At 62.6% G+C, this 57,671-nt stretch carries 52 protein-coding genes (2 of these 52 running past the window's edge); 25 read left to right on the forward strand and 27 right to left on the reverse strand.

Annotated features, from left to right (window positions below; all coding sequences use genetic code 11):
* The 3 genes in view from ACP7D4_RS05395 to ACP7D4_RS05405 are tightly spaced (at most 18 nt apart) and all read left to right on the forward strand, a layout consistent with a single transcriptional unit that may run on beyond the window.
* Positions 1-570, forward strand: partial view of a carbohydrate kinase gene (locus tag ACP7D4_RS05395; protein ID WP_426103977.1) — the 3' end only. 576 nt of this gene lie to the left of the window's left edge; only the last 570 of its 1,146 coding nucleotides appear in the window; its start codon lies beyond the left edge, outside the window; the stop codon is at positions 568-570.
* 2 nt (positions 571-572) lie between these two features.
* Positions 573-1,508 (forward strand): pseudouridine-5'-phosphate glycosidase, encoded by a 936-nt coding sequence (locus ACP7D4_RS05400; protein WP_426103978.1) that lies wholly within the window; start codon positions 573-575, stop codon positions 1,506-1,508.
* An 18-nt stretch (positions 1,509-1,526) separates the two neighbouring features.
* Positions 1,527-2,429: a LysR family transcriptional regulator gene (locus ACP7D4_RS05405; protein WP_426208041.1), complete on the forward strand. Its 903-nt coding sequence runs from the start codon at positions 1,527-1,529 to the stop codon at positions 2,427-2,429.
* A gap of 69 nt (positions 2,430-2,498) precedes the next feature.
* Here the strand turns inward: ACP7D4_RS05405 and ACP7D4_RS05410 are convergent, their stop codons facing one another.
* Genes ACP7D4_RS05410 through ACP7D4_RS05420 form a run of 3 tightly spaced genes read right to left on the reverse strand, consistent with a single transcriptional unit; the run spans position 2,499 to position 4,511 of the window.
* Positions 2,499-3,239 carry an AIM24 family protein gene (locus ACP7D4_RS05410; protein ID WP_426103980.1) on the reverse strand — a complete coding sequence of 247 codons (741 nt, stop codon included), beginning with the start codon at positions 3,237-3,239 and terminating at the stop codon, positions 2,499-2,501.
* A 3-nt stretch (positions 3,240-3,242) separates the two neighbouring features.
* Positions 3,243-3,884: an AIM24 family protein gene (locus ACP7D4_RS05415; protein ID WP_426208043.1), complete on the reverse strand. Its 642-nt coding sequence runs from the start codon at positions 3,882-3,884 to the stop codon at positions 3,243-3,245.
* A gap of 9 nt (positions 3,885-3,893) precedes the next feature.
* Positions 3,894-4,511: an AIM24 family protein gene (locus tag ACP7D4_RS05420; RefSeq protein WP_426208045.1), complete on the reverse strand. Its 618-nt coding sequence runs from the start codon at positions 4,509-4,511 to the stop codon at positions 3,894-3,896.
* A 190-nt stretch (positions 4,512-4,701) separates the two neighbouring features.
* Between ACP7D4_RS05420 and ACP7D4_RS05425 the strand changes: the two genes are divergently transcribed.
* The 3 genes from ACP7D4_RS05425 to ACP7D4_RS05435 are packed head-to-tail and all read left to right on the forward strand — an operon-like array spanning position 4,702 to position 7,175.
* Positions 4,702-4,869 (forward strand): hypothetical protein, encoded by a 168-nt coding sequence (locus ACP7D4_RS05425; RefSeq protein WP_426208046.1) that lies wholly within the window; start codon positions 4,702-4,704, stop codon positions 4,867-4,869.
* A 33-nt stretch (positions 4,870-4,902) separates the two neighbouring features.
* Positions 4,903-6,405 (forward strand): sensor histidine kinase, encoded by a 1,503-nt coding sequence (locus ACP7D4_RS05430; RefSeq protein WP_426208048.1) that lies wholly within the window; start codon positions 4,903-4,905, stop codon positions 6,403-6,405.
* 11 nt (positions 6,406-6,416) lie between these two features.
* The gene (locus ACP7D4_RS05435) at positions 6,417-7,175 is read left to right on the forward strand and encodes a LytR/AlgR family response regulator transcription factor (RefSeq protein ID WP_426208050.1); all 759 of its coding nucleotides are present in this window, start codon (positions 6,417-6,419) and stop codon (positions 7,173-7,175) included.
* Between the two features lie 69 nt (positions 7,176-7,244).
* Here ACP7D4_RS05435 and ACP7D4_RS05440 read toward each other — a convergent pair whose 3' ends face one another.
* Positions 7,245-9,515, reverse strand: a complete 2,271-nt coding sequence (locus tag ACP7D4_RS05440) for a TonB-dependent receptor (RefSeq protein WP_426208052.1) — start codon at positions 9,513-9,515, stop codon at positions 7,245-7,247.
* A 406-nt stretch (positions 9,516-9,921) separates the two neighbouring features.
* Between ACP7D4_RS05440 and tal the strand changes: the two genes are divergently transcribed.
* The 6 genes from tal to ACP7D4_RS05470 all read left to right on the forward strand — a co-directional run bounded on the left by tal (position 9,922) and on the right by ACP7D4_RS05470 (position 16,689).
* Positions 9,922-11,001: a transaldolase gene (gene tal, locus ACP7D4_RS05445; RefSeq protein WP_426208054.1), complete on the forward strand. Its 1,080-nt coding sequence runs from the start codon at positions 9,922-9,924 to the stop codon at positions 10,999-11,001.
* A gap of 90 nt (positions 11,002-11,091) precedes the next feature.
* Entirely contained in the window at positions 11,092-12,096 is a 1,005-nt protein-coding gene (locus ACP7D4_RS05450) for a BMP family lipoprotein (protein ID WP_426208056.1), read from the forward strand.
* Between the two features lie 89 nt (positions 12,097-12,185).
* Complete coding sequence (locus ACP7D4_RS05455) at positions 12,186-13,721, forward strand: ABC transporter ATP-binding protein (RefSeq protein ID WP_426103988.1); 1,536 nt, start codon at positions 12,186-12,188, stop codon at positions 13,719-13,721.
* Positions 13,718-14,827: an ABC transporter permease gene (locus ACP7D4_RS05460; RefSeq protein WP_426103989.1), complete on the forward strand. Its 1,110-nt coding sequence runs from the start codon at positions 13,718-13,720 to the stop codon at positions 14,825-14,827. The genes ACP7D4_RS05455 and ACP7D4_RS05460 overlap by 4 nt, the downstream gene beginning before the upstream one ends.
* Before the next feature lie 3 nt (positions 14,828-14,830).
* Positions 14,831-15,793, forward strand: a complete 963-nt coding sequence (locus tag ACP7D4_RS05465) for an ABC transporter permease (protein WP_426103990.1) — start codon at positions 14,831-14,833, stop codon at positions 15,791-15,793.
* The gene (locus ACP7D4_RS05470; RefSeq protein WP_426208058.1) at positions 15,790-16,689 is read left to right on the forward strand and encodes an alpha/beta hydrolase; all 900 of its coding nucleotides are present in this window, start codon (positions 15,790-15,792) and stop codon (positions 16,687-16,689) included. The genes ACP7D4_RS05465 and ACP7D4_RS05470 overlap by 4 nt, the downstream gene beginning before the upstream one ends.
* Before the next feature lie 105 nt (positions 16,690-16,794).
* Here the strand turns inward: ACP7D4_RS05470 and ACP7D4_RS05475 are convergent, their stop codons facing one another.
* From ACP7D4_RS05475 to puuE, 10 genes are all read right to left on the reverse strand, one after another.
* Positions 16,795-17,622 carry a MipA/OmpV family protein gene (locus ACP7D4_RS05475; protein WP_426208060.1) on the reverse strand — a complete coding sequence of 276 codons (828 nt, stop codon included), beginning with the start codon at positions 17,620-17,622 and terminating at the stop codon, positions 16,795-16,797.
* A 142-nt stretch (positions 17,623-17,764) separates the two neighbouring features.
* Entirely contained in the window at positions 17,765-18,817 is a 1,053-nt protein-coding gene (locus ACP7D4_RS05480; protein ID WP_426208062.1) for a S1/P1 nuclease, read from the reverse strand.
* A gap of 23 nt (positions 18,818-18,840) precedes the next feature.
* Positions 18,841-20,541 (reverse strand): bifunctional metallophosphatase/5'-nucleotidase, encoded by a 1,701-nt coding sequence (locus ACP7D4_RS05485; RefSeq protein ID WP_426208064.1) that lies wholly within the window; start codon positions 20,539-20,541, stop codon positions 18,841-18,843.
* Positions 20,542-20,732: 191 nt separating this feature from the next.
* Positions 20,733-24,185: a TonB-dependent receptor domain-containing protein gene (locus ACP7D4_RS05490; RefSeq protein ID WP_426208066.1), complete on the reverse strand. Its 3,453-nt coding sequence runs from the start codon at positions 24,183-24,185 to the stop codon at positions 20,733-20,735.
* A gap of 567 nt (positions 24,186-24,752) precedes the next feature.
* Entirely contained in the window at positions 24,753-26,249 is a 1,497-nt protein-coding gene (locus tag ACP7D4_RS05495) for an adenosine deaminase (RefSeq protein ID WP_426208067.1), read from the reverse strand.
* Positions 26,250-26,381: 132 nt separating this feature from the next.
* The gene (guaD, locus tag ACP7D4_RS05500; RefSeq protein ID WP_426208069.1) at positions 26,382-27,695 is read right to left on the reverse strand and encodes a guanine deaminase; all 1,314 of its coding nucleotides are present in this window, start codon (positions 27,693-27,695) and stop codon (positions 26,382-26,384) included.
* Between the two features lie 14 nt (positions 27,696-27,709).
* Positions 27,710-28,714, reverse strand: coding sequence for a xanthine dehydrogenase accessory protein XdhC (gene xdhC, locus ACP7D4_RS05505; protein ID WP_426208071.1), 1,005 nt, complete (start codon positions 28,712-28,714; stop codon positions 27,710-27,712).
* Between the two features lies 1 nt (position 28,715).
* Positions 28,716-31,049 carry a xanthine dehydrogenase molybdopterin binding subunit gene (gene xdhB / locus ACP7D4_RS05510; RefSeq protein WP_426208072.1) on the reverse strand — a complete coding sequence of 778 codons (2,334 nt, stop codon included), beginning with the start codon at positions 31,047-31,049 and terminating at the stop codon, positions 28,716-28,718.
* 10 nt (positions 31,050-31,059) lie between these two features.
* On the reverse strand, positions 31,060-32,526 hold the full coding sequence (xdhA, locus tag ACP7D4_RS05515) for a xanthine dehydrogenase small subunit (protein WP_426208074.1): 1,467 nt from the start codon (positions 32,524-32,526) through the stop codon (positions 31,060-31,062).
* 327 nt (positions 32,527-32,853) lie between these two features.
* A complete protein-coding gene (puuE, locus tag ACP7D4_RS05520; protein ID WP_426104000.1) occupies positions 32,854-33,804 on the reverse strand; it encodes an allantoinase PuuE in 951 nt (316 codons plus the stop codon).
* Between the two features lie 104 nt (positions 33,805-33,908).
* On the opposite strand from puuE, the gene uraH reads away from it, so the two are divergent.
* From uraH to ACP7D4_RS05580, 12 genes are all read left to right on the forward strand, one after another.
* Positions 33,909-34,262, forward strand: coding sequence for a hydroxyisourate hydrolase (uraH, locus tag ACP7D4_RS05525; protein WP_426104001.1), 354 nt, complete (start codon positions 33,909-33,911; stop codon positions 34,260-34,262).
* A 64-nt stretch (positions 34,263-34,326) separates the two neighbouring features.
* Positions 34,327-34,902: an ATP-dependent Clp protease proteolytic subunit gene (locus tag ACP7D4_RS05530; RefSeq protein WP_426104110.1), complete on the forward strand. Its 576-nt coding sequence runs from the start codon at positions 34,327-34,329 to the stop codon at positions 34,900-34,902.
* Between the two features lie 176 nt (positions 34,903-35,078).
* Positions 35,079-36,368, forward strand: coding sequence for an HlyC/CorC family transporter (locus ACP7D4_RS05535; protein WP_426104002.1), 1,290 nt, complete (start codon positions 35,079-35,081; stop codon positions 36,366-36,368).
* 187 nt (positions 36,369-36,555) lie between these two features.
* On the forward strand, positions 36,556-38,286 hold the full coding sequence (gene pilB, locus ACP7D4_RS05540; RefSeq protein WP_426104003.1) for a type IV-A pilus assembly ATPase PilB: 1,731 nt from the start codon (positions 36,556-36,558) through the stop codon (positions 38,284-38,286).
* Between the two features lie 7 nt (positions 38,287-38,293).
* Positions 38,294-39,517 (forward strand): type II secretion system F family protein, encoded by a 1,224-nt coding sequence (locus ACP7D4_RS05545; protein ID WP_426104004.1) that lies wholly within the window; start codon positions 38,294-38,296, stop codon positions 39,515-39,517.
* A 118-nt stretch (positions 39,518-39,635) separates the two neighbouring features.
* Complete coding sequence (locus tag ACP7D4_RS05550) at positions 39,636-40,502, forward strand: prepilin peptidase (protein ID WP_426208075.1); 867 nt, start codon at positions 39,636-39,638, stop codon at positions 40,500-40,502.
* A gap of 14 nt (positions 40,503-40,516) precedes the next feature.
* Positions 40,517-41,161, forward strand: coding sequence for a dephospho-CoA kinase (coaE, locus tag ACP7D4_RS05555; protein ID WP_426104006.1), 645 nt, complete (start codon positions 40,517-40,519; stop codon positions 41,159-41,161).
* Between the two features lie 64 nt (positions 41,162-41,225).
* Positions 41,226-41,981, forward strand: coding sequence for a cell division protein ZapD (gene zapD / locus ACP7D4_RS05560; RefSeq protein ID WP_426104007.1), 756 nt, complete (start codon positions 41,226-41,228; stop codon positions 41,979-41,981).
* Between the two features lie 18 nt (positions 41,982-41,999).
* On the forward strand, positions 42,000-42,182 hold the full coding sequence (gene yacG, locus ACP7D4_RS05565) for a DNA gyrase inhibitor YacG (RefSeq protein ID WP_426104008.1): 183 nt from the start codon (positions 42,000-42,002) through the stop codon (positions 42,180-42,182).
* A gap of 139 nt (positions 42,183-42,321) precedes the next feature.
* The gene (locus tag ACP7D4_RS05570; protein WP_426208077.1) at positions 42,322-42,747 is read left to right on the forward strand and encodes a hypothetical protein; all 426 of its coding nucleotides are present in this window, start codon (positions 42,322-42,324) and stop codon (positions 42,745-42,747) included.
* Entirely contained in the window at positions 42,741-43,079 is a 339-nt protein-coding gene (locus ACP7D4_RS05575) for a TonB family protein (RefSeq protein WP_426208078.1), read from the forward strand. The genes ACP7D4_RS05570 and ACP7D4_RS05575 overlap by 7 nt, the downstream gene beginning before the upstream one ends.
* A 163-nt stretch (positions 43,080-43,242) precedes the next feature.
* Positions 43,243-44,343, forward strand: coding sequence for a sensor histidine kinase (locus ACP7D4_RS05580; protein ID WP_426104011.1), 1,101 nt, complete (start codon positions 43,243-43,245; stop codon positions 44,341-44,343).
* Here the strand turns inward: ACP7D4_RS05580 and ACP7D4_RS05585 are convergent.
* The 7 genes from ACP7D4_RS05585 to secA all read right to left on the reverse strand — a co-directional run bounded on the left by ACP7D4_RS05585 (position 44,340) and on the right by secA (position 52,349).
* Positions 44,340-45,590 carry a D-amino acid dehydrogenase gene (locus ACP7D4_RS05585; protein ID WP_426208080.1) on the reverse strand — a complete coding sequence of 417 codons (1,251 nt, stop codon included), beginning with the start codon at positions 45,588-45,590 and terminating at the stop codon, positions 44,340-44,342. The two genes, ACP7D4_RS05580 and ACP7D4_RS05585, sit on opposite strands and share 4 nt — an antisense overlap.
* 212 nt (positions 45,591-45,802) lie before the next feature.
* Positions 45,803-46,213 (reverse strand): NUDIX domain-containing protein, encoded by a 411-nt coding sequence (locus ACP7D4_RS05590; protein WP_426104013.1) that lies wholly within the window; start codon positions 46,211-46,213, stop codon positions 45,803-45,805.
* On the reverse strand, positions 46,210-47,097 hold the full coding sequence (locus ACP7D4_RS05595; RefSeq protein WP_426208082.1) for an ATP-binding protein: 888 nt from the start codon (positions 47,095-47,097) through the stop codon (positions 46,210-46,212). Before ACP7D4_RS05595 ends, ACP7D4_RS05590 begins: the two co-directional genes overlap by 4 nt.
* A gap of 9 nt (positions 47,098-47,106) precedes the next feature.
* Complete coding sequence (gene argJ, locus ACP7D4_RS05600) at positions 47,107-48,345, reverse strand: bifunctional glutamate N-acetyltransferase/amino-acid acetyltransferase ArgJ (protein WP_426104015.1); 1,239 nt, start codon at positions 48,343-48,345, stop codon at positions 47,107-47,109.
* Between the two features lie 74 nt (positions 48,346-48,419).
* A complete protein-coding gene (locus tag ACP7D4_RS05605; protein ID WP_426104016.1) occupies positions 48,420-48,680 on the reverse strand; it encodes a hypothetical protein in 261 nt (86 codons plus the stop codon).
* 91 nt (positions 48,681-48,771) lie between these two features.
* A complete protein-coding gene (locus ACP7D4_RS05610; RefSeq protein ID WP_426104017.1) occupies positions 48,772-49,038 on the reverse strand; it encodes a hypothetical protein in 267 nt (88 codons plus the stop codon).
* A gap of 551 nt (positions 49,039-49,589) precedes the next feature.
* Entirely contained in the window at positions 49,590-52,349 is a 2,760-nt protein-coding gene (gene secA / locus ACP7D4_RS05615; RefSeq protein ID WP_426208084.1) for a preprotein translocase subunit SecA, read from the reverse strand.
* Positions 52,350-52,622: 273 nt separating this feature from the next.
* On the opposite strand from secA, the gene ACP7D4_RS05620 reads away from it, so the two are divergent.
* Positions 52,623-53,087: a DciA family protein gene (locus tag ACP7D4_RS05620; protein ID WP_426104019.1), complete on the forward strand. Its 465-nt coding sequence runs from the start codon at positions 52,623-52,625 to the stop codon at positions 53,085-53,087.
* A 41-nt stretch (positions 53,088-53,128) separates the two neighbouring features.
* Here the strand turns inward: ACP7D4_RS05620 and lpxC are convergent, their stop codons facing one another.
* From lpxC to ftsA, 6 genes are all read right to left on the reverse strand, one after another.
* Positions 53,129-54,064, reverse strand: coding sequence for a UDP-3-O-acyl-N-acetylglucosamine deacetylase (gene lpxC / locus ACP7D4_RS05625; RefSeq protein ID WP_426104020.1), 936 nt, complete (start codon positions 54,062-54,064; stop codon positions 53,129-53,131).
* A 44-nt stretch (positions 54,065-54,108) separates the two neighbouring features.
* On the reverse strand, positions 54,109-54,951 hold the full coding sequence (locus tag ACP7D4_RS05630) for a DMT family transporter (protein ID WP_426208169.1): 843 nt from the start codon (positions 54,949-54,951) through the stop codon (positions 54,109-54,111).
* A 35-nt stretch (positions 54,952-54,986) separates the two neighbouring features.
* Complete coding sequence (locus ACP7D4_RS05635; RefSeq protein ID WP_426208085.1) at positions 54,987-55,154, reverse strand: hypothetical protein; 168 nt, start codon at positions 55,152-55,154, stop codon at positions 54,987-54,989.
* Positions 55,155-55,238: 84 nt separating this feature from the next.
* Positions 55,239-55,745 carry a peroxiredoxin gene (locus tag ACP7D4_RS05640; RefSeq protein ID WP_426104022.1) on the reverse strand — a complete coding sequence of 169 codons (507 nt, stop codon included), beginning with the start codon at positions 55,743-55,745 and terminating at the stop codon, positions 55,239-55,241.
* Positions 55,746-55,896: 151 nt separating this feature from the next.
* On the reverse strand, positions 55,897-57,105 hold the full coding sequence (gene ftsZ / locus ACP7D4_RS05645) for a cell division protein FtsZ (RefSeq protein ID WP_426104023.1): 1,209 nt from the start codon (positions 57,103-57,105) through the stop codon (positions 55,897-55,899).
* A gap of 123 nt (positions 57,106-57,228) precedes the next feature.
* A protein-coding gene (ftsA, locus tag ACP7D4_RS05650; protein ID WP_426104024.1) for a cell division protein FtsA crosses the window boundary here: on the reverse strand, positions 57,229-57,671 show its 3' portion. Its footprint extends 790 nt past the window's final position; only the last 443 of its 1,233 coding nucleotides appear in the window; its start codon lies off the right edge, out of view — the gene reads right to left on this strand; the stop codon is at positions 57,229-57,231.

Genomic DNA, 57,671 nt, shown 5'->3' on the forward strand with positions numbered 1-57,671 from the left:
ACCGTGGCCGACATGAACCTGCCGCTGGACACCTTGCGCCTGCTGCTTGAAGACGCCACGCGCGACGCCATCCCGCTGGTGATCGTGGCCGTCTCGCAGCCGAAAATGGCGCGCCTGCCGAAAGACTTGCGCGGCCTGCGCCTGTTGATCTTGAACCAGGGCGAGCTCGAGACGCGCGTGGGTCACCCGCTCAAGACCGAAGCCGAACTGCTGGCCGCGTGCCGTCTGGTGCAGTCGCAAGGCGCGCAGGACGTCATTGTTACGCGCGGCGGCACCGGAGTGGTCTACACTACGCCAGATGGCATCGCCCACCTGGACGCTCCGGACGCCCACATTGTCGACGTCACCGGTGCGGGCGACGCGTTTTCGGCCGCCGTATGCTGGTCCCTGTTTCACGGCAGCGACGACCTGCTGCTGGCCTGCCGGCGCGGCCTGCGCCTGTCGGCCATGACGCTCGAATGCGAAGAAACGGTATGTCCATACCTGAGTGCCGACATCCTGTCGGAGATTCATAATTTTGACAGCGCCCCGGGCGCTTTGCAGACGTTCAACGCTCTCTATCAGGACTAGCCATGCTACAGCATCAGTTTCTGTTGTTTTCGCCCGAAGTGGCCGCCGCCCGCACCGCCGGCAAACCAATCGTGGCGCTCGAGTCGACCATCATTTCGCACGGCATGCCCTACCCGCAGAACATGACGATGGCCCATGAAGTCGAACAGGTGATCCGCGACGCCGGCGCCGTGCCGGCCACGATCGCCATCATCGACGGCAAAGTCTGCATTGGTCTCACCGCCGAACAGCTCGAACTGCTGGCCACCGCGCCCGACGCCATGAAGGTCAGCCGGCGCGACCTGCCGTTCGTGCTCTCCACCCGCCGCCTGGGCGCGACCACCGTGGCGGCCACCATGATCTGCGCGCAGCTGGCCGGCATCCAGGTGTTCGTCACCGGCGGCATCGGCGGCGTGCACCGCGGCGCCGAAACCAGCTTCGACATCTCGGCCGACCTGCAGGAGCTGGCCCAGACCAATGTGGCCGTGGTATGCGCCGGCGTCAAGTCGATCCTCGACATTGGCCTCACGCTCGAATACCTCGAAACCCACGGGGTACCGGTGGTCAGCGTCGGGCAGCCGGGCTTTCCCGCCTTTTTTACGCGCGACAGTGGCTTTGCGGCCGACTTCCAGCTCGACACCGCGCTCGAACAGGCCTCCTTCATCCGGACCAAGTGGCAACTTGGCCTGCAGGGCGGCGTCGTGATCGCCAATCCGGTGCCGGAACTGTTCGCCATGGAGAAGCAAGAGATCGACCGCTTTACCGAACAGGCGCTGTGCGAGGCGCAGAACGGCGGCGTCAAGGGCAAGGCCGTCACGCCGTTCCTGCTCGCGCGCATCAAGGAACTGACCGAGGGACGCAGCCTGGCGACCAACATCGCCCTGGTCAAGCACAACGCACTGGTCGGCGCGCAGCTGGCAGTGGCCATGCGCGACCTGCCGGGCATGAAACCGATCTGATAATTCCATAAGCGCTTAATGTCCATTGACCTGAAACAGCTCAAGTACTTCCTTGCGGTGGCTGAAGAAAAGAGCTTCAGCCGCGCGGCGGAGCGCCTGCACATCTCGCAGCCGCCGCTGAGCCAGCAGATCATGAAGCTTGAAAGTGAACTTGGCGTGCGCCTGTTCGCGCGCACCACCCGAACGTTCGAGCTGACGGTGGCCGGCAAGGCCTTGATGGGGGAAGCGGCCGACATGCTGGCCAGGATGCGCATGACGATTGACACCATCCGCCAGATCGACCGCGGCGAAGTGGGCCGGCTGCGGGTGGGCATTGTCGGCTCGGCGATGTGGGGGCCGATTCCCAGCCTGCTGGAGCAATTCCAGACCAAGTATCCGAGCGTGACCTGGACGTTGCACGAGTCGGGCCCCAACGTGCAGTACGAAGCGCTGCGCGCCAAGCAGATCGACGTCGGCTTCTGGCGCGAGCCCAAGCTTGACGAGGACGACCTCAAGAACGATCACCTGCGGCAGGAATTGTGCTTTCGCGAGAACGTGTGCGTGGCGGTCAACGAGCACCATCGGCTGGCCACACTGCCGTCTATTGAGCTGACCGACATTCGCGACGAGCCGATGCTCACGCTGGCGCTGGACAAGTCCGCGTTTCCCCGCTACCTGATCCAGTGTTGCGTGAAGGCGGGTTTTCAACCTGCCATTTTCCAGGAAGCGTCGGAGCCGCAGACGCTGCTGGCGATGGTGGGCGCGGGCCTGGGTGTGGCCTTGATGCCCGAGACGACCAGCAGGATCGGCTGGCCGGGCGTGATTTTTTTGCCGATCAAAACCGATCCGCCGTCGGCCAATTTGTATATCACCTACACCACACAGGACGACGCGCCGGTGGTACGGGCGTTTCTGAATATTCTCAACCCGAACGCGTTATAGGCGGCTCATGGCGGAAAAGGGCAACGCCCGCATTCCGCCAGGTGCCGCCCGGGGCATCACCTCTTGCACCTACCGGCTACCCTTGGCCTGCGCCTGCGCCATGGCACTCACGGTGCCCAGCTCCGACGGCGACAGCAGTGACAGCTGCGAGATGACCTGCCCCAGCGCCGACGACTCATCGTTCAATGACATCTCCGACGACTGCACCAGCACCGTCCCGGCGCCGGTAAAATCCATCTGCTTTTCCTCGCCCGACAGCGTGAACCCGCTCAAGGCGCCGACGGCCGAAACAAAGCCGTTCACATACTCGTAGTCGTAGCGGTACGACGGCGTCGGGCAATCGGCCCACCCCAGCACGGCCTGCGAATCAACCCGGCACGGCAGGTCAAGGAAGTGCACCGGCCCATTGGACGACGCAATCACCTTGCCGGTGCCGATCATCGTCACAAAGCCAGGCTGGGTCGACTCCTGGCACACGACGTCCTTGGAAAACGCGAGCAGGTTCTTGGCGCGGATCGTCATGTTGGCCGCGTCCAGGTCGTAGCAGGCCAGGTCGTTGCCGTTGTCGCCCAAGATCAGCTGGCCCTTGCCTTGCACAACGACGAAATGGTGGACGTACTTGGGCGCGTTGAAGGCATGCCGCACCACCATCTCGAGGATGCTGGAACCCATCGCTTCAAATTGCAGGCCTCCGTAAAAGGCAATCATCTTGCCCTTGCGGATGAACATCTGGTCGTTCACGTCGATCACGAACGCGAAGCGGTTCAGGTTATCGTTCTTGGGCAATGTGCCGGGGTTGTAGGTCGTCATGGTTTACCTCTCGCTCGCTTGGATGTACACGGTGCCGCGGCCGGAAAATTTGATCTGGTACGACTCGCCCGAAGCCTGGCCTACAAAGGTCTTCCAGTTCAGATCCGTGACGATGCTCGATGCAAGTTCGCCGGTGTGGCCAATGTAAGCTTGCGGATCGACGAACACGGGGACGCTGTCGCTGACCGGCAGGCCGATGCAATTGCCGTCCGAAAGAATGGCCACGTCGCCCGTGCCGCGCAGCGTGGTCGTAAACAGCCCCTGGCCCGATACCGCCCCGCGCAGCACGCCGGAAACGCCACCCTGGTTACCGAGGAACATGGTGCCGGCGGTAAGGCGCGCGTCGAAGGCGAGCAGCGCGTCGCTCTCGACGTAAAAGGTTTCATTGCGCACCGGGACAATGGTCGCAAACAGGCCGTTGTGGGCGTAATACACCTTGCCGCTGCCCTTGGCGACCATCAGCGCGTAGCCTTCGTTGGTTACTGCGCGCATGGCCATGCTTTGTACTCCCTGCCCGGCGAGGAAGGAGCGGCTGAAGCTGACGTCGCCCTGGTAGGAAATCATCGCGCCTTTGCGGGCGAAGACTTCTTCGTTGGTGAGCTGGACTTCGACCATTTTTTCATTGATCTGCTGGTAGACAGGCATCGTGCGCTCCTAGCGTTCCGCGGGTTGAATGAAGACGACGCCGGTACCGGTAAATTTATGCTGGTACGATTCGCCCGAACTTTGCCCGACCATGGTTCTCCAGTTCACGTCGAACACGAACTCCTGCCGAATGTCGCCCTTGAAGCCGACAAAGGCGTCCGGGTCCACGCGCAGCGGCGTGTCGGGTGCTACTTCGAGCATGATCAGGTTGCCGGTCGAGATAATGGCGATGTGCCCTTTGCCTTCCACCGTGGTGCTGAACAGGCCCTGGCCCGAGGCGGCGCCGCGCAGGCCGGCGAAGCTGGTGCCGGTGGTGAGCGTGGTGTCGTAGGCAAGCAGGCTGCTGCTTTCGATGGTGAGCTTTTCGCCCGTCAATTCGATGACCGTGATTTCGGCCGCGTTCTGCGCAAAGAACACGGTGCCGGTGCCGGAAGCCTGCATTACCTGCATGCCTTCGGAGGTGACCTTGCGTTTCAAGGCGCCAAAAAAACCTTCGCCGCCGAGCAGCGATTTTTCAAACTTGATGGCGCCGGTATAGGCGACCATGGCGCCGGCAATGGCGAGAACTTTTTCGTCTTGCAGCGTCACTTCCAGCAAACGATCGGTATTGGTGCGAAAACTCGTCACGTGCTCTCCCAGACTGGTGGAAACGGAAGGCTGACAATACGCCACGCGGCCAATCCAGGCAAGATGTTTGCGTTCATCCTCCAAAATGCCCCGCCGATCCCGCCGGCGGCCTATGTCGTCGCAGCGCTGCCGCAACACCAGCTTGGTAACATACGCTGCAGTCTTCACTCACCCCCTCCAAGGTTCCGCCATGCCAGCATTCTCATGCGATACGCGCCCACCCGCTACCGACCTGCTGCCGCCCGAAGTATCGTTGACCAGCGGCTGGTTCAGCCGCGCGCGCAGCTTTCCGATTTTCAGCCACCGCTGGTGGCAGTACCGCAGCCGCGCGCTGGTCGCCGGCGGCTGCATCGCTTAGCTGATCCTGGGCGCGCTGATCGGCGCGCCGCTGGTGTTTCAAGGCGCCACGCAGATCGACTGGAGCAACGCGGGCTACGTGATGGCCGTGTTCCTGCTGCCCATGCTGACGCTGTGCCTGACCGGGCCGGGGCTGGCGGTGCTGGTGCGCCGGCGCGCCCTGCAGCGCTTTGAAACGGCAGCGCTTCTCGCCGTCATCCTGCTTGGCATGGCGCTGAGCGCCGCTTTCTTCGCCTATCTCGCGACGCGCTATGAACAGCCGCAACGCGACCAGGCGAACGGTGTGGTGGTTGCCAGGTTCGTGCCGCGCCTCAGGATCAGCGTGCAGCTTGAAGACGGCCAGGCACGTACCTATTGGCAGCATCCGGCCGCGCGCGCAGAAACGGAAGAACTCAAGGCCGCGCTGGCCGAGTACAAGGCCACCAACGCCGCCGCGCCCGTCGCGAGCAAGCCGCAGCCGACGATGGGCATGGACTGGACGCCGGCCGACGAGCAGGCCTACGCCGATATGGAAAAGATTGACACCGGCGTCCTTGCCGCCACGCCGGCGCGCAAGGCTGCCATTGAAACAGCGTACCGGCACGCGCGCGACAAGATTCGGCTGAACAATGAGCGGGTCGGCGCGCTCATCGGCAGCGGCATTCCCGACACGCCCATGACGGCGCGCCAGGATGCCGCCTTCAAGCGCCTGAGCGCGGCCAGCGCGCGCCTGGCCGCGGCCGTTGCGGTGCCGGCCAGTCCTGCACAAGGGCTGGTATCGCGCCAGATCGGCATACTCGCCGTGGCCATTCTCACGTGCGGCGTTTTCCTGCTGGTGTGCTGGCTCGGCGGCCTGGTCGACCTCTCCACCTATCTGCGCCAGCGCGGGCGCCTGGTCGACGTGCTGCAAAAAAAGGAACTCGAACGCGCGCGCGCAGACCGCAGCACCGCCGAACTGCGCCTGTCGGTGCTGGCCGCACAGGTCGAGCCCCACTTTTTGTTCAACACGCTGGCCAGCATCCGCTCCGCGATCGACACCGATCCGCAGCGCGCAGCCCACATCGTCGATCACATGGTAGCCTTCCTGCGTTCTGCGATTCCCCAGATGCGCGACGAAGCGGCCAACACCACGGTCACGCTGGACAGCCAACTGCACATGGCGCGCTGCTACCTGGCGCTGATGCATGAGCGGATGGCGCGCCTGCAGTTTTCGGTGCGGGCCGAAGCAGGACTGGACGCGACGCTGGTGACGCCGTTGATGCTTATCTCGCTGGTCGAAAACGCCGTCAAGCATGGCGTCGAACCAAAGATCGGCCCCGCGCACATCAGTGTTGCAGCGCGCCGCGCGGGCAGCGACAGTGCGCCGGAGCTTGAGATCAACGTTGGCGACGATGGCGTCGGCTTCGGCGACGCTGCAAGCGGCGATGGACTGGGCCTGGCGAATATCCACGAACGGCTGCGCAACTACTTTGGCCAGCGCGCCAGCCTGACGCTCAAGGCCTTGCCCGGCGGCGGCGTAGCCGCTATCCTGCGCCTGCCGCTCTCCTTCGAACACTGACCAGGGAAACCATGCCAACTGCGATCATCGCCGACGATGAAGAACTGCCGCGCAGCGCGCTGCGCCGCCTGCTGGCCGAAGTCTGGCCGGCGCTGGAGATCGTGGCCGAGTGCGAACACGGCACCGACGCGCTCGAAGCGATCTACCGGCACCAGCCCGACATCGCCTTTCTCGACATCCGCATGCCGGCCCTGAGCGGGCTTGACGTGGCCAAGGCAGCGGCCGGACGCTGCCGCGTTGTGTTCGTCACCGCCCACGACAGCCACGCCTTCGACGCCTTTTCGGCCGGCGCCATCGACTATCTGCTCAAGCCGGTGGTGCGTGCACGCCTGCTGCAAACCATCGACCGGCTGCGCGAGCGCGCGCGCCTGGCCCAGCCGGCGCCCGACATGGAAGAAATGATGGCCGAACTTGACCGCCGCATGCGCGCCGGCGGCAATGTGCAGCGGATCCGCTGGATCAGCGCCAGCGTGGGCGACACCATCAAGGTCATTCCCATCGACGATGTGATTTTCTTCCAGTCCGAGGAAAAGTACACGCGCGTGGTGACCGCCGGCGACGAAGCGCATGTGCGCAAACCGATCCGGGAACTGGTCGAAGGGCTCGATCCCGACCAGTTCTGGCAGGTGCACCGCGGCGTGATCGTGCGCGCGGCGGCGATCGAAAAAGTGCAGCGCGACGAGATGGGCCGCATCGTCATCGGCTTGCGCGGGCATGCCGACACACTCAAGGCAAGCCAGGCCTATGCATGGCGGTTTCGGCCCATGTAGATTGGACGGGGCAAAAGAAAAACCCCGCACACCTTGCGGCATGCGGGGCACCAGCGAAACCGCTGCGACTTAGAACGTCGCCTTCAACTGCACCCCCAGCGTGCGCGGCTCGTTGACCATGCCGGTCAGGTTGACAAACTCGATCGCGGCCACGGTCTGCACTTCATTGGTGATGTTGCGGGCAAAGGCGGCGACCTCATAGTTTTCCCACTTGTAGCCGACACGCAGCCCCCCTTCGAGCAAGGACTTGGCCTTGTATTCGGCGGCCGTGTACAGGAACATATTGTAGGTGCTGCGATACGCCCAGTCGGTGTACGCATATAATTCGCCACTGGCCACCGGCACGCTGTAGCGTAGCGTGAAGTTGCCCTGCCACTTGGGTGCGCGCGGCAGCGGGTTGCCGTTGATGTAGGCGGTACCGGCGAACGGGCCGAGCGTATCGTTGACGGTGCAGCCGGTGGCCGGATTGTTGGTGGCATTGCCGCAGGTTTGCACGAACAGCGAACCATCCTTGATCTCGGTGTCGTTGTAGCTGCCGCCGAGCGTCATGCGCAGCGAATCGGACAGGATCGCCTGGAAGTCGATTTCCGCGCCCTGGCCGGTTACCTTGTCGGCGTTTTTCAGCAGATTCATGTTCACTGTTCCCGAACCGGCGGTCAGCTGCTTGTCCTTGACTTCATACTTGAACACGCTGGCCGAAATGCGCGCGCGGCGGTCGAACAGATCCTGCTTGATGCCGGCCTCGATCGATACCGCTTTCTCGGCATCGGCAATCGATGCCTTGTCGCCAATGGCGAACAGGCGGCCCTGAATGCTCGGGGCGCGGTAACCGGTCGCCAGGCGCGCGAACAGATTGGTGTCCTTGTTCAGTTCAAAGGTCGCCGCCAGGTCGCCGCTGACATTATGCGAATCACGGGTGATCACTTCGTGGGTCGACTTGGGCGACTCCACGCGGTCTGCGGAGAAGTCCTTGCTGTCGTTGGTGTAACGCAGGCCAGCGCGCAGCTTCAGGCGCTCCGTTGCCGTGTAATTCAGGGAGCCGAAAGCGGCGTACGACTTGGTGGACTGGTACTGGCTGGAGTATTTCGGGCTTTGCGGGTTGCCCGCGGCGAGCGAATCGAAGCCGATGCTATCGATCTGCATTTCTTCAGAGAAGTAAAACAGGCCGGCAATCCACTGCAGCGGCCCCTTCGTGCTGGACTCCAGACGGAATTCCTGCGTGTATTGGTTATGCTTTGGCAGCAAGTCGGCCGTCTCGACGGAGAACGGGTTAAAGCCAGGCCCGGATTGCGGAATCTGGCAGAAGCTGCAGCCATAGCCGCCGTCGACGTCACCACGGCTGTAAAAGTCGGCAGTTTCATAGCCGGTGATCGAATGCAGCGTCAAGCCGTCAAAATCCCAGCGCAGGCGCGCGCTGGCGCCCTTGGTCTTGAGCCACTGCTCATTGCCGCCGTCGGTCGAATAGGAATCGTAGTCGAAGCCGTCGACCAGGTCGTTGGTGCCTTTCTTCATGATGTTGGCACGAAACAGCATCGCGCTGCCCTTCATGTCGCGCGCGTGCACATTGAATAGGGCGCTGAAATCCCGGCTCGGCTTGACCAGCAATTGCAGGCGCGCGGCGTGGTCGTTGTAGCCTTCAAATTCCTGGGTCGGCGCGCTCTTGCGCGTGTTGGTGACGCGGTCGTCGCGGTTTTGCGACTGCAGCGAAATGCGCGCTGCTATGGTGTCGCTGATGGGCAGGTTGTAGGCGCCCTCGACATTGAACGCGCCGTAGTTGCCAAAGCCGACGCTGCCGTAGCCTTCGGTCTTGCCGATCACCGGCTTGGCCGAATCGAACTTGATCACGCCGGCCGGCGAGTTGCGCCCGAACAGCGTGCCTTGCGGGCCGCGCAGCACTTCTACCTGGTCGACGTCAAAGACCGGGAAACCCTTGAGCATCGGGCTTTCCTGGACAATGTCGTCCACCACCAGGCCCACTGGTTGCGACGCGTTCAGGTCGAAATCGGTATTACCCTGGCCGCGGATGTAAAAGCGCGGGAACGAACGGCCGTAGTCGGACTCGACCACGAGGCTTGGCGCGCGGCCGGACAGGAAACGGATGTCCTGGCCACCGGAGGTCAGCACGTCGAGCCTGTCGCCCTTGATCGCGGTGATTGCCATCGGCACGTCCTTGATGTTCTCGGAGCGGCGCTGGGCAGTCACGATGACCGTTTCGAGCTGGCCTTTGACGTTGGCCACGGGCTGGGTGTCTTGCGCCATTGCTGTGTGCAGTGGAAAGGCGCCGGCGATTGCCAAGGCGATCAGCGAACGGTGTGCGAAGTGCCTGCTCTTGTGTGTCATGCGATAACCTTTACGTGGTCCAACTTTGGTTGATCAATCAGCCCGTCATCTATAGCCAAATTACCTTTTGTTCGTCAAAAGGTAGTGGGCATCCTAGCATGAAAAGAAATGCTCGGAAATCATGAACTTCCCCACTTCATTTATATTTTGATTATATAAATGGCGAACTAAAATCGTATTTGCCATACATATTGGCACTGGTGCATAGTTCTGAAGCTGCGCTGCCGCCCTCCCTGCCCCGCCTATGGCGCAATCCGCCCGGCGCCGGGCACCATGGCGATTCATGCACCATTTGGCATGGCGCCGATAATGCTCGTTTAGGTATGTCTAGTGAGAAAAACATTTGTCGGCCAGCGCAGCACCTGTTGCAACCATACGACACGATTCGCCGCCAGGAAACTTCGCAATGACCGAAACCAGCGCTTTTACCAGCCGCCTCAAGGCGGTTGCCGCACTGGGCCAGCAAGTCTGGCTCGATAACCTGAGCCATGAGCTGGTGTCTTCCGGCGCGCTGGCCGCCTGGATCCGCGACGACGGCGTGCAAGGGGTGACCTCGAATCCTTCCATTTTCTACAATGCGATCCGCAGCGATCCGGCCTACCAGGCGGCACTGCCCGCCTTGCGCCTGGCCTTCGACAACCTTGACGCGCGCTTTGAAGCGCTGGTGTTGCCCGATGTGCAGCGCGCCTGCGACCTGTTCGCGCCGCTGTATGCCGAAAGCGATGGCAAGTCCGGCTTTGTCAGCTTTGAAGTGGCGCCGCGCCTGGCGCACGACGCCGCCGGCACCGTGGCCGACAGCGCGCGCCTGTGGGCCGCCATCGACCGTCCCAACGCAATGATCAAGATTCCAGCCACCGAAGCCGGCATCGCCGCGCTGGAAGAGGTCATTTTTGCCGGCATCAACGTCAACGTCACACTGATCTTCGGGCCGCGCCAGCTGGCCGCCGTGCGCGCCGCACACCGGCGCGGCCTGGCCCGGCGCCTGGAAGCGAGACTGTCGGTGCAGCGCATCGCCAGCGTGGCGAGCGTGTTCATCAGCCGGGTTGACGCCGCCGTCGATGCGCTGCTGCCGGCCGGCGCCGCGCACCTGAAAGGCCGCGCCGCGATTGCCGCCGCGCGCCTGGCCTACCGCGACTTTTGCGCCGACAGCAGCTTTGCCGTGTTTGCCGCATTCGGCGCCACGCCGCAATGGCTGCTGTGGGCCAGCACCGGCACCAAGGACCCGGCCATGCGCGACGTGGCATATGTCGAAGAACTGATCGGGGGCGCCACCGTCAACACCGTGCCCGACGCCACGCTGGCCGCTTTTCGCGACCATGGCGAAGCACGCTTGTCGTTGGCCGAAGGGGAGCAGGAAGCCCAGGCCGTCTTGCTGCAACTGGGCCGGCATGGCATCGATCTCGATACAATTGGTAACGACCTCTTGTGCAAAGGCCTGACACAATTCGAGCAAGCCCACGCCAGTTTGCTCGCGTTGCTTGCATAGATTACGCAAATGCAACGTGCAAATGCAACGTGCAACACCAATGCGGCTGGTGTGCCGGGTACAATATTGATATTCCCCCAGGAGTTACAGATGAAACTTAAGCAACTCACGCAATTGACTGTCACGATCGCGGCGCTGTGCGTCGCAGCAGGCGCCAGTGCGGCCACTCCAAAGCTGGCGATCGTGTACGACGCGGGCGGCAAATTCGACAAGTCATTCAACCAGTCCGCTTTTGAAGGCGCCGAGCGCTTCAAGAAGGAAACCGGCATCGCCTACATGGAAGCGCAGGCGTCGAGCGACACCCAGGCCGAGCAAATGCTGCGCAACCTGGCGCGCAAGCAGATGGACCTGATTGCAGCGATCGGCTTTTCGCAGACCCAGGCCGTGCAAAAGGTCGCCAAGGAGTTTCCAAAAGTCCATTTTGTATTGATCGACTCGATCGCCAAGGGCGACAATGTCAATTCGGTCCTGTTCAGGGAAGAAGAAGGCTCTTACCTGGTCGGCGTGGCTGCGGCCCTGTCGTCCAAGACCAAGAAGATCGGCTTTGTGGGCGGGATGGACATTCCCCTGATCCGCACCTTCAATTGCGGCTACGCCCAGGGCGCCAAGGCGGCCAACCCGAAGACTGAAAACTTCAGCAACATGGTCGGCACCACCAGCGCGGCCTGGAACAATCCGGCCAAGGGTGCTGAGCTGGCGCGCGCCCAATTTGACCGCGGCGTGGACGTGGTGTTTGCCGTGGCCGGCGGCAGCGGCATGGGCACGCTGCAAACGGCCAAGGAAAAAGGCAAGCTGGCCATTGGCGTGGACTCCAACCAGAACTACATCCACCCGGGCACCATGCTGACCTCGATGGTCAAGCATGTGGACACGGCGATCTACGACTCGTTCATGCAAATGAAAAACGGCACCTGGAAAGCCGGCGTCACCTACAAGGGCTTGAAAGAAGGCGGCGTGGACTGGGTCGTCGACAAGGACAACCGCAAGGTGGTCTCGCCCGAGGTGGAAAAGAAGGTCAACGAAGCGAAGACCAACATCATCAACGGCAAAATCAAGGTGCACGACTACCGCACCACCAGTACCTGCCCGGTCTGATTTTTTCGTCGCCGACAAAAGCGCGCCGCGCCGGTTCCCCCGGTCCGGCGCGCTTTTGAAATTATCCAATGATCCACCATGGTCCACTTATGCAGCCAGCTGTAGAATTTCGCAAAATTTGCAAAGCCTTCGGGGCGGTGCAGGCGAACGCCGACGTCAGCTTTTCGATTGCCAAGGGCTCGATCCATGGCGTGATCGGCGAGAACGGGGCCGGCAAGTCGACCCTGATGAGCATCCTGTACGGCTACTACCAGGCCGACAGTGGCCAGATCGCCATCGATGGCAAGGCGTGCCAGATCCGCACCAGCCACGCAGCCATCGAGATGGGCATCGGCATGGTGCACCAGCACTTCATGCTGGTCGATAATATGACCGTGCTCGACAACGTCATGCTCGGTTCGGAAGGCGCCTTTTGGCTCAAGCAAAACCGCAGCAAGGTCGAAGCGACGCTGCGCGAGATCTGCCAGCGCTACCGGCTCGACGTCGACCCGCTGGCTGTGATCGAAGAGCTGTCGGTGGGCGCCCAGCAGCGCGTGGAAATCCTCAAGCAGATCTACCGCAGCGCCAATATCCTGATCCTCGACGAGCCCACCGCGGTGCTCACAGCGCAGGAAACGGCGTCGCTGTTCGACATCCTGCGCCTGTTCAAGGAGCAGGGAAAAACCATCATCCTGATCACCCACAAGCTGGGCGAGATCATGGACATTACCGACGAAGTGACCGTCATGCGCGGCGGGCGCGTGGCCGGCGCGGTGCGCACCGCCGCCACCTCGAAAGAAGAACTGGCCAACATGATGGTCGGGCGCCCGATTGAAAGCGTGCTGCCGCGCGCACCGTTCAAGCCGGGCGCGCCGGTGCTGCAGGTCGAAGGCTTGCAACTGACCGACCAGAGCGGCGTGCGCCTGCTGGCCGACATCGACCTGACGCTGCGCGCGGGCGAAATCGTGGCCATTGCCGGCGTATCGGGCAACGGCCAGAGCCAGCTGCTGGAAATTTTGTCCGGCATGCGCGTGCCCAGCGCCGGCAAGGTGTCGCTGCTTGGCAAACTGCTGCCGTTCGGACGGCGGCGCGAAGCGGACGGCTTGCCGGCGCGGTTTCGCGAGCTGGGCATCGGCCACGTGCCGGAAGACCGGCTGCGCGACGGCGTGATCAAGGATTTCACGGTCATGGAAAACACTGTGTTCGGCTACCAGGACCGGGGCGAAGTCAAGGGCAAGAGCGGCCTGTTCGACTTCAAGGCCATCGCGGCGCGCTGCGCGCACCTGCTGCAAGCGTTCGACGTGCGCCCGAATAACCCGAACCTGCGCATTGGCCTGCTCTCGGGCGGCAACCAGCAAAAGGTGGTGATCGCGCGCGAAGTGTCGGCCAAGCCAAAGCTGATGCTGGTCGGGCAGCCCACGCGCGGGGTCGACATCGGCACCATTGAAAGCATCCACACCCAGCTGTTGCGCATGCGCGACGAAGGCGTGGCCATCTTGCTGGTGTCGGTCGAACTGGAGGAAGTGCGGGCGCTGGCCGACCGCATCGTCGTCATGTCGGGCGGACGCATTACCGGCGAACTTAATATTGAAGACTTCGACACCACCCGCATCGGTTTGCTGATGGGCGGGATGCATAGATCATGAAAAAAACCGTCATGAAAACGATCGGCATGAAAACGACCGAACTGCCACGCTGGGCGACTGCCGTCGCCATGCCCCTGCTAAACCTGCTGACAGCCTTGCTGGTGGCCGCGCTGGTGATCCGCCTGCTCGGCGAAAGCCCGATCGAGTCGCTCAAGATCCTGATCGAAGGCTCGGTGCTCACCATGGCCAACCTGGGCTACACCCTGTTTTACGCGACCACCTTCATCTTTACCGGCTTGTCGGTGTCGATTGCGATGAAGGCCGGCCTGTTCAACATCGGCAGCGAAGGCCAGATGTATATCGGCGGCCTGGGGCTGACGGCCGCCATGCTCACGCTCGACGAGCGCCTGCCTGCCCTGCTACTCATCCCCCTGGCAATTGGCGCCAGCGCCCTGTTCGGTGCGCTGTGGGCATTTTTGCCCGGCTACCTGCAGGCCAAGCGCGGCAGCCACGTGGTGGTCACCACCATCATGTTCAACTTTATCGCCGCCAGCCTGATGAATTTTGCGATCATCAAACTGATTCCGGCCGGCTCGCAAAACACCGCCACGCGCGAATTTGCCGAAGCAGGCGCCTTGCCGCGCCTGTCGCAATGGATCAGCGACCTGGCCGACGCGCCGCTCAACATCGCCTTTTTGCTCGCCATTGCAGCGCTGGCGGTGTACGGCGTGGTGGTGTGGCGCTCGCCATGGGGCTACAAGCTGCGCGCCACGGGCTTGAACGCCAACGCCGCCCATTATGCGGGCGTCTCGATCAGCACCATGATCATCGTCGCCATGCTGCTCTCGGGCGCGCTGGCGGGCCTGGGCGCGGTCAACTCGATCATGGGCTCGACCCACTACCTGTCGCTCAACTTCCCGGCCGGCGCCGGCTTTATCGGCATTGCGGTGGCGCTGATGGGCCGCCAGCACCCGGTCGGCATTTTCCTCTCGAGCGTGCTGTTCGGCGCGCTGATCCAGGGCGCCGGCGAACTGTCGTTCCAGAAGCCCGCCATCCCGGTCGAGACGCTGGTGTTCATCCAGGGCTTGATCATCCTGTTTTGCGGCGCGATGGAGAACCTGTACGGTCCCGCCCTGCTGAAACTGTTCAACGCAGGGAAGAAATAAGCCATGCTCGATACCCTCAGCGCCATTATCGTGTCGACCATTCACAATGCGCCGGTCCTCATTTTCGCCGGCATGGCGGGCCTGTTCGCCGAACGCAGCGGCGTCATCGATCTCGCCCTTGAAGGCAAGATGCTGGCCAGCGCCTTCGCCTCGGCGGCGGTGGCTTTCTCCACCCAGAACGTCTGGCTCGGCATCGGCGCCGGCATGCTGGTGTCGGCGCTGGTGGCGCTGGTCCAGGGCTTTGTCAGCATCACCCAGCGCGGCAACCAGCTCGTTGGCGGCATCGCCATCAACATCACCATGAGCGGCCTGACCTTCGTGCTGGCGCAGTACTTTTTTGCGCAAGGCGGGCAGACGCCGAACCTGGGCGACAACCGCCTGGCCGAAATTGTCTTGCCGGGCACCGCGGCGCTGGCCGACATTCCTTTCCTGGGCTGGTTTTACAGCCATATCCTAGGCGGGCATACGGTGCTGGTCTACATGGCCTTTGCGCTGATCCCGCTGGTGCACTTTGTGCTGTACCACAGCCGCTTTGGCCTGCGCCTGCGCGCCTGCGGCGAGAACCCGCACGCGGCCGACGCTGCGGGCGTCAACGTGCAGCGCACGCGCTACCTGGCCATGCTGATCGCCGGCGTGCTGTGCGCGTTTTCGGGCGCCTATGTGTCGATCGTGCAGAGCGGCTTCTTTTTAAAGGACATGACGGCGGGCGCAGGCTACCTGGCGCTGACGGCCATGGTATTTGGTAACTGGCGCCCGCTCTACACGGCCCTCGGCTGCCTGATGTTCGGCTTTTTTGGCGCCTTGCAGGTGCAGCTTGAAGGCGTGGACTTGCCCGTGGTGGGCACCATTCCTGGTTCGCTGATCCAGATGATTCCGTACGTGGTGACGGTGATCGTGCTGGCCGGCCTGATGGCCAAGTCGGTCGCGCCCAAGGCGATCGGAAAGCCTTTCGTCAAGTCGCGTTGAACCAGCGGGCAAAGCGCGGGGCAGTCGCTTTCGCCTGCTTGTCCGTGCTGGCCGCCGGCGCCGTGTTCGGCGCCGGCGAATATCTCAGTGCCGCCGCCCGCCATCCGGTGGGCGCTCCCCCTGCCACGCTGTTTGCCACCCCGGTCGTCATCCCAAGTGCCCAGGGCGACGTGGCCGGATGGGTCGCACGCGGCGCCGGCCACGGCGCGGTGCTGCTGCTGCACGGCGTGCGTTCGGACCGGCGCCAGATGCAGGACCGGGCGCTGTTTTTGAACCGGCTTGGCTACAGCGTGCTGCTGATCGACCTGGCCTCGCACGGCGAGAGCGAGGGCAAGCGGATTACCTTCGGCGCGCATGAAGCGCACAGCGTGCGCGCCGCGCTCGCTTACCTGCGGCGCGGCCTTCCCGGTGAAAAGATCGCCGTGATCGGCGTCTCGCTCGGCGCGGCGTCGGTGGTGCTGTCCACGCCTGGCCAGGGCATCGATGCGCTGGTGGTCGAATCGATGTACCCGACTATTGACGAGGCGGTGGAGAACCGGCTGGCCGCGCGCCTGGGCCCTGCCGGCAGGTGGGCCGCGCCACTGCTGCTGCAACAGATCCCCTTGCGTACCGACGTGTCGCTCGCCGCGCTGCGTCCGGTGGAGGCGATGGCGCGCGTTACGTGTCCGGTGTTCGTCATTGGCGGGGCAGCCGACGTGCAAACGCCCGCCGGCGAGACACGCCGTATTTTCGCGGCGGCGAACCAACCAAAGCAGTTATGGATCGTCGACGGCGCGGCGCATGTGGACTTGCACGGGTATGCTGGCGATGAATACGAACGGCGGGTTGGCCAGTTCCTGGGGCGTTACCTGGGGCGTAAGCCGTTCATGCAAGGTCTGGCGCAGAGCGAAAAGTAGGTCGCAAAAGCGAACGCGCATTCCGCCATGAGCCGCCAGCGACACGTGCCGGATCGGAGTGAGGCCCAATCCATGCTTTATCCTCACGTCCTCGATGCGGTAACATCACTCTGCGCGCGTCGCCATCCTGGCCGAACGCTTGATGGTCCAGGCAAAACCAGCGCCGACGGAAGCGCCGGTCGAGCGCTTCATCAGCGGACTGTCGCGGTTGACGGCATTGGCGTAACTTTCGTAGCGCATGAAGGCGAACATGCGCACGTCGCGATTGAGCATGCGCGAACCGGACAAGCCCGCGCGCACCAGCATCAGCCCGGCGCTCGCCTCGTATGCCGGGCGCGCCAAAGTGGCAAATTGCGGTGCTACTTCATAAAAGTAGCGGTTGATCTTGTTATTGCCGAACACCATGCCGACATGCGCATCCACGCTCCACTTGCCGCCCGGCGCGTCCAGCTCGTAGACCAGCTTGGGTTCAAAAGTGATGCCCTGGGTGCGCACGCCGCTACGCGCCTCGATCACCGCGCGCAGCGGCAGGTCCAGCCGCAGGCCGCTGTCGGGCGTGGGTTTCAGCAGGCGCACCTTGATGCGCGGGCCAAATTCAAGCAGCGTGCCAAGGTCGTTCATGCCGGCGCGGGCGCGCACGTCGTCGGAGCGCGCCGGCAGCGAGGCCGCCAGGCCCAGGTCGAGCTCGACCCGCTCGCTTTCAAACAGGCGCATCCCGATGCCCGACTGGTCGGCGCGGAACACCTGGCCGCGGTAGATCACGAAAGGCACAAGCAGCGAGCGCGACGAGCGGTCTTCGGACCCGGGATAGGCCGGCGTGGAGGCAGTGCCGCCCAAAACGCCCACTTCCCACAGCGGCAAGTCGGCAGCGCTGGCACCGAGCGACAGTGTTGCCGCGGCGGCGGTAAAGATACAACGGTTTAACCAGGTCATGCGGTGTCCTTTTGGCATCCATTCAATTGCTCGAATTGTGCCAGAGGAAGCGGTTTGCCGTACAGATAACATTGAATAGCGCAGCACCAGTCCATCGCCACCGCCCGTTCCGGTCCGTCGACATCTTCCCCGGGGGAGGTGCTTAGGGCCAGATGGTTTGCAACAATTGCGCCAGGTGGTAGCCGCCCTTGACCAGCTGCGTGCGCGCCAGCGCCGAACTTGGCACCGGATAGTTTGGCCCCATTTCCAGCGCAAAAGTGTACACCGTCTCGCCCTTGCTGCTCACGCGCGCATCGCGCTTGCCGAGCGTGACGTCGGTGTGAGCCAGCTTGGCCGCCACCAGCGCGTCGTCGGCCCATTGATAAGGCCAGCTGGTAACCGGCCCCGTGTTCATCGTCACCAGCGGTTTGCCGTCGATCATTTTCTGGGCGAAGTCGGCCGGCGAGCGCGTGCTCGAGCGGCGCATCGCATAGTCGACCACGGTGCTGTCCCAGTAGCTGTGAAATGGCTTGCTGGGCCATTTTTTCTCGCCCGGCTGCAGCGCGCGCGCTTCGCCTTCGATCAGGCCCTTGCTCATGGTGTCGAGCTTGGCATCGTCGAGCATCAGGTTGTTGCCGCCGCGCGACTCGAACATGTTGATGGCGTCGATTTCCGCCTTTTTGCCGGGCACTACGAACTTGCCGTCGGCGCTGACGTAGGCCGCGCCCATGTGCAATGGCTGGTGAATGTCGCCCACCATATGCGCCACCAGCAGCAGCGCCTGGCGCTTGGTGAAGCCGTGCGGATTGCTGACGAGGTCGCCCTTGCCTTGCAGCACGGCAATCGCTTGCTTGAGCGTTTGCACGATGTCCACGTCCGAGCCGCCGACCACGCCGTCATGGTAGTGCTCGAGCTGGAACGGCACGTTGGCGTAGTGGTATTCCTGGTGGCGCGGATTGACGGTGGTGTAGCCCAGCTGTTCTTCGGTGGCGGGCGCGTAACCGACGCCGCCCTTGGCGCTGTCGGCCCAGTTGGTGATCGATTCGAGCGTTTCGCCCGGCAACAGCAAGGCGGCGATCTGCTTTTCGGCATTGCTGCCCTTGATCAGTTTTTCGGCGATGGCGCCGACCGCGCGGTGGCCGTCGCCGCCCCAGGCCAGGGCGCCCTGCGACAGGAAAGCGCTGGACAATGCCAGTACGCAAGCGAGTTTTTTCATGGATCGGTTCCTTGTTCTGTCAGTTATTTAACGATCTGAATGCGGCCGGCAGGCATGTTCAGGCCGAACGGCGTGCCCGCCTTGTCCATCTTGACCAAGTACTCGACGAGCACGTCGAAGTCGCGCACCTGGGTGTCGAATTTATTCGGTGCGTCCTTGAAGACCGGGAAGTTGTCGCCTCCTTCGGCTAAAAAGTTATTCGCCACGATGCGATAGCTGCTTGCGTCATCAAGCGCCCTGCCGTTCAGCATCAAGCTGCCCGGCACCACGCGCGCGCCACGCGGGGCGGCCGGGTTCCAGGTGTAGGAAAAGCCGTTCGAAATTTGCAGGATCGAGTCCTCGGCCGCGCCCGGGCGCACCCATTGCTGCTCGAGCAGCGCGCGGATCTGGGCCCCGGTCAAGTCCATGGCGACCATGGTATTGCCGAACGGGACGACGATTTGCACTTGGCCATAGCTCGCCACCATGTTTTCGCCCACGTCCAGGTCCTTGCGGATGCCGCCGGCGTTCATGAATGCAATTTTCACGCCGTGGGCGCGGGTGGCGTTAAGCATCGCGTCGGCGATCAGGTCGCCGATGGCGCTTTCGCCGGCGGGCGTGGCCTTGCGTCCAATCGTGCGCGCCGACACGCGCGCCAGCGGTCTGGCCAAAGCTTGCTCGCTGCGCGCGCGCGCCGCCTTCAGATAGGCCGCCACGGCTTCGTGCGGCGGATACTGGCCCGGCTTGACCACCACGTTTTTCACGCCGATGTCGAGCACGGCGCTGGTGGCCGGATCGACCGTGAGGGCGATGCGCGAGAGCACGTGCCCGCCCATCTCAGCCTGGGTCACGGTACGCCCGTCGACCTTGCACTGGAAACCCTTGTGCGTGTGGCCCGACACGATCAGGCGAATGGCGGGATCGAGCCGCTTGACGATGCCCACGATCGGGCCTTTGAGTTCGGTGCAGTCGGGCTTGTCGAACGGTTCGCTGGTGCTGCCGCCTTCATGGATCAGCACCACGAACACGCTCGCGCCCTTGGCCCGCATGTCGGGAATGACAGCGTTGATGGCGTCGGCTTCATCGACAAACGACAGGCCCACGATGCCTGAGGCGAGCACCACCGAAGCGGCGTCCTTGAGCACGGCGCCGATGAAGCCGACCTTCACGCCCTTGACGTCGGCGATGCGGTAGGCGGGTAGGAAGGGCTTGCCGGTGGCGCTGTCGAGCACATTGGCGGCCAGGTAGGTGAACCCGGCGCCTTTGAAATTGGGCGCGAACTGGCAGGCGCGCTCGGGCACGATGGACACGCAGCCGCCGTTTTGCTGGCGCAGCAGTTCGGCGCGGCCCTTGTCGAATTCATGGTTGCCCACGGAACTTGCAAACAGGCCGGCCATGGTCAGCGCCTGCAGGCTCGGCTCGTCGGCCCACATGGAACTCATGGCGGGGCTGGCGCCGATCAGGTCGCCAGCGCCGACCACCAGCAGGCTGGGATCGTCGCGCCGCCAGGCTTGCAGGGCGGCAGCGATGTTGTCGATGCCGCCGGCGAGCTGCGGCGGCGAACGTGCGCCGTCACGCGGCTGCGCGGCGCTGGTGTAGTCGAACTTGGTGGCGTCGAGGTGGCCGTGGAAATCGTTCATGCCAACCAGGTTGATCTGGATCGGCGCTGCCGGGCGCGTGGCGCAACCGGTCATCAGGCAAGCCGCCGCGAGCGCTGCGCAGAGGGGGCGGAGAAATGTAGTCATAGATGAGAGAATAACCGAAGCGGGCGCACTCGGGCGCCAGCTCAGCGGTGAAAATGGTTTCGTTATGTATCAAGGGTGGATCGAAGGCGCACTCGAACGGCCGCGCCAGCAATGAAAAAAGCGGCTGGTGTTGCCACCAGCCGCTTCGTCGCGCTTCAAGGCGACCGCGCCGCGGTCGCCGGTCAGTTCGATCAGAACTCGTAACGTGCGGTGACCTGGACGGCCCACTGCGACTCGCTGCGGCCGGACTTGAGGACATAGTCTTCAACCTTGTCGCTGACCTGGTACACATACTTGCCATCTTGCATACCGGCGTAGTCGACGAAACTACGGGCATTGCCGCCAGCGCTGGCGAAGGCCACCTCGTTGATACGGCCCCATTTTTTGTTCAGCAGGTTGCCGAAGTTCTGGAAGTCGAGCACTAACACGCCCTTGTTACCTTTGAACAAACCAGGAACTTCCTGGCTCAGACGCAGGTCGATGCTGTTGGTCCACGGTGCGAAAGCCGATTGACGCTCGGTGACGCCGCCGGCCGCATCGCGCAGCTGCTTGTTGGCGTTGACGGTATTCCAGAAGCTGGTCTCGGCTGTCTTGACCGTGGCAGTGTCGCCGCGGAAGATCACTTCGCCGGAACCGAAAGCCTTCGGGATGTACATCAGGTCGTTCGATGCCGTGCCGTCGCCGTTCATGTCGTTGTTAAAGGTCCAGCTGTATGGCTTGCCGGTACGGCCTTCATAGAACGCGCCAAACGAGGTTTTGTAGCTGCCGAAGAAGCGCTTTTCCCAAGTGAGGGACGCATTGACGCGATCCTTGACCAGGTACGACGAATTCGCCGCGATTTCTTCGTTCGGGTTGAACACGGCGCGCGCGCCAAAGTTCGAGCCCGACGTCGATGACGTCAGGTTCGATACTTCGGTCGCGTCGGTGTAGGTGTAAGCCACGTTCCAACGCAGGTCCTTGTTCTTCGAATTGGCCAGCGACAGCGACACCAGGTTGCCGCCGCCTTTTTTCGTTTCCGTCACTTTCAGCACATCGGTGAACGCAGCGTTCGAGAGCGCCTTGTTGCGAAAGCCTGCGCACTGCGGGCCGTTGGGGAGGGTGCTGTTGCTGGTGTTAAAGCCGCCAGTGCCGTTGGCGCACGCTGCGTTGTAGCCTTGCTCGGTCCAGAACATGTCGCGGCCGTCCGGGCCCTTGCGGGTTGGCGCGCCCAGGTTGAGACTTTGGAAGTACAGGCCGGTGTTGACCTTGGTGTGCAGGTATTCAACGCCGACAACCAGGCCGAACCAAGGCAGCTCATGCTCGGCGCCGAGGTTGCCTTTCCAGACCGAAGGCTGCGACAAGCCATGGGCCAGAACGTCGACCTGGGCTGCACCCACGCCAGGTGGGATCTGCTGATTGTTTGGGTCAGGGTTGAATTTGTTTACGGTGGAACAGGCAGCGAACGAACCGCCGCAGCCGACCGTGATGGCAGCCACGCCAGGGTTGGCGAATGGATTGCCGAGCCAGACGTTCAGCGCAGCGCCGCCGAACAGGCCAACGCCGCCGCGAATCTGGGTAGGACGCGAGAATTGCGGTGTGAAATTGAAGCCCACGCGCGGCTGGAACAGCTTCTCGCCGTCAACCGTTTCCTGGTTATCCAGACCGAAACCACCCTTGTTGCGAAACAGCGTTGCCGTGGTGAGACCGTAGGTGCCGGCCACGGTTGGCAGTGCGACCTGGTCGTTCTTGCGCGGACGCTGGTCGGTGCTGTACGCATCGTAACGCACGCCGTAAGTCATCTTCAGTTGTGGACTGACGGTCCAGGTGTCTTGCAGGAACAAACCAGTGTTGGCCAGTTCCCAGAGCGCCGCGGTGTCTGCCAGGGTAGTGCCCGGATTCGGGTATTGATAGGTGTACGCATTGGCGCGGCCACGGGCGAAGTTTTCCAGCGCCGCTTTTTCAATCAATGTCTGCGGCGAGGTGCTGCAGTTGACCGCGACCGTGTTCAAGCCTGGCGTGGTGTAGAAGCCGGAGTTAAGGGCGGCGTTGATACAGGCAAAGGTATAGTTACCCTTGTTGTTTTGCAGGAAGCCGTTGAACATCGTGTTCTTCGCGTAGTCCATGCCACCCTTGACTTCGTGGGCGCCGTGGGTCCACGTTGCACCGTAGTACATGTCGATGGTCTTGGTGTCGAGGTCGTTGTAGTGGCGGCTGCGCTCGGTACCGAAATTGATGAAACGGTTAGCGACCTTCGCGCCGGCAGGCGCATCGGCTGGCAAGGTACCACCGATCTGCAGGCTCATCGCAGGCAGGTTTGCGGAGTTGACATAGTTCTTGCCACTGTCGCGGCGCGACACCTTCGCTTCGGTCGAGAAGGTCGGCGTCCAGTCGGCGAACCACTGCACGACGCTCGATTCGATCGTCTTGTTTTCCAGGTAATTTTGGGATGACAGGCCAACCCCGCTCGCGTTGTAACCGGCGACGATCGGCTCGGCCTGGGTGGTTTTCTGCCAGCGCAGGCTGACGCGGTGGTCGTCGTTGACGTTCCAGTCCAGCTTGAGCAGGCGGTCCTGCACCTTCAGCTCCGGGCCGCCTTGCTGGGCGGTGGTGCCTGGATCGAAGCCATAGGTGGCCTTGGCAATGCGGCGCAGTTCGTCGATCGACGACTGGGTGATCGCCACGTTGTTGGCGGCGCTGCCAATTTGGCCAAATACCGGCGCTGCCTGCGACTTGGAATCTTCGGCGCTGACAAACAAGAACAGCTTGTCCTTGATCAGCGGGCCACCCAGGGTGAGGCCGGTGGTGCGCTCTTTGAAGTCTGGCGCCGGACCGTAAGTATCGGCCACGCGGTTGTAACGATCACCCGTCAGGCGCTGGTCACGGTAGACCTGGTAGACGCTGCCCTTCCAGGTGTTGGTGCCCGACTTGGTGACCGCATTGATGTTCGCGCCGGTGTAACCCTTTTGCGTGACATCGTAGTTCGAAATATTGACCTGCACCGACTGGATCGAGTCGATCGAGATGGGCTGCTTGTTGGTCGGCAGGCCGTTCGCTTCCAGGCCGAAGGTGTCGCTGATCGACACGCCATCGATGGTGATCGAATTAAAGCGCGAGTTCTGGCCGCCGGCCGAGATTTCGCCACGCTCTTTGTCGGTCTGCGACAGGCGTGGATCGAGGCGGGCATAGTCCGACAGGCTGCGCTGGATCGAGCTCAATGCCGCCAGTTCCTTGCTGCCGATCGAGGTGCCGGCGCCCATCGAGCTGGTGTTGAATTTGCCGCCGGCTGCGCGGCCAGCGATCGTCACGGTCTGGATCGGAGCGCCCAGGGTAGCATCGACATTGGCCGTTTCGGCCAACTGGAGGTATACATTTTCAAATTTTTCCGCAACGCCGTCCTTGGTCACCGTGACGGTGTAAGGACCGCCCACGCGCAGGCCGCGCGCCGAGTAACGGCCCTGGGAGTCGGCCACGACTTTGCTGACCGAACCCGATTCCATGTGGACGATCGTGACCTGGGCGCCTGCGACCGGAGCGCCGCTGGCGTTGGAAACCCGGCCACCGATTGCCGAGGTCGTATTCTGCGCCAGGACTGGCGTCGAGATGGCCAAGGCCATGGAAAGCGCGAACGCGAGCTTAGTAAGCTGCAGCCGATTGTGATTGATCATTGTATAACCCCAAATTGAACTAAATAGTGATGTCGAAACCCGGTAAAGGTCCCGTTCTGTACTTTGCTGCGATCTGCGGGGACGTCGTTGCTAACGCGGCCCTCTGTTTCAATGTAAACCTGATTTTTGATAGTGCATTTACGACAGCAAAACTTACGACGGCGCAATTTTATTCCGGCACCATGTCAGCCTGATGACATGAACTACACACACAATTTGTTACGTATTCGATCAACTATGCATGAAACGGCTTCGTTATGACAAATACCATTTCGCTTAATCATTTATACGAGAAACATATAAATTAGCTAATAGAAGTAGTTTTAATGACCTAAAAATGGGTGTTCCATAGCGAAAATCTCTAGGGCCGATTATAAATGAGCCATTCTGGAGAGAAATCCTTTCATCGTCATTTTCGACAAAGGTTGGTCCGGGCACGCAAATGTGTAGCAGGCTGACCACACACATGCACAGAGCTTAATATTTTGGGATTGGCCGATGAACATCGGCGCAGGAAAAAGCTTGTTTTTCCGGCAGCGTTGCACTGCCGGAATGCAGCAAATACTGTCAGCGCCGCGCGCCCGCCACCGCCTGCGCCGGCAGGGCAGCGATGGCAGCCTCGAATGCCGCGTAGCGCTCGTCAAGCTGGGCCGACAGGCGTTTTTTGTCCGCTGCCGGCAGGAAAGCGTAGCGCAGGCTGTTATACGAGACCTTCTTGATCTCGGCATAGCTCGGCTTGTAGCGGCTGGCGAACAGTGCATATTCCTGCGCCAGCGTGTGGCGCGTGACGCCGGCGTCGTCGGTTGCGATCACGTACGGCACGCCATACTTGCGGTACAGCGTGACGGGATGATTGTCGCCCTTGATGCCGGAGATGAACGCATTGCTGGTCAGGTTGATTTCGACCGGGATGTCGCGCTCGCGCATGGTCTTCAGGATGCCGATCGCGTTCGATTCGTGCGCCAGGTCGATGCCGTGGCCGATGCGGTTGGCGCCGGCCAGGTGCAGCGCCTGGTCGATGTGAAAGCGCAGGCCGTCCGGCGGCACGTCGCCCAGCGCCAGTTCGCCGGCGTGCAGCGCCAGCTTCACGTGCGGATACCGGGTTTTCAGGAACTGGAACATTTTCATGTGCAGCGTGTAGCCGCGCATGGAGCTCGGTGCGCTCTCCTGGCCGACGATATTGACCCCCACGATCAGCGGCGACTGGCCCGACGCCTTGAAGGCCGACAGCATCGATGAAAACACCTGGGACGGGGCGAGCAGGCGCAGCACGTAGGCCTGGTAGCGCATCGTGAAGCGCTCGTCGTCGACACCGGCATGCGCCTGGCCGACCTGGGTGACGTAGTCGGCCACGCCCTTGTTGAAGGCGGCGTCCTGCTCGAGCGCCCCGCTCCAGGCGCGCATTGCCTCGGTCAGGGCGGCGTCGTCGTCGCCCGCCTGGCTGATTTTGGCGTCAAAGCTGGCGTTGGGCGTCAGCGGCGCCAGCTTGAACATGGTTTCGATGTAGCCGACGTGTTCCTGGATCGCGCGCTTTTTCAGTTCGAGCAGGCCGTCATTGAAGTTGTTGCTTGAAACCGGGCCGAAAAAGCCGAAGGTCTGGAAGAACTGGCGGTCGGGCGGACTCTGGATGGCGCCATGGTTGTCGAAATCCTTGCTCGACCAGCGTTGCAGCAATTCACGGTAGGTGAAGTCGTCGGCCAGGATTTCGCCCGACGACAGGCAGCTGCGCTCTAGCGCCGGCTTGTCGCGCTCCTTGGCGACCGTTTCCTTGTTGGTTTCAATGCGGTAGCTGGACTTGTAGACGCAAAAGCCCTGCTTGTCGACCCAGTCGACGTATTGTTCGGCGTAGATCGCGCCTGAATAATGGTGGTGCAGGTCGCCGCCCTTGGGCATTTGCGAGAAGAACAGGGTCAACTCGGCCGTTTTGGGCTCGCCCGAGATGAGGGACGCCAGGTGGCGCGCAGTGGCCGCTTCGTTCGATGTGGCAGCCGGTGGTTTGGCGTGTGCACTCGCGGCCAGGGCCAGCGCCAGGGCAATGGTCAGGCAGCTCGATTTGATGATCATGGTCTTCTTCTCGGTAAGATAATGAGGTCGCCTACGGCGGTTTTCGTAGGGCGCAAAGCGATAACGCATTGCGCCGAAGGTTCGCGATAACACGGCACACCCCTTCGGCGCAATGCACTGCGCTTTTGCGCCCTACGTTTTTTGATGCACCAACTGTCCGCAGGCGAAGGTCGCCTCGATCACGCGGTCGTCGCCCAGCAGCGCCAGCGCAAACAGCAACTCTTCAAGGTTGTCGCAGCGCGCCGTGCGGCGCGCCAGCAGCGGCGTCGCCTTCGGGTCGAGCACGATGAAATCAGCCTCGGCGCCAGCGACGAAATTGCCGATCGTCCCTTCCAGTTGCATGCTGCGGGCAGCGCCCAGCGTCGCCAGGTAAAACATGCGCGCGGCCGGCAGGTAGCTGCCTTTCAAGCGTGCTACTTTATAGGCTTCATTCATTGTTTGCAACATCGAGAATGACGTGCCGCCGCCCACGTCGGTCGCCAGCGACAGCGCCACGCCCGCAGCGTCGGCTTTTTCAAAATCAAACAGGCCGCTGCCCAGGAACAGGTTCGAGGTCGGGCAGATCGCCGCCGCAGCGCCCGATTCGGCCATGCGCGCAAAGTCGCGTTCATCGAGCCAGATGCAGTGTCCATACATGGCGCGCTCGCGCATCAGCCCGACGTTGTCGTACACGTCCAGGTAGCTGCGCGCGCCGGGGAACAGCGACTGTACCCACTTGCATTCGTCCGGGTTTTCCGACACGTGCGTCTGGATGTAGGTGTCGGGATAAGCCTTGGCCAGCTCGCCCGTCAGGCGCAGCTGCGCCTCGGTCGACGTGGGCGCAAAGCGCGGCGTGATCGCGTACATGTTGCGGCCCTGCTTGTGCCACTTGCGGATCAGCTCTTCGCTGTCGCGCGCCCCGCCTTCGGCCGTATCGCACAAAAAGTCGGGGCAATTGCGGTCCATGAGGATCTTCCCGGCCGCCATGCGCAGGTTGCGCGCCTGGCTGGCCTCGAAAAACGCATCGACCGACTCGCGGTGCACGGTGCAGTAGACCATGGCGGTCGTGGTCCCGCAGCGCAGCAGCTGGTCGAGAAAAAACTCGGCCACTTCGCGCGCGTGCACCGGGTCGCCGAACTGGCGCTCGGTGGGAAAGGTGTAGGTTTCGAGCCATGGCAGCAGGCCGGGCGCGGGCGAGGCGATCATGTCGGTCTGAGGGAAATGCAGGTGGGTGTCGATAAAGCCGGGCATGATCAGCTTGCCGCGGTAGGCGGCCACCGGCGCGCCCTGAGGCAGCGTTTCAACCAAGCTGGCATAGTCGCCGGCAGCTTTTACCTTGCCATTTTCAACGATCAGCAAGCCGTCTTCATGCCAGGAGAAAGCATCCTGGATCAGCGCAGGGTCAGCGTGAAAGTGCAGCAAGCTTGCTCGGTAGGCCTGCACTGGTTGAGGTGTTGCGTTTGACATCAAGTTCTTTCGGATTACATGTTGGATGAGGCTACCAGTCTAAGTGGCGCAAGGCCAGCGCCGGCGTGCGCGGACGCTTCCCAGACGGTGAGCAACTGGGCGCACACCGAGGCGGCGATCACCGCCGGCGCCTTGCCGGCAATGCCGGGCAGCCCGATCGGGCAGACCATGGCGTCGATGCGCTTCCGGTCCGCGCCCCGTTCGAGCAGCCGGTGTTCGAACTGGCGCCGCTTGGTGACCGAACCAATCAGGCCGAACCAGCCGACGTCGGCGCGCGCCAGGATCGCTTGTGCCAGACGCTGGTCGAGCGCGTGGCTGTGCGTCATGACTAAATACGATGCGCCGGGCGGCGCGGATGCCACCAGCGCCTCGGGCGTGTCGCAGGCCTCGAGCGTGACGTTGGCCGGCACATCCGTCGGGAACATATCGTCGCGCTCGTCGACCCAGGTGACGCTGCATGGCAGGTGCGCCAGCGCGCGCACAATCGCCGCGCCCACATGGCCGGCGCCGAACAGCACCAGGTGCGCGCGCGGCGCAAGCACCGGGTCGACCAGCCAGCGCCGTCCGTCCGCTTCCTGCATCACATGGGTTGGTTGGCTGCGGTCGAACCTGGGCGCGGGCGCGCCGTGCAACTGGCGCGCATCGCCGTCTAACAGCGCACTGTCGGCGCGACCGTCGAGCGCCACGAGGCGCCAGCTGTCCTGGAAGCGCCGTTCATTTAGCAGTGAAGCGTGACCCGGATCGGCCAGTTCGAACGCCAGGTGCACCACCCCGCCGCAGCACTGGCCCAGGCTTGGCCCCAGTGCAAACCGTTCCAGGTGGCGCTGCCGCCCGTCCTGCAGCATGGCGCGCGCGATCTCCACCGCGCGCAATTCAAGGTGGCCGCCGCCGATGGTATCGACCACGCGATCTCTTGACACCAGCATCTTGGCACCCGCTTCACGGGGGACCGAACCCTGCACGATTGCCACCGTGACCAGCATGGCAGGACCTGCGAGGATGGCTGAACGCCAGTCCATCTCAGAGAACCTTGGCCACGGCAGCTTCAACGGCAGCGATGGCATTGAGGATCGCTTCGCTGGTCGCCGGCGCGTTCAATGGCGGATTGACCTTGTGGCCGCCCACGCTGGAGACAGCGTCGCGGATGGCGAAAAACACCGAGAACGGCAGCAGCAATGGCGGCTCGCCCACAGCCTTGGAGCGGTGAATGCTGTCTTCGACATTGCTGTTCTCGTACAGGCGCACGCGGAAGTCTTCCGGGCAGTCCGACACGCCGGGTATTTTGTAAGTCGACGGCGCATGCGTCATCAACTTGCCGGCCGGGTTCCACCACAGCTCCTCGGTGGTCAGCCAGCCCATGCCCTGAATAAAGGCGCCTTCGACCTGGCCGATGTCGATCGCCGGGTTGAGCGACTTGCCGGCGTCGTACAGCGCGTCGGCGCGCAACAGCTTCCATTCGCCGGTCAGCGTGTCCACCACGACTTCGGCCACCGCCGCGCCGTAGGCGTAGTACGAGAAAGGGTGACCGTTCATGGTCTTGGGGTCCCAGTGCAGATTGGGCGTGGCGTAAAAGCCGTCGGACCACAGCTGCACGCGCGCCAGGTAAGCTTTTTGCACCAGCACCGGGAACGGCACTTGATGTCCGTTGACGCGCACCGTATCGGCGGCAAACACCACCGCTGCCTGGTCGCCGCCATACAGCTTGACGGCGTACGCGCTCAAGCGCTCGCGGATCTGGCGCGCCGCATCCTGGGCCGCTTTCCCGTTCAGGTCGGCCCCGGTGGAGGCGGCCGTGGCCGACGTATTGGCGACCTTGCTGGTGTCGGTGGCGGTAGCGCGCACGTGGGCCATGTCCACGCCAAGTTCGTGCGCGACAACCTGCATCACCTTGGTGTTGATGCCCTGCCCCATCTCGGTGCCGCCATGGTTGACCAGGATCGAGCCGTCCACGTACACGTGCACCAGCGCGCCGGCCTGATTCAGGTGGGTGACGTTAAAGGCAATGCCGAACTTGACGGGCGTGAGCGCCAGCCCTTTTTTGAGCACCGGGCTGCTGCTGTTGTAGGCGGCAATCGCCGCGCGGCGCGCGCGATAGTCGCTGCTCGCTTCCAGTTCGGCCGTCAGCGCATGGATCACGTTGTCGACGACGACCTGGCCGTAGGGCGTGACGTTGTTGGCGTCGCGCCCGTAGAAATTGAGGCGCCGGATGTCGAGCGCATCGCGCCCCAGGTTACGGGCAATTTCGTCGATGATGTACTCGATGGCGATGGCGCCTTGCGGCCCGCCAAAGCCGCGAAACGCTGTATTGGACTGGGTATTGGTCTTGCCGCAGGCGGCGCGGATATCGACGTCGGACAGATAGTAGGTATTGTCGAAGTGGCAGACGGCGCGCGTGGCGACCGGCCCGGACAAGTCGGCCGAGTAGCCGGCGCGGCTGACCATGTCGACCTTGGCCGCGAGGATCTTGCCGCTGTCGTCGTAGCCGACTTCATATTCGTAATGGAAGCAGTGGCGCTTGCCGGTAACGAGCATGTCGTCATCGCGGTCGGCGCGCAGCTTAACCGGTCGCAAGAGCCGCGCCGCCGCAATCGCCGACGCCGCAGCCCACAGCGCCGACTGCGACTCCTTGCCGCCAAAGCCGCCGCCCATGCGCCGGCATTCGACGACGATGTGATGCGAGTGCACCCCGAGCGCATGCGCCACCACGTGCTGCATCTCGCTCGGGTGCTGGGTGGAACAGAGCACCAGCATGCCCTTGTCTTCCTTGGGGATCGCGTAAGAAATCTGCCCTTCAAGGTAGAACTGCTCCTGCCCGCCCACATACAGTTCGCCCTTGAGCGTATGGGGCGCCTTTTCAAACGCGTCCTGGTAGTTGCCGCGCGCCAGATGCATGGGCGGCAGCACGTATGACTTGGCCGCGCGCGCCGCTTGCGGCGTCAGGATCGCAGGCAGCTCGTCGTACGTCACCAGGGCGCGCCTGGCGGCGCGGCGGGCGTGGTCATGGGTGTCGGCCACGACGATGAAGATGGGCTGGCCCACGTACATGACCAGGCCATCGGCGAGGATCGGGTCGTCGTGGATGATGGGGCCGCAGTCGTTGGTGCCGGGGATGTCCTCGCAGGTGAACACCGCCACCACGCCTTCGCTTGCGCGCACCGCTGCCAGGTCGATGGCAAGGATTTTCGCGTGCGCCTTGGACGACAGACCAAGCGCCGCGTGCAGCGTGCCTCTTAATTCGGCGATGTCGTCGGTGTAGGTGGCCTGGCCGAGCACGTGGAGCGCGGCTGATTCATGCGCGCGGGGCACGCCAATGCCGGCCCACGCTGCCACTGCTGGTACGCCTGCGTCATTCATCATGTTCTCCTTACGCGCGCACGGCGAAAACGTTGAGCGCGGCGGCGGCGAGCGGCGCATCGAGGCGCGTCTCGAACCAGAAACGGCGCAGCAGGTTCTGGGCGCTCTTCATGCGGTATGCGCTCGAGGCGCGCATGTCCGACAGGGGCGCGAAATCGTTCTCCATCATCGCCATGGCGGCGCTGACGGTGTCGTCCGTCCATGGTTTGCCGACCAACAGCGCTTCGGTGGCGGCGGCGCGTTTGGGGGTGGCGGCCATGCCGCCAAAGGCGATGCGCGCCTCGCTGACAAGCTGGCCGTCAAAGCGGAACGCAAAGGCGGCGCACACGGCCGAAATATCCTGGTCGAAGCGCTTGGCCAGTTTGTAGGTGCGAAAGTGCACGCCTTCGCGCGGCAGCGGCACGCGCAGCGACTGCACGAATTCGCCGGGCAGCATGTCCTTTTGTTGGTAGGCGAGATACAGGTCTTCGAGCGGCATGATGCGCTGGCCGGCGGCCGACGCGAGCACCACCTGGCTGCCAAGCGCGATCAGCCACGGCATCGAGTCGCCGATCGGCGAGCCATTGGCGACATTGCCACCCAGCGTGCCCGCATTGCGGATCGGGAGCGAGGCGAAACGCTGCCACATCTGGGTCAATTCGTCGGGATAGTGCTCCGCGAGTGCCTGGTAGGCGTCTTCGAGCGTGACGCCGGCGCCGATCTCGAGCATGGCGCCGTCCTGCGCGATGTGCCCGAGCGCGGCGACGTGGCCGAGGTAGATGATGTCGCCCAGGTCACGCATCTGCTTGGTGATCCACAGGCCGACGTCGGTGGAGCCGGCCAGCAGCGTAGCCTCGGGGTGCGCGGCGCGCAGGGAAATCAGTTCGGCGAGGGTGCGCGGGGCATGGAAGTTACGGCCGGCGGCGCTGTAGGTGGCCAGCGCGCTTCGCTGCAGCGGCGCGAGCTGCGCGGCCAATGCGGCGCGGTCGAACGCGACCGGCGCCAGCTCGCCCATGCGCATGGCGGCGTCGATGATGGGGCGGTAGCCGGTGCAGCGGCACAGGTTGCCCGAGAGAGCGTCGTTGATCTGGCAGCGGGTGGGCTGTTTGCCTCCCTGTTTCAGGTACATGCTCCACAAGGACATCACGAAGCCGGGCGTGCAAAAGCCGCACTGGGAGCCGTGGCATTCCACCATCGCCTGCTGGACCGGATGGAGCGCGCCGCCAGGCTGCTGCAGGTCTTCGACCGAGAACAGCGCCTTGCCGTCGAGGGTGGGCGTGAGCTGGATGCAGGCGTTGACCGCTTTCAGTTCGAGCTGGCCGTCGCGCAGCGAGCCGATGACAACCGTGCAGGCGCCGCAGTCGCCTTCCGCGCAACCTTCCTTGGTGCCGGTGCAGTGCAGGTCTTCGCGCAGGTGCTGGAGGATCGTCTGCGTGGGGGCGGCGCTGGTGACTTCGCGCACGGCGCCCTGGTAGTAGAAACGTATCGGTTGTGACATTATTGCCTCGGCTTTATCCCAGTGTACAAGGTTAGCACCGCAGGGGTGTATCAGTATGGTTTTTGATTGATGTTGGATATCAGTAAAAACCAATACTGTGGCGACTCTGGCGGAATGCGCTCGCGCTTTTCCGCCCTACGGAAATCGCTGTGCATAGGGCGCAAAAGCGTCAGCGCATTGCGCCATGTTCGCATCACGCAAGCAACGGAAAGCACCGTTCGTAGGGCGGAAAAGCGCAAGCGCATTGCGCCATGCGTGCGTCCCGTAAACAGCGGAAAGCACCGCTCGTGGTGCGGAAAAGCGTCAGCGCATTGCGCCATGCCCGCGTCACGCAAACGGATGCGTCGCCTTCCAGTGCCGGGCGATGTCGATGCGCCGGGTAATCCACACCTTATCGTGCCCTTGCACATAATCGAGAAATCTGGCCAACGCCGCCGCCCTGCCCGGGCGTCCCACAATCCGGCAATGCAGCCCGATCGACAGCATCTTCGGCTGGTTCAGCTCGGCCGGATCGCCCTCGGCATACAAGGTGTCGAACGCATCCTTCAAATAATCAAAAAACTGCGTCCCAGAATTGAACCCCTGCATGGCCGCGAACCGCATGTCGTTCGTATCGAGCGTATACGGCACAATCAGCTGCGGCGTCACCGCCGCATTCCCATCCCCGTCCAGATGCTCGACCTGCTGCCAGAACGGCAAATCATCCCCGTAGTTGTCGGCATCATATTCAAACCCGCCATGTTCGACCACGAGCCGGCGCGTATTGGGCGAATCGCGCCCTGTGTACCAGCCCTGTGGCGCCTGGCCCGTCAGCTCGGTGATGATCTGCACCGCTTCGGCCATGTGGGCGCGCTCGGTGGCCTCGTCCACGTTCTGATACGAGATCCATTTGAGTCCATGGCAGGCAATCTCGTGCCCAAGCTGCCGGAACGCGGCCACCGCTTCAAGATTGCGCTTGAGCGCCATCGACACGCCAAAGACGGTCAGCGGCAGCTTGCGTTCTTCGAACATGCGCAGCAGGCGCCACAGGCCAGCGCGCGAACCGTATTCATACAGCGACTCCATGCTCATATGCCGGGCCGGAAACGCCGCTGCACCAATGATTTCAGATAAAAACGTCTCTGAGGCGGGGTCGCCATGCAACACATTATTCTCGCCGCCCTCTTCATAATTGAGCACGAACTGCAGCGCGAGCCTGGCCTGGCCGGGCCACTGCGGGTGCACGGGATGGCGACCGTAGCCGATCAGGTCGCGGGGATAACTGTCATAGGTCGTCATGGGCACAGTATTGAGGCTGGTATATCCGGCATCATATAGCCACGGCACTGCCCCGGTATATGATTGACAGGATATACAAATCACTTTTCGGATATAGGAGCGGTATGGGAAAACTCAGTACGCATGTGCTCGACACGACGCAGGGCAAGCCCGGCGCAGGCGTGGGCATCGAGCTGTACCTCATCAATGGGGCGGAGCGGACCTTGCTCAAGCGCGACAGCACCAACCAGGATGGGCGCTGCGCCGTCCCGCTGCTTGAAGGCGAGCAGATGCAGCCTGGCCAGTACGAGCTGGTCTTTGCCGCCGGCGACTACTTCGCCGCGCAGGGCGTGGACCTGCCCTCCCCGCGCTTCGTCGACCGCGTGACGATCGCTTTCGGCATTGCCTACGCCGACCAGAATTACCATGTGCCGCTGGTGGTAACGCCCTGGTCGTACTCCACCTATCGGGGCAGCTAATCCAGAATAACGGGGCAAGCGAACCAAACTGCGCTATTCTTTCCCCATAGGTGTTTCGGGAGAAATCCAGGAGAAATTCATGTCCTTGCACATAGTCCACTTCATCGGCCCCATCAATCACGGTTCCGCCTGTACCGTGCGCAACCTGTGCCTGCAAGCCCTGCAAAGCGGGGCCACCGCGATCGAACTCCACATGTCGACCGAGGGCGGCAATATGACCGCCGGCTTCGCCCTGTATTTCTTTCTCAAATCGCTGCCGTTGCCCCTGACGACGTATAACGTGGGCAGCGTGGAATCGGTCGGCGTGGTCATTTTCCTGGCCGGCGAAAAGCGCTACGCCTGCCCCGGCACGCGCTTCCTGGTGCACCCGCTGCACTGGGGCTTTGGCAGCCAGGTCGCGGCCGACCACGCGCGCGTGAGCGAATGGCGCGACTGCCTCGATTTTGACGCCGAACGCTATGCCCGCATTTTCGAGGAAGCGACTTGCAACGCCGGCGTGAAGGACGAGATCCGCAGCCACCTGCTCGGCAATGCGCGCATCTTCGACGCTACCGAGGCGCTCGAGGCCGGCATCATCCATAAAGCGGCGCAGGCGCGCCTGCCTGAAATGGGCGAAACGTCGCACTGGTGGAATGGCTGACCCGCCAGCGCCGCCTGCCTGGTTGCCGGACGCAAACTACTGCGCCAACTTGCACGCAAACCGGCGTTGACTTAGAATCGCTAGCTCTGCGGTTGCCGAAGTGGCAAGCGCAACGCTCTGGTGCGGCCTGCTTTTCCGCCGTCCAGTTTCCCACGCACGTTTCTTTACGGTGAGCCTTGGATACCGTGCCACTCTGGGTGCCAGTTGCTGCGCTCATCTTCTTAATTTCCTGCTCGGCATTTTTCGCGATGGCGGAAACGGCGCTGATGGCGGCCAACCGCTACCGCCTGCGCAGCCTGGCCAAGCGCGGCCACCGCGGCGCGATCACCACGCTGTGGCTGCTCGATCGCACCGACCAGTTGCTCTCGCTGATCTTGATCGCCAATACGCTGGTCAACGTCACCGCCACCGCGCTGGCCACCGCGATTGCCATCCTCGCCTTCGGCTACGACGACAGCGCGATTGCGATTGCCATTGCACTGCTGGCCTTTGTGCTGATCGTGTTCGCCGAGATTACGCCCAAATTCATTGGCGCCAGCTATCCTGAAAACATTTCGCTGGGCGCAAGCAAAGTGCTCAAACCCTTGATGACGCTGGCTGGGCCGCTGACCTGGTTCGTCAACCTGTTCGTCAAACTGGTGCTCAAGATTATTAACGTGCGCCCCGCCAATGCGGCCCAGCTGCATCGCGTCTCGCCCGAGGAATTGCGCTCCATCGTGCTCGAAGGCGGCAACTTCATTCCGCAAAAGCACAAGAGCATCTTGCTGAACCTGTTCGATCTGGATAGCACGTCGGTCGACGATATCATGACCCCGCGCGCCCAGATCGAGGCGCTCAACCTGGCCGTGCCGGTGGCCGACATCAAAAGCCAGCTGACCACCTGTTACCACAACAAGCTGCCCGTCTACGAGGGCGAAATCAACCATATCGTGGGCATCTTGCACGTGCGCCACGCGGTGGCGCTGCTCAACGAAGACGAGGAATTGACGGTCCAGCATTTCCGCGACTTGCTCAGCACGCCGTACTACATTCCGCAAGACACCAGCGTCTTTACCCAGCTGCAGTATTTCCAGGAAAACAAGGAACGCCTGGGCATCATTGTGGACGAATACGGCGAGGTGCAAGGCTTGGTGACGCTCGACGATATCATCGAGGAAATGATCGGTGAATTTACGACATCGGTTCCCGGTGCGGCCCGCAGCGAAACCTTCAGCTGGGACGGGCACGGCGAGTGCCTGCTCGAAGGCACCACCGCGCTGCGCGACATCAACAAGCGGCTGGAACTGGATTTCCCGCTGGACGGCCCGAAAACGCTCAACGGCCTGATGCTGGAACAGTTGCAGGATATCCCCGAGGCACCCATCAGCCTGAAAATCGGCGACGTCGTAATCGAGGTTATCCAAGTCAAAAACCAGGCGATCAAGGTCGTCAAACTGCGTCGTCCGGCGCCTTCGCGCTACGCCTGAACAGCCGCCCGCAAGAAAAAGCAACATCTGTGGCGATTGTGTCTACGTGGTATGCACGCCTCTCCTCTTGCGGTAAATCCTTTACAAATTTGATGCTCCGGGGCATGATCCAAGGCAGCGCGCTGCTCCCGTGAGTTCTGGCGAGCCCTCTTGTCACTTCCTCACTTTTTAACTGACGCATTCAACTATGGCAGCTGTCCTCCCGACCCCGGCAACAGGCGCACCGATGTCCGGCCTGGCGCGCGCGCTGATGCAAGCGGGCCGCCTGTCGATGCCGCAGGCCGATGCGCTGCAAAAGAAGGCGGCAATTGAAAAGATCGCGTTCATCGATGCCTTGATCGGCGGCGGTATCATCGACGCCAAGTCGCTCGCCGCGTTTTGCTCGGAGACCTTCGGCTACCCGCTGATGGACCTGGCCACGTTCAGCCAGGCGTCGCTGCCGCCGGGCGCCATCGACAACAAGCTGATGCAAACGCAGCGCGTCATCGCGCTGGCCAAGCGCGGCAATAAAATGTCGGTCGCCATTTCCGACCCCACCAATACGCAGGCGCTCGACCAGATCAAGTTCCAGAGCGAAGCGCAGGTCGAGCCGGTGATCGTGGCGCACGACACGCTACTGGCCTGGCTCAATTCGCTGGGCAAGACGGCCGAGCAAAGCATCACCGAAATGTCGATCGGCGACGATGAAGAAATTCAGTTTGCCGACGACGCCGCCGGGCCGGCGTCGGTCATCGATGCGGCGCAAAATGAAATCGAAGACGCGCCGATCGTCAAGTTTCTGAACAAGATTTTGATGGACGCGATCAACCTGGGCGCCTCCGACATTCACTTCGAGCCGTTCGAAAAATTCTACCGGATCCGCCTGCGCGTGGACGGCGTGCTGCGCGAGCACGCGCAGCCGCCGGTCGGCATCAAGGACAAGCTGGTGTCGCGCATCAAGGTGCTCTCCAAGCTCGACATTTCCGAAAAGCGCGTGCCGCAAGACGGCCGCATGCGCCTGGTGCTCTCGCCCGTCAAGGCGATCGATTTCCGGGTCAGCACCTGCCCCACGCTGTTCGGCGAAAAAACCGTGATGCGTATTCTCGACGCGACCCAGGCCCAGATGGGCATTGACGCGCTCGGCTACGATCCGGACCAGAAGGAAACCTTGCTCGAAGCAATCCAGCGGCCTTACGGCATGGTGCTGGTGACGGGCCCGACCGGTTCGGGCAAGACCGTCTCGCTGTACACCTGCCTGAACGTGATCAACAAGCCGGGCATTAACATTTCGACAGCCGAAGACCCGGCCGAGATCAACTTGCCGGGCGTAAACCAGGTCAACATCAACGACCGCGCCGGCTTGACCTTCCCGGTGGCGCTCAAGGCGTTTTTGCGCCAGGATCCCGACATCATCATGGTGGGCGAGATCCGCGACCTGGAAACGGCCGACATTGCGATCAAGGCCGCGCAAACGGGTCACATGGTGTTTTCCACGTTGCACACCAACGATGCGCCTGCCACCCTGACGCGCTTGATGAACATGGGCGTGGCGCCGTTTAACATTGCCTCGTCCGTCATTTTGATCACCGCGCAGCGCCTCGCGCGCCGTCTGTGCACCTGCAAAAAACCGCTCGAAGCATCCACCGAAATCTTGCTGGCGGCCGGCTTCAAGCCGGAAGAACTCGACGGCTGGAAGCCGTACGGCCCGGTTGGCTGCGAGCGCTGCCTGGGCGGCGGCTACAAGGGCCGGGTCGGCATCTACCAAATCATGCCGATCACCCCGGCCATCGAACAAATTATTCTCGCTAACGGCAATTCAAGTCAAATTGCCACCCAATCAGAAGCGGAAGGCGTGAAATCCCTGCGCCGCTCGGGGCTGATGAAAGTCAAGCAAGGGCTGACCAGCCTGGAAGAAGTGCTCGGCTGCACTAACGAATAGGAATCATATGGCTACTGCACCACTAAAAAGCATCGCGCCCAAGGAAGCAATCTACTCCTGGGAAGGCAAGGACAAGAGCGGCAAGCCGGTGCGCGGCGAAATTCGCGCCGGCGGCGAAGCGATTGTCAGCGTCACCTTGCGCCGCCAGGGCGTCATGGTCACCAAGGTCAAGAAAAAGTCCATGCGCAAGGGCAAGAAGATCAGCGACAAGGATGTGTCGCTGTTCACGCGCCAGCTGGCCACGATGATGAAGGCAGGCGTGCCGCTGCTGCAATCGTTCGACATCGTCAGCAAGGGCCACTCGAACCCGTCGATGGCCAAGCTGATCCAGGACTTGCGCTCCGACATTGAAACCGGTACCAGCCTGAACAACGCGTTCCGCAAGTATCCGCTGTATTTCGACGCTCTGTTCTGCAACCTGGTGGGCGCCGGCGAACAAGCCGGTATTCTGGAAGACTTGCTCACGCGCCTGGCCATTTACAAGGAAAAGACGCTGGCGATCAAGTCCAAGATCAAGTCGGCGCTGATGTACCCGGTCTCGATCCTGGGCATCGCGTTTATCGTCACCGCCATCATCATGATCTGGGTGGTGCCGGCGTTTAAATCGGTGTTCGCCAGCTTCGGCGCCGACTTGCCGGGCCCGACCCTGATCGTGATGGGCATTTCCGACTTCTTCGTGCAATGGTGGTGGGCCATTTTCGGCAGCCTGTTTGCCGGAATCTATTTTTTCTTCCAGAGCTGGAGACGTTCGGTCAAGATGCAGCGCACGATGGATCACATCATGCTGAAAATTCCCATTTTCGGCCCCGTGATCCGCAAGGCGGCCATTGCGCGCTGGACGCGCACCTTGGCCACCATGTTCGCCGCCGGCGTGCCGCTGGTCGAAGCGCTCGATTCGGTGGGCGGCGCTTCGGGCAATGCGCTGTACGCCGAAGCGACCAAGAAAATCCAGAACGAAGTGTCGACCGGCACCAGCCTGACAATGGCGATGCAAAACGCCGACGTGTTTCCGCCGATCGTCACGCAAATGGTGGCCATCGGCGAAGAATCGGGCGCGCTCGACTCGATGCTGGGCAAGGTCGCCGGCTTTTTCGAAGATGAAGTCGACGAGGCCGTCGCCGGCCTGTCGGCGCTGATGGAGCCGCTCATCATGGTAATCCTGGGCGTATTGATTGGCGGCATGGTGATTGCCATGTACTTGCCGATCTTCAAACTCGGCTCTGTGGTCTGACCCCGTTGTTGGCATGACCCCGGTGGTCTGACCCCAATGTCGGCATGGCGGCGCAACGCCGCCATGCCGCCCCGCGCGGGCGGCATGGCCACCGGCTAACCCTGATTCCCTGGAAACTATGCAAGAATTTCTTTTCGCCGCCCCCGGCGCGCTTGGTCCGACGCTGGTCGCCGCCGTGCTCGGGCTGCTGCTGGGCAGTTTTCTCAATGTCGTGATCTACCGCATGCCCAAGATGATGCAGCGCGAATTCGACAACGCCTGCGCCGACAACTGCGGCAAGCAACCGGTCCACACCGACACCTTCAACCTGTCGGTGCCGCGCTCGGCCTGCCCTTGCTGCGGGCACAAGATCAGCGCGCTGGAAAACTTCCCCGTCATCAGCTACCTGGTACTGCGCGGCAAATGCCGTGGCTGCAAGGCGCGCATATCGCCGCGCTACCCCATCATCGAAGCGATTGCCGGCGCGCTGTCGGCGCTGATGATCTGGACTTTCGGCAGCGGCTGGGGCGGCATGGCGGCAATGGCCTTCGTGCTGCTGCTGCTGGCGATGACGTTCATCGACCTGGACACCATGTTCCTGCCCGACGACCTGACCTATCCGCTGCTGTGGCTGGGCCTGCTCATCAACCTGAACGGCACCTTCACGCCGCTGCGCGACGCCGTCATCGGCGCCGTCGCCGGCTACATGGCGCTGTGGAGCGTGAACATGCTGTATAAACTGGTCAGGAAGCGCGACGGCATGGGCGGGGGCGACCTCAAGCTGCTGGCCGGACTGGGCGCATGGATGGGCTGGCAAATGCTGCCGGCGATCATCCTGCTGTCGTCGGCAGTGGGCGCGCTGGTGGGCATTGCCATGATCGTGTTTCGCAACCACGGGCGCGAGCAGCCGATTCCTTTCGGCCCCTACCTCACCGGCGCCGGCTTGCTGGCCATGCTGTACGGGCCCGAAATCACGAGCACGATGCAACGCTTCTTGCAGCCTTGAATACGGACCATCGCATGCCAGCAACGCCACCCCGGTTTGCCGTCGGCCTGACCGGCGGCATCGGCTGCGGCAAGACCACGGTGGCCAATATGTTTGCCGCGCTGGGCGCCACGCTGGTCGACACCGACGAGATCGCACACGCGCTGACCGCGCCCGGCGGCGCCGCAATGCCGGCGCTGACCGACGCCTTCGGCGCCGCCTTTGCCACGCCCGACGGCGCCATGGACCGCGCGCGCATGCGTTCGCTGGTGTTTTCCGACCCCGCCGCCAAAGCGCGCCTGGAAGCGATCCTGCATCCGCGCATCCGCGACGCCGCGCTGGCCGCCGCCGCGCGCGCCAGCGGCAGTTACGTCATGTATGTGGTGCCGCTGCTGATCGAGTCCGGCACCTGGCGCGCGCGCGTGGCGCGGGTGCTGGCGATCGACTGCCCGGAAGCGGTGCAGGTGGCGCGCGTAATGGCCCGCAATGGCTTGACCGAAGAGCAAGTGCGCGCCATCATGGCCACGCAGGTGACGCGCGCCGAACGCCTGGCGGGCGCTGACGACGTCATTACAAATGACGGGGCGATCAATACGCTGGAGCCCCAAATCGCCCTGTTACACGCCCAATACCTGGTTTTTTCCGAGAGATTGTCCCGATTGCCAAGCGAGCGTTTGTAATTTTGTCTCTGTTGGTTCAGAATCACGAGATTGTCTGTCGGCCAAACCATAAAGGGATGTCATTTTGATCGTCTACGAATACCCTTTCAACGAGCGCATTCGCACGTTGTTGCGGCTGGAAGACCTGTACGAAAAATTCAAGTTCTTTGTTCACCAAGAACACGCCATGCAACACCACGTTGCGCTGTCCACGATTTTCGACATGCTCGAGGTGGCCGGGCGCGCCGACCTCAAATCCGACCTGCTCCAGGAACTGGAGCGTCAAAAGCAAAGCCTGCTGAGCTACCGCTCCAATCCCAACGTGGCCGCCGAGATGCTCGACGCGGTCCTGGCCGAACTGGAAACGGTCAGCAGCGCGCTGGTCGCAGCCCAAGGCAAGACGGGCCAGAACGTGCGCGACAACGAGTGGCTGATGAGCATCCGGGGGCGCACCATCATTCCCGGCGGCGCCTGCGAATTCGACCTGCCCTCGTACTACGCCTGGCAAAAGCGCCCGGCCGAGCAGCGCTTCAACGACATCGTCACCTGGTTCGCTCCGCTCGCGCCCCTGTTCGACGCGCTCGCGCTGGTATTGCGCCTGCTGCGCGACTCCGGCGGTCCGGTTAAAATGATCGCCGTTGCGGGAAGCTATCAGCAGATGCTGCAAGGCAAGGTCTACCAGATGCTGCGCCTGACCCTCGACGAGACGAGCGGCGCCATTCCCGAAATTTCTGCAAACAAATATATGTTGTGGGTTCGCTTCACGACCCAGGGCGGCGACCTGAAACCGAAGCCGCTGGAAGATGACGTACCGTTCGAACTCACGCTGTGCAACTTTTAATGCTGTGAGGTCACCGCCATGCCCGTAGTTAGCTGTCCTACCTGTGCCAAAAAAGTCGAATGGTCCGAGGCCAACAAGTACCGCCCCTTCTGCTCGGAACGCTGCAAGCAGATCGACCTGGGCGCCTGGGCCGAGGAAAAATACACGATACCGGGCGCGCCCGCCCACGATGAGGTGTTGCCCGACCAGGACAATCACTGAGCCGTCGCGCCCTGCGCCGGTGTTGTTGCACGTTCGTGCTGATGCTCGACGCGCCGCGCCCCGGCGTCAACAATACGGACGATGTGCTGACGGACTTGAAGAAAATAATTGACAGCGGCAAGCTGGAAAAGAGCGGAACATGAAAACATCCTCCACCCTTCTCGCCGGCGCCGCGCTCGCGCTGCTGTCAGCCTGTTCCGGCCTGCAGCTCCACCCGTCGTCGCCGAGCGACGTCACCGTGCATTTTGTCGGCATTGGCGGGCACACGCAGTTCTGCACCGCCGACGGGCGCTACGCCACCGAAGAATTCAAGGACAACGGCTATCGCTCCATCAAGTTGCCAGTTGGTAAGCTGATCACCTTGTGGAGCAGCATGTCCTTCGCCGGTTACAACGTCACGAGCTCCTGCGCACCCGCGCTCGCGTTCATACCGGTCGAGGGCAAGCAATACGTCGTCAACGCCGACCTGGTCAACGACAAATGTTTCATCGAGATGGTGCGCGAAGACGCGAGCGTGGAGAGCGGCGTCGTATTTGACACCAGCGTGCAAAAACCATCATGCTGATGCGCGGTGCGGTGCGGCCGGCTGCATGGCGCGCACTGACCGCGTTGACGGCCTTGACCGGATTGACCGCAATGGCCGGAGCCCACGCCGGCACACTGCCGGGCGCGGCCTGCGACGCGCCCCTGCATTCACCCCAGGCCAGGCGCTACGAGCTGCAGGGAACAACAGTGCTGCCGATGAGCGTGCTAGCCGCTGGCAAGCCGGCCGATGTCGAGGTGGCGCGCAGCAGCGGCTGGAAAATGCTCGACGCCGATACCGTCAAGCTGGCCGCCACCTGCCCAAACTCCCGCGTTCGAGACGGTGCGGGCATCGATTCGCAAAAGCGTCGTTGACAGCGCCGCACCGCTCATGGCCCCCGGGGCACACTGAAGAGCGCGCCTTGATGCGCGTCGCATTCGCCTTCTCTGGCATAATTGCCATACGAGATCAGGAGAACGCCGTGGGCATGCACACTTGGGGGAAGCCTTGAGGCTGGACCGCTTTATTCGCGAACGCATGGAAGACATTTTGTGCGAGTGGGAAGCGTTCGCCAAGACCATCGCTCCCGCCGGGGGCAACATGAGCAACCTGGCGCTGCGCGACCATGCCAAGCAAATCCTGACCGCCATCGCGCTCGACATCGAGACCGAGCAAAATCCGCAGGAACAAATCGACAAGTCGCAGGGTCTGGCGCTAGATGCCGCGCATGGCCAGAGCGCCGCCTCGATCCACGGCGCGCTGCGCCACGCGAGCGACTTTTCGCTGGTGCAGCTGTCGGGCGAATTTCGCGCCCTGCGCGCCACCGTGCTGCGCCTGTGGCTGCCCCAGATCCAGAACATGACAGAGGCCGTCGGCGACCAGATGGTGCGCTTTAACGAAGCGATCGACCAGGCGCTGGCCGAATCGGTCGTCACGTATTCGGCGCGCGCCGACCATGTGCGCGAACTGTTCCTGGCCATTCTCGGGCACGACCTGCGCGCCCCGCTGTCGAGCATGGCCAGCGCCGGCGAACTGCTCACGCACGCGCGCTTTGACGTCCAGCAGGCACCGGACGTGGGCAGGCGCGTCAAGCGCGGCGCGCGCCTGATGAGCAGCATGGTCGAAGACCTGATCGGCTATACCCGCACCCAGCTTGGGGCCGGCATGCCGACCGTGAAGCACGACGCCGACGTCAAAGACATCTGCCAGGCGGCCATTGAAGACGCCGGCGCGACCCATCCCGACACCGCGTTTGAACTGGAAACCGAGGGCCACCTGACGGGCCACTTCGACAGCGTGCGCCTGCACCAGCTGTTTACCAACCTGCTGGTCAATGCGGCCCAGTACGGCGGCAACGAGGTGCCGGTGCGCATGGTCGCGCGCGCCAGTCCCGAGCACATCATGGTCGATGTCGTCAACGCCGGGCCGGTGATTCCCGCCGAATCGCTGGAAACGATTTTCAGCCCGCTGCTGCAGCTGCCCGGCGTGGCCGAAGACGCGCGCCCGCGCACCAGTCTGGGCCTGGGCCTGTTTGTCGCGCGCGAAATCGCGCTGGCGCACGGCGGCGGCATCAGCGCCACCTCCGATGCAACCGGCACGGTGTTTACCGTGTCGCTGCCGCGCCTGCCGCTGGCCTAATAGCGCGCCATCGACAAGCCTTCCAGGCTGATGTCGGGCTCGCGGCCCGATACGATATCGGCCAGTACCCGCGCCGACCCGCACGACATGGTCCAGCCGAGCGTACCGTGGCCGGTATTGAGAAACAGGTTCGCATACGGCGTGGCGCCGATCACCGGCGTGCCGTCAGGCGTCATCGGCCGTAGCCCGCACCAGAAAATCGCCTTTGTCAGATCGCCCCCGTGCGGAAACAGGTCGGTCACCGCGCGCACCAGCGGCGCGCGACGTTCTTCGCGCAGGCGCATGTCGTAGCCGGCCAGTTCGGCCGTGCCGCCGACCCGGATCCGCTCACCCAGACGCGTGATACCGACCTTGAAGGTCTCGTCCATGACGGTGGACTCGGGCGCGCCTGCGGGGTCGGCCAGCGGCATCGTGATCGAATAGCCCTTGACCGGATAGACCGGGATCGTCACGCCTAAAGGACGCAGCAGCAGCGGCGAATAGCTGCCCATCGCCATGACAAAGGCGTCAGCCTTCAGTTCACCCTCAGAGGTGACGACACCACTGATGCGGGCGCCGTCGGCAGTGAGGCTGCGGATTTCCACCCCGTTGCGGAACTTGACGCCCTTTTTGGCCGCCAGCACCGCCAGCGCCTGGGTGAACTTGAAGCAGTCGCCCGTTTCGTCGCCCGGCAGGCGCAAGCCGCCCAGGATGCGGCCGCGCACCAGCGCCAGCGCCGGCTCCACTTGCTCGCACCCGGCCACGTCGAGCAGCGCATGCGGCACGCCATAGCGCTCGAGCACAGCGATGTCGTGGGCCGCATCGTCAACCTGGCGCTGGTTGCGAAACAATTGCAGCGTGCCCTTGCTGCGCTCGTCGTAGGCGATGCCGGTATCCTTGCGTAGCGCGACCAGGCAATCGCGGCTGTACTCGGCCAGGCGCACCATGCGCGCCTTGTTGATCTCGTAACGCTGGAGGTTGCAGTTGGCCAGCATCTGCGCCATCCAGCGCCACATGGCAAGGTCCAGCGTGGGGCGCACCACCAGCGGGCTGTCGCGCATGAAGAGCCACTGCAGGGCGCGCAGCGGGATGCCGGGAGCGGCCCAAGGGGCAGCCAGGCCGGGCGAGATTTCGCCGGCGTTGGCAAAGCTCGTTTCCAGGCCGGCGCCAGATTGGCGTTCGATGACCGTCACGTCATGGCCGGCCCGGGTGAGGAAGTAGGCGGAAGTGGTGCCGATCACGCCACTGCCGAGGATGATGATTTTCACGCGGGGTCCTTTAAGTATTGAATTGAGCCGCGGGCACGCATGGCGCAATGCGCTGCGCTTTTAGCGCCCTACGGGCAGCGCGGAACGGAGGGCAGTGTGAAACGTTGGGCGGTGTGAAACGTAGGGCGCAAAAGCGCAGCGCATTGCGCCATGAGTCGCCGGGAACGCAGGACGCAAGATCGCAGCGCATCGCGCCACGCGTCGCCCCGAACTCAAGCCCCGTAGCGCACCATATCAAGCCACGCCAGCAACGGTATCGTCGCCGGCAACAGCGGCGCCACGCCCACCGTCCCTTGCCACGCGAGCGCTTGCCCTTCCAGGCTTTGCGGCTCGCCCTCCCACTCGCGGCTGATATAAAAATGCAGGCGCACATGCGCGTGTTCGTATACGTGCTCCACGCCGCACCATGGACTGGCGCTCAGGATATGAACGCCAAGCTCCTCGACAAATTCGCGCTTGAGCGCCTCGAGTATGGTTTCACCGGTTTCGACTTTCCCGCCCGGGAATTCCCAATAGCCGTGGTACGGCTTTCCGGCGGGACGCTGGCCGAGCAGCACATCGCCGTTCGGCTTCATCAGGATGCCGACCGCGACGTCGATCGGCGGCAACTTGGTCTCGCTCATGCGCCCTGCTTGCCCGCGTAATCCTTGGCGAACTGCCAGGCCACGCGGCCCGAACGCGAACCGCGCGCCAGCGCCCAGCGCAACGCCTCGCCGCGCGCGGCCTCGACCTGCTGCGCGTCGCAGCCGAAGTGACCCAGCCAGTGCGCGGCGATGTCGAGGTAGTCGTCCTGCTTGAACGGGTAGAACGAGAGCCACAGGCCGAAGCGCTCGGACAGCGAAATTTTTTCCTCGACCGTTTCGCCCGGATGCAAATCGCCGTCGCCGTCGCTCCGGTAGCTGGCGTTGTCGCTCATCCGCTCGGGCAGCAGGTGGCGCCGGTTCGACGTGGCGTAGATGATGACGTTGTCGGACTGGGTGGCAATCGAGCCGTCTAGCGCCACCTTGAGCGCCTTGTAGCCGCTCTCGCCTTCTTCAAACGACAGGTCGTCGCAGAAGATGACGAAGCGTTCGGGCCGCCCGGCCACGAGATCGACGATGTCGGGCAGGTCGGCCAGGTCAGCCTTGTCGACTTCAATCAAGCGCAGGCCCGCGCCGGCAAACTGGTTCAGGCAGGCCTTGATCAGCGACGATTTGCCAGTGCCGCGCGCGCCCGTCAACAGCACGTTGTTGGCGGGAAGGCCCTGCACGAACTGGCGCGTATTCTGTTCGATCTGCTGCTTTTGCACGCCGATCTGGTGCAGGTCCGACAGCGCAATGCTGGCCGCATGCATCACCGGCTGCAGGTAGCTTGCCCCGCCGCCAATCCCGCCGCCGGCTCGCTTGCGCCAGCGGAAAGCGGTGCTGCGGCGCCAGTCCGGCTCACGCGGAAAGGCCGGCGGCAACACTGCCTCAACGCGCGCCAGGAGCGCCTCGGCGCGCAACATCAATTGCTCAAGTGGCGTCATGGCGCCAGATCAGGAACGGTAGTCGGCGTTGATCGTCACGTACTCGTGCGACAGGTCGCAGGTCCAGACGGTGGCGCTGTGGCTACCGCGGCCAAGCTTGACGCGCACCGTGATTTCGCTTTGCTTCATCACGCGCTGGCCGTCCGCTTCCTGGTAGTGGGGATTGCGCCCGCCGTTCTTGGCGACCAGGACGTCGTCGAGGTACATGTCAAGCTTGGTGACGTCGAGATCATCGACGCCGGCGTAGCCGATGGCGGCCAGGATGCGGCCCAGGTTCGGGTCAGACGCGAAGAACGCGGTCTTGACCAGCGGCGAGTGGGCGATCGAATAGGCGATTTTGCGGCACTCTTCGACCGAATTGCCCTCGTCGACGGAAATGGTGATGAACTTGGTGGCGCCTTCGCCGTCGCGGATGATCTGCTGGGCCAGGTTGCGCGCGATGTCGGTAACCGCCGCTTTCAGTTCGGCGTATTCGCTCGAATCGGTGTTGGCAATGGCCAGGCTGCCGGTGCCGGTGGCAATCAGCATGAAGGAATCGTTGGTTGAGGTGTCGCCGTCGATCGTGATGCAGTTGAACGAATGGTCGGCCGCGTGCTTGACCAGTTCATCGAGCACCGGTTGCGCGACCTTGGCGTCGATGGCCAGGTAACCGAGCATGGTTGCCATGTTCGGCTTGATCATGCCTGCGCCCTTGCTGATGCCCGTCATGGTCACGCTGTGGCCGCAAATGTCGACCGTGCGCGACGCCGCTTTGGGCTGGGTATCGGTGGTCATGATCGCTTCGGCCGCGTTGAACCAGTTGTCAAGCTTCAGGTTCGAGATGGCTGCGGGCAGGCCGGCGACGAGCTTTTCCAGCGGCAGCGGCTCGAGGATCACGCCAGTTGAAAACGGCAGGATCTGCTGGGCCTCGCAACCGAGCAGGCGCGCCAGCGCGTCGCAGGTGGCGTGCGCGTTGGCCAGGCCCGTTTCGCCGGTGCCGGCGTTGGCGTTGCCGGTGTTGACCACCAGTGCGCGAATCGGCTTGCCGCCGTCGGCCGCCGCAGCCAGGTTGGACTTGCTGACCTGGACCGGGGCGGCGCAAAAACGGTTGGTGGTGAAGACGCCGGCCACGGTGGCCGTGTCGGCCAGCTTCATGACCAGCACATCCTTGCGATTGGGCTTCTTGATGCCGGCTTCGGCAAAGCCGATTTCAATCCCGTTGACGGGTTGCAGATCGGCGGCGACGGGAAGGGGGGAATTGACGGCCATGATGAGCTCTCTAGCGTAAGAATGCGGAGCCGCTATTGTACCGCCTGTCAGAAAAGTGTGATGTTCCCGGCAAGTTAGCCCGATGCCTGAAGCCGCGCCAGCAGCGGGGCGGGCTGGGCGGCGGTAAATTGGGTGCAGGCCGTGCCGGTCCAGGAGGTGCCGGCCGGGCAAACGCACAGCTTGCCTTCGAGGTGGCTGCCCACCGGGCACTGCTGCTGCTTTTGCGTGTCGATGCGCGGCAACGGACGTGGCTCAAAGCGCGGCGGCAGCACCGCCCACCACAAGGACACGATCAGCCCGATAGAAACAACGATGGCGGCGTGAAGCGACTTCATGCTGTTCTCCCGGAAATGGCTGATAAGCGAGAATTACACCGCGCTCCCGGACCACGGTTGCGAATGCTCAACGATTAGCCTTCCGGAAAACTTAGCGGCGCTGGCGCAAGTCGACGGTGGTGACGTGCCGGGTCTCCGGCCCTTCGGGGCCGAGTGCGCAGGTGCCGTTGGTCCAGTTGCTGCCTTTGGGACACATGCACAGCTTGCCTTCCAGGGCAGTGCCGGGCGGGCACTGGAGCTGTTTGCTGACCTCCAGCGGTAAGCCGATCACGGGCAAGTCGCGCGGCGGCATCACCGCCCAGCCCAGCGCAACAATCAAGCCGATCGAGACGATGACGATAGTTCGGAGCGTTTTCATGGGGTACCTCAAGTGCGTGATGACACGGTTGAGAATTGCACCGGGCTCGACAGGATGATTTGCGAACGATCAATGGAAGGGCAGAGCTGGATGGTCGACGAAGTTTCATGTTTGGGGACGCGAACACTAAAAACTACATCGTCCTCGCGGGGACCCATATAACAGTCCAACTGAGCGTGGTTCCATGGGTCGCCGGGTTCGAGGGTGTTGCAAAACGCATCAGGACCAATTGGTTCCCCAAAAACTGCAACATGTGGGAGCCCGAAAACCTAAGCAACATCGTCCTCGCGCACGCGGGGACCTATAGAACGGATGCCAATCATTCCTTTCAAATCATATCGTTATAGGAACCGGATCGATTCAAGGGGAACGTGACTCGTCAGTTCTATGGGTCCCCGCGTGCGCGAGGACGATGTGACTGTGCTGCGCAGTTGCGCAGTTGCGCAGTTGCGCAGTTGCACATTTTCAGCCGGCTTTGCACCTGGCACCATCTGGCCACGAAAAAAAAGGCGGAACTCGCGTTCCGCCTTTTTTCGCGTAAAGCCGCTGCCTTAAGCGAGCTTGCCGTGGCAAGCCTTGAACTTCTTGCCGCTGCCGCAAGGGCATGGATCGTTGCGGCCAACCTTCGGTGCGTAGTCTTCCTCCACCGAATGGCGCGCCATGCCGGCGCCGGGCGCGAGCAACTCTTCGGGCGCGGCATCGGGATTGAAGTCCGCGTGCTGGTAGCTGACGTTCTCGACGTGCAATTGCTGCATGGCCGCTTCGGCCGCGTCGATCTCCTCGCGCGACTGGATCCGCACCAGCATGATCTGCTTGCTCACTTCGTTCTTGATCATGTCGAGCATGGAGCCGAACAACTCGAACGCTTCGCGCTTGTATTCCTGCTTCGGATTTTTTTGCGCGTAGCCGCGCAGGTGGATACCCTGGCGCAGATGGTCGAGCGCGGCCAGGTGCTCGCGCCAGTGGCTGTCGACGCTTTGCAGCATGACGTTGCGCTCGAAGCCGCCGAACGCTTCCTTGCCGACGATCTCGATCTTGCTGTTGTACGAGGCGTCCGCCGCCGTCGTGACCTTCGCGACGATATCGTCGTCGGTCAGGCTGGCGTCGGCGGCCAGCATGGCCGCGAGCGGCACGTCGAGCTGCCATTCGTCGGCCAGCACTTTTTGCAGGCCCGCGATATCCCATTGTTCTTCGACCGATTCGGGCGGCACGAAGGCGCGCACGGTATCGTGGAACACGCCGGCGCGCAGCGACGCGATCAGCTCCGAAATATCGGTCGTCTCAAGCAGTTCGTTACGCTGGGTGTAGATCACCTTGCGCTGGTCGTTGGCGACGTCGTCGTACTCGAGCAGCTGCTTGCGAATGTCGAAGTTGCGCGCTTCCACCTTGCGCTGGGCCGACTCGATCGAGCGCGAGACGATGCCCGCTTCGATCGGCTCGCCCTCAGGCATCTTGAGGCGGTCCATGATGGCGCGCACGCGGTCGCCCGCGAAGATGCGCAGCAGCGCGTCGTCAAGCGAGAGGTAAAAGCGCGACGAACCCGGGTCGCCCTGGCGCCCCGAACGGCCACGCAACTGGTTGTCTACCCGGCGCGATTCGTGGCGCTCGGTGCCCACGATGTGCAGCCCGCCCGCGCCGACCACGTGTTCGTTGAGCGACTTCCACTCAGAACGCAGCTTTTCAGCTTGCGCTGCCTTGTCGGCGTCCGATAAATCCGGATTGGCTTCCACCAGCTGGATTTGTTTTTCGACATTGCCGCCCAGGACAATGTCGGTACCGCGACCGGCCATGTTGGTGGCGATGGTGATCATCTTCGGGCGGCCCGCCTGCGCGATGATTTCCGCTTCGCGCGCGTGCTGCTTGGCGTTCAGGACGTTGTGTTCGAGGCTGGCCTTGGTCAGGATGTCCGACAGCATCTCGGAGTTTTCAATCGAGGTGGTACCGACCAGCACCGGCTGGCCGCGCTCGTAGCAGTCGCGAATGTCGATCAGCATGGCGTTGTACTTCTCGGCCGACGACTTGTACACCTGGTCCTGGCGGTCTTTGCGCTGGGATGGACGGTTGGGCGGAATCACGACGGTCTCGAGGCCGTAGATTTCCTGGAATTCGTAAGCTTCGGTGTCGGCGGTGCCGGTCATGCCGGACAGCTTGGTGTACATGCGGAAGTAGTTCTGGAACGTGATCGACGCGAGCGTCTGGTTCTCGTTCTGGATGCGCACGCCTTCTTTTGCTTCAACCGCCTGGTGCAGGCCGTCGGACCAGCGGCGACCGGTCATCAGGCGGCCGGTGAATTCGTCGACGATGACGACTTCATTATTCTGCACCACGTAATGCGTGTCCTTGGAATACAGCGCGTGAGCGCGCAAGGCAGCATACAGATGGTGGATCAGCGTGATGTTGGCGGCGTCATACAGCGAGGCGCCTTCGGGTAGCAGGCCCATCTTGGTGAGGATCGCTTCGGCGTTCTCGTGGCCGGCTTCGGTCAGCAGCACGGTGTGCGCTTTTTCATCCTTGGTGTAGTCGCCAGGGACCGAAATGACGCCCTTGCCGTCCGGCGTTTCTTCGCCGATCTGCATGGTCAGCATGCCGGGCAGTTCATTGATCTTGTGGTACAGATCGGTATGGCTCTCGGCCTGGCCTGAAATGATCAAGGGCGTACGGGCTTCATCGATCAGGATCGAGTCGACTTCATCGACGACGGCAAAGCTCAGCGTGCGCTGGACGCGCTCGCTCGCCTCGTAGACCATGTTGTCGCGCAGGTAGTCGAAACCGAATTCATTGTTGGTGCCGTAGGTGATGTCAGCGGCATACGCGGCCTGCTTGACGTCGTGATCCATCTGCGACAGGTTCACGCCGGTAGTGAGGCCCAGCCAGCTGTACAGGCGGCCCATCCACTCGGCGTCTCGCTGCGCCAGGTAATCGTTGACGGTAATGACGTGCACGCCCTTGCCGGACAGCGCATTGAGGTAGGTCGGCAGCGTTGCCATCAGCGTCTTACCCTCGCCCGTGCCCATTTCGGCGATCTTGCCGTAATGAAGGACCATGCCGCCGATCATCTGCACATCGAAATGGCGCATCTTGAGCACGCGCCGCGCAGCTTCGCGGCAGACCGCAAAAGCTTCCGGCAGCAGGGCGTCAAGCGTTTCGCCTTTGGCGATGCGCGCCTTGAATTCCAGCGTCTTGGCCTGGAGCTGGGCATCGGTCAATTTTTCGATCTGCGGCTCGAGAGCACTGATCTCACGTACCGTTTTTTGGTATTGCTTGAGCAGCCGCTGATTGCGGCTACCGAAAATCTGGGTCAGTAATGACATGCTTGAATTCTTGAAAAAAACGCCGCAAAAAGAAGTCGCGATGGTATCAAAAAGATATCGCCGTGCGACCGACTATGGCAAAAAGACTGTGATTTTATCATGCGAACCATGCCCAAATGGGGATATCGCGTCCGATAACAAGTGGACATGGTTTCAAGTTTTGTTAAACAGCGCCGTTTACGCGCGCGCCTGCAGGCCACCAGACTGACCCTGCCGCTCTTGCCTGTGATAACCTGTCGCCCTCACGCAATAACTTCTTCAAGCCAATCCTGCATGCACATCTACGGCACAAAAACGCGCAAAACCTCACTGGAGGTCACGGCGTTTCTGCGTCAAAACGACAAGATGGCGGCATTGTTGCCAACCGCCATGCGCATGGCCAGCCTGCAAACCGATTGCGCCGAGGCGCTGCCGCCCATGTTTTCCAATTGCGACGTGCTCTCTTTCGAGCAAGCGCAGCTGGTGCTGGCGACGCCCAGTTCGGCGGTGGCGGCCAAGCTGAAGCAGCAGTTGCCCAAGCTGCAGACGGCGCTGCACCATAAGGGCTGGAAGATCGACGGCATCAAGCTTAAGGTGCAGGTCACGCGCAGCATCGCGCCCGTGGTGCACACGCGCCAGCTGGTGCTGCCGCAAACGGCAATCAGTGCCTTTGACGAATTGGGCGATACCCTGGCCCCCACGAGCCAGAATGCCGGCCTGATCGCGGCGCTAAAGGCGATGGCGGCGCGCCGGCGCTAGGCGCGACACGCGACACCCCTCACTTCAAACCGGCGCTGGCGTTAAGTAAGCGCCCATTCACGGGCCATCTGCGCCACGTACGACGGCGGCGCACTGCCTGGCTTGGCAAACGAGACGATTTCGTAGCTGGCCGGGTCCTTGAGCAACTCCAGCAGCAACAGGTTGTTCAAGCCGTGGCCCGACTTGTGCGCGTGGTAGCTGGCCAGCAGCGGATGGCCCACCAAATACAGGTCGCCAATGGCGTCAAGGATTTTATGGCGCACGAATTCGTCTTCGTAGCGCAAGCCATCCGAATTGAGAATGCGGTATTCGTCCATGACGATCGCGTTTTCAAGCGAGCCGCCGCGCGCCAGGCCCATGCCGCGCAAGCTTTCCACATCCTGCATGAAGCCGAAGGTGCGGGCGCGCGCCACATCGTGCACGTACGAGACGTCGCCAAAGTCGACCAGCGCGCGCTGGGTGGTCCCGTCCACCGCCGGATGATTGAATTCAATGAAAAAATCGAGCTTGAAGCCTTCATGGGGCGACAGGCGCGCCCACTTTTCATTGTTGCCCGTGCCTTGGCGCACTTCAACGTCTTTCAGCACGCGGATGAATTTTTTGGCCGCTTCCTGTTCCTGCACGCCGGCCTGCTGCAGCAGGTATACGAAGGACGAGGCCGAACCGTCCATGATGGGGATTTCTTCGGCCGAGACGTCCACATACAGGTTGTCGATGCCAAGGCCGGCGCAGGCCGACATCAGGTGTTCGACTGTGGACACGCGCGCGCCGCCGGCGATCAGCACCGAGGCCATGCGGGTGTCGCCGACCACGCCGGCGCTGGCGGGAAACTCCACCACGGGATTGAGGTCGACGCGGCGAAAGACGATGCCGGTGTCCGCTGCTGCAGGGCGCAGCGTCAGTTCGACCTTGGTGCCGGAGTGCAGGCCGACACCGGTCGTGCGCACCTGTTGTTTGAGGGTTCGTTGTTTAAGCATCCGCCGATTATATCGGACTTGAAACCAGGACGCCCCCGGCTCTGCTAAGGATGCTCGGCCGTTGCGTGGTGGTGTTCGTGGCCGATCAGGTACACGCCGCTGGCGATGATGATGGCCGCGCCGAGTAGGGTGAAGCGGTCGGGCAGCGTTTGCCACAGCAGCCAATCCAGGCCCACGCCCCATGCCAGGGCCGAGTATTCGAGCGGCGCAATGCTCGACGCTTCACCCTTGTTGAAGGCTTCCGTAATGGCCAGCTGGCCCAGGAAACCGGTCACTGAAAGGGCGCACAGCAGCAGCATCTCGCTTGAGCGGATCGGCACCCAGCCTGGCGCGGCCAGCGCGCAAGCGCCCACCGACATCAGGATCATCAGCCACAGCACCATGTGTTCGCCGCTGTCGGTGCGCCCGAGGATGCTGCCGGCAATGCTCGAGACGGCATAAAACGCTGCCGCCCCCAGGATCGCCAGGCCGCCCAGCGTCAGCATGCCTTCGCCGGTGGGGCGCAGCACCACGATCACGCCCACCAGGCCCACGCCAATCGCAGTCCAGCGCGCTGCGTTGACGCGCTCTTTCAGGAACACGACGGACAAGGCCGTGATCAGGGCTGGTGCGATGAAAAAGATGGTGTAGGCCTCGGCCAGCGAGAGCTTCTTGAGACCGAAGGCGAACAGCGACAGCATCGCCACGCCCAGCACGGCGCGCAGCAGATGCAGCGGCCAGCGCACCTTGAACATGCCACGGAAGGCGCCGCGCCAGCCGATGTAGGCCAGCACCAGCGGCAGCGAGCACAGGGCGCGCAGCGCGGCCACCTGCATGGCGGGGTAATGCACGGTCAGCAGCTTCATGACCGTGTCCATCAGCGAAAAAAGGGCGACCGCCAGCAGCATTGCGTAGATGCTGCGCAGATTGCCGCGCCTGCGTGTCACAGAGGCCGTTCCATGAAGAGCGAGAGCGGGGCGCGCTGATACAGGACGATGGCTTCGGGCTGGCTGATGCCGGTGTCGAGTTTCAGGCCGGCGAGACCGGCTGCGGTGGCGTTCAGCAGGGCGATGATGTCGGGCTGATTGGGGGATTCTTGGATGATGATCATGACTGGTGGGCGCGACATTGGAGAAGCAGTGGCCCAAATCCACGTCGTCCCCGCCTGCGCGAGGACCACGTGGTGTGGGGGTACTTACGCCAGCTGCTTGAGCATGGTCTCGGCGTTCGACACTTCAAAGCCGCCGCCCTGCTCCACGTTCAACTGCTTGACAACGCCGTCTTCCACCAGCATCGAGTAGCGCTGCGAGCGCGTGCCCATGCCGAACTTGGAAAAATCAGCATCCAGGCCCAGCGCCTTGCTGTAGGCGGCGTTACCGTCGGCCATCATGCGCACGATGCCGGTCGACTTCTGGTCGCGGCCCCAGGCGCCCATGACGAATGCGTCATTGACCGAGATGCACCAGATTTCATCGACGCCGGCCGCCTTGAATTGTTCGGCGTGCTTGACGTAGCCTGGCACGTGCTGCGCCGAGCAGGTCGGCGTGTAGGCGCCTGGCAGGCCGAAGATGGCGATCTTCTTGCCCTTGGCGATATCGGCCACCTGAAAGTTGTTCGGGCCGAGCGAGCAGCCGGCGGTTTCGGTTTCTACGAATTCTGAAAGGGTGCCTTCGGGAAGGTGATCGCCGATTTTGATAGTCATGGGAGGCTCCTGAGTGGGGAAGTTTATCGGACAAATAGTATGCCTGAAGCTTGACGTTCTTGCACCGGACGGAAAAATTGCGCTTCCGCGCCTCCACGCGACGTAAAAAAACCGGGGCAAGCCCCGGTTCTTGTTTTACCAAGCAAACTGATTAGTCAGCCTGCTTGCGCAGGAATGCCGGAATGTCGTAGGTCTCAACGCCATTCCTCTGCATCGCCTGCACCTGCTCGGATGCCTGCTCGCGGCGCCACACGGCCGGCTGCTTCATGCCATCGATGCCATTTCCAAGACCGGAGGCCGCGCCCATCGTCACGCCCTGCGATGCCACACCGCCCGCGCCGGACGCCATCATCGGCCCGTTGTGGGTACCCGTGCGCAGCATCGGCGTTTGCACCAGCTGCATCGCCTTCTTGGCTTTGCCCAGGCCGGTGGCCACCACCGTCACGCGGATGTCGTCGCCCATGCTGTCGTCGTACGCGATACCTTGCGCGATCGATGCATCGGGCGCGGCGAATGCGCGCACTGCAGCCATGACTTCCTTGATCTCCTTACCCTTCAGGCCACGGCTTGCGGTCACGTTGACCAGCACGCCGCGCGCGCCCGACAGGTCGATCCCATCGAGCAGCGGCGAAGCGACTGCCTGCTCGGCGGCGATACGCGCGCGGTCTACGCCGGACGCCGTCGCGGTGCCCATCATGGCCTTGCCCTGCTCGCCCATGATGGTTTTCACGTCATTGAAGTCGACGTTGATGTGACCGGGCACATTGATGATCTCGGCGATACCGGCAACGGCGTTGTTGAGCACATCGTCGGCATGCTTCATCCAGTCGATCATGCTTTCGTCTTCGTAGATCTCTTCCAGTTTTTCGTTCAGGATGATGATCAATGAGTCGACGTGCTGCGACAGTTCCTCAAGGCCGCTCTCGGCGATGTCCATGCACTTCTGGCCTTCGTACGAGAACGGCTTGGAAACCACGGCCACCGTCAGCGCGCCCATCGACTTGGCGATTTCAGCGACGATGGGTGCGGCGCCGGTACCGGTGCCGCCGCCCATGCCCGCTGCAATAAAGACCATGTGCGCGCCGCGCAATGCGTCTTCGATGCGCCCGCGCGACTCTTCGGCCAGGGCGCGCCCGACGGTCGGCTTCATACCGGCGCCCAGGCCCGACTCGCCGATCTGGATGATGTTGTGCGCGGACGAGACGGCCAGCGCCTGCGCATCCGTGTTCGCTGCAATAAACTCAACGCCGGACACGCCTTTGTTGATCATGTGCTGTACCGCGTTGCCGCCTGCTCCGCCGACGCCGACGACTTTGATGACGGTACCGAGTGCTGCGTTATCGACCATATCAAACTCCATGATGTAACTCCTAATCAAAGTGCGGTTTCCAAGCGCCAGGACTCATAGTCATATGAAACCTGGAGATTGAAAACTGCGGGGTGAATATTAATAAAAATTGGATTCTCTTCGACTGCAAGAGACTTAAAAATTCCCTAAAAACCATTCCTTCATACGCTGCCACACCGCCTTCACCGAGCCGTCCTGCCGTGTCACGATGTGGCCCCGCAAATACTGTTTTTTTGCTTCCAGCAACAGGCCGAGCACAGTGGCATAGCGCGGACTGCGTACAACGTCGGCCAGCTGGCCGCGGTAATCCGGCGTGCCAAGGCGCGCCGGCTTCAAAAATATGTCTTCCGCCATTTCGACCATGCCCGGCATGATCGCCGTGCCGCCGGTGAGCACGATGCCCGACGAGAGCACGCCCTCGTAGCCGGACTCGCGCACGACCTGGTGCACCATCGCAAAGAGCTCTTCCACGCGCGGCTCGATGACGGCAGCGAGCGCCTGGCGCGACAAATTGCGCGGACCGCGGTCGCCCAGGCCCGGCACTTCGAGCGACTCGTGCGGGTCGGCCAGCACCTGCT

This window comes from Massilia sp. TWP1-3-3 (assembly GCF_049897805.1).
GTDB lineage: Bacteria > Pseudomonadota > Gammaproteobacteria > Burkholderiales > Burkholderiaceae_D > Telluria_A.

Coding starts and splice junctions, on each gene's coding strand:
- pilB (WP_426104003.1), top strand. CDS start 36,556: ATGGCAGCTGTCCTCCCGACCCCGGCAACAGGCGCACCGATGTCCGGC.
- ACP7D4_RS05415 (WP_426208043.1), bottom strand. CDS start 3,884: ATGCCTGTCTACCAGCAGATCAATGAAAAAATGGTCGAAGTCCAGCTC.
- ACP7D4_RS05460 (WP_426103989.1), top strand. CDS start 13,718: ATGAAAAAAACCGTCATGAAAACGATCGGCATGAAAACGACCGAACTG.
- secA (WP_426208084.1), bottom strand. CDS start 52,349: ATGTCATTACTGACCCAGATTTTCGGTAGCCGCAATCAGCGGCTGCTC.
- ACP7D4_RS05475 (WP_426208060.1), bottom strand. CDS start 17,622: ATGACCTGGTTAAACCGTTGTATCTTTACCGCCGCCGCGGCAACACTG.
- ACP7D4_RS05485 (WP_426208064.1), bottom strand. CDS start 20,541: ATGACTACATTTCTCCGCCCCCTCTGCGCAGCGCTCGCGGCGGCTTGC.
- tal (WP_426208054.1), top strand. CDS start 9,922: ATGACCGAAACCAGCGCTTTTACCAGCCGCCTCAAGGCGGTTGCCGCA.
- ACP7D4_RS05545 (WP_426104004.1), top strand. CDS start 38,294: ATGGCTACTGCACCACTAAAAAGCATCGCGCCCAAGGAAGCAATCTAC.
- ACP7D4_RS05595 (WP_426208082.1), bottom strand. CDS start 47,097: ATGACGCCACTTGAGCAATTGATGTTGCGCGCCGAGGCGCTCCTGGCG.
- ACP7D4_RS05640 (WP_426104022.1), bottom strand. CDS start 55,745: ATGACTATCAAAATCGGCGATCACCTTCCCGAAGGCACCCTTTCAGAA.
- ftsZ (WP_426104023.1), bottom strand. CDS start 57,105: ATGGAGTTTGATATGGTCGATAACGCAGCACTCGGTACCGTCATCAAA.
- ACP7D4_RS05455 (WP_426103988.1), top strand. CDS start 12,186: ATGCAGCCAGCTGTAGAATTTCGCAAAATTTGCAAAGCCTTCGGGGCG.
- ACP7D4_RS05575 (WP_426208078.1), top strand. CDS start 42,741: ATGCTGATGCGCGGTGCGGTGCGGCCGGCTGCATGGCGCGCACTGACC.
- uraH (WP_426104001.1), top strand. CDS start 33,909: ATGGGAAAACTCAGTACGCATGTGCTCGACACGACGCAGGGCAAGCCC.
- argJ (WP_426104015.1), bottom strand. CDS start 48,345: ATGGCCGTCAATTCCCCCCTTCCCGTCGCCGCCGATCTGCAACCCGTC.
- ACP7D4_RS05465 (WP_426103990.1), top strand. CDS start 14,831: ATGCTCGATACCCTCAGCGCCATTATCGTGTCGACCATTCACAATGCG.
- guaD (WP_426208069.1), bottom strand. CDS start 27,695: ATGTCAAACGCAACACCTCAACCAGTGCAGGCCTACCGAGCAAGCTTG.
- ACP7D4_RS05580 (WP_426104011.1), top strand. CDS start 43,243: ATGGAAGACATTTTGTGCGAGTGGGAAGCGTTCGCCAAGACCATCGCT.
- puuE (WP_426104000.1), bottom strand. CDS start 33,804: ATGACGACCTATGACAGTTATCCCCGCGACCTGATCGGCTACGGTCGC.
- ACP7D4_RS05550 (WP_426208075.1), top strand. CDS start 39,636: ATGCAAGAATTTCTTTTCGCCGCCCCCGGCGCGCTTGGTCCGACGCTG.
- ACP7D4_RS05400 (WP_426103978.1), top strand. CDS start 573: ATGCTACAGCATCAGTTTCTGTTGTTTTCGCCCGAAGTGGCCGCCGCC.
- ACP7D4_RS05570 (WP_426208077.1), top strand. CDS start 42,322: ATGAAAACATCCTCCACCCTTCTCGCCGGCGCCGCGCTCGCGCTGCTG.
- ACP7D4_RS05480 (WP_426208062.1), bottom strand. CDS start 18,817: ATGAAAAAACTCGCTTGCGTACTGGCATTGTCCAGCGCTTTCCTGTCG.
- ACP7D4_RS05440 (WP_426208052.1), bottom strand. CDS start 9,515: ATGACACACAAGAGCAGGCACTTCGCACACCGTTCGCTGATCGCCTTG.
- lpxC (WP_426104020.1), bottom strand. CDS start 54,064: ATGCTTAAACAACGAACCCTCAAACAACAGGTGCGCACGACCGGTGTC.
- coaE (WP_426104006.1), top strand. CDS start 40,517: ATGCCAGCAACGCCACCCCGGTTTGCCGTCGGCCTGACCGGCGGCATC.
- ACP7D4_RS05605 (WP_426104016.1), bottom strand. CDS start 48,680: ATGAAGTCGCTTCACGCCGCCATCGTTGTTTCTATCGGGCTGATCGTG.
- xdhB (WP_426208072.1), bottom strand. CDS start 31,049: ATGAATGACGCAGGCGTACCAGCAGTGGCAGCGTGGGCCGGCATTGGC.
- ACP7D4_RS05630 (WP_426208169.1), bottom strand. CDS start 54,951: ATGCTGCTGGCGGTCGCCCTTTTTTCGCTGATGGACACGGTCATGAAG.
- ACP7D4_RS05410 (WP_426103980.1), bottom strand. CDS start 3,239: ATGACGACCTACAACCCCGGCACATTGCCCAAGAACGATAACCTGAAC.
- ACP7D4_RS05635 (WP_426208085.1), bottom strand. CDS start 55,154: ATGATCATCATCCAAGAATCCCCCAATCAGCCCGACATCATCGCCCTG.
- ACP7D4_RS05425 (WP_426208046.1), top strand. CDS start 4,702: ATGCCAGCATTCTCATGCGATACGCGCCCACCCGCTACCGACCTGCTG.
- ACP7D4_RS05435 (WP_426208050.1), top strand. CDS start 6,417: ATGCCAACTGCGATCATCGCCGACGATGAAGAACTGCCGCGCAGCGCG.
- ACP7D4_RS05590 (WP_426104013.1), bottom strand. CDS start 46,213: ATGAGCGAGACCAAGTTGCCGCCGATCGACGTCGCGGTCGGCATCCTG.
- ACP7D4_RS05490 (WP_426208066.1), bottom strand. CDS start 24,185: ATGATCAATCACAATCGGCTGCAGCTTACTAAGCTCGCGTTCGCGCTT.
- ACP7D4_RS05405 (WP_426208041.1), top strand. CDS start 1,527: ATGTCCATTGACCTGAAACAGCTCAAGTACTTCCTTGCGGTGGCTGAA.
- ACP7D4_RS05450 (WP_426208056.1), top strand. CDS start 11,092: ATGAAACTTAAGCAACTCACGCAATTGACTGTCACGATCGCGGCGCTG.
- ACP7D4_RS05495 (WP_426208067.1), bottom strand. CDS start 26,249: ATGATCATCAAATCGAGCTGCCTGACCATTGCCCTGGCGCTGGCCCTG.
- xdhC (WP_426208071.1), bottom strand. CDS start 28,714: ATGGACTGGCGTTCAGCCATCCTCGCAGGTCCTGCCATGCTGGTCACG.
- ACP7D4_RS05620 (WP_426104019.1), top strand. CDS start 52,623: ATGCACATCTACGGCACAAAAACGCGCAAAACCTCACTGGAGGTCACG.
- xdhA (WP_426208074.1), bottom strand. CDS start 32,526: ATGTCACAACCGATACGTTTCTACTACCAGGGCGCCGTGCGCGAAGTC.
- yacG (WP_426104008.1), top strand. CDS start 42,000: ATGCCCGTAGTTAGCTGTCCTACCTGTGCCAAAAAAGTCGAATGGTCC.
- ACP7D4_RS05610 (WP_426104017.1), bottom strand. CDS start 49,038: ATGAAAACGCTCCGAACTATCGTCATCGTCTCGATCGGCTTGATTGTT.